This is a genomic window from Arsenophonus sp. aPb (assembly GCF_029873475.1).
GTDB lineage: Bacteria > Pseudomonadota > Gammaproteobacteria > Enterobacterales > Enterobacteriaceae > Arsenophonus.
In genome coordinates, this window is the sequence record NZ_CP123499.1 from 1,038,086 (window position 1) to 1,095,756 (window position 57,671).

51 protein-coding genes and 1 pseudogene (1 of these 52 cut by a window edge) are annotated in these 57,671 nt (G+C 37.5%); 37 read left to right on the forward strand and 15 right to left on the reverse strand.

The window, feature by feature from the left end; all coding sequences use genetic code 11:
- From QE177_RS04580 to QE177_RS04605, 6 genes are all read left to right on the forward strand, one after another.
- Positions 1–172, forward strand: the 3' end of a protein-coding gene (locus QE177_RS04580) for a hypothetical protein (RefSeq protein WP_280551529.1). The gene continues 227 nt to the left of window position 1, outside the view; the window shows 172 of its 399 coding nt (coding positions 228–399); its start codon lies off the left edge, out of view; it ends in the stop codon at positions 170–172.
- A gap of 70 nt (positions 173–242) precedes the next feature.
- Positions 243–734 carry a phage tail tube protein gene (locus QE177_RS04585; protein ID WP_280551530.1) on the forward strand — a complete coding sequence of 164 codons (492 nt, stop codon included), beginning with the start codon at positions 243–245 and terminating at the stop codon, positions 732–734.
- A 58-nt stretch (positions 735–792) separates the two neighbouring features.
- Complete coding sequence (locus QE177_RS04590) at positions 793–2,238, forward strand: glycosyltransferase (protein WP_280551531.1); 1,446 nt, start codon at positions 793–795, stop codon at positions 2,236–2,238.
- Entirely contained in the window at positions 2,235–2,834 is a 600-nt protein-coding gene (locus tag QE177_RS04595) for a hypothetical protein (RefSeq protein WP_280551532.1), read from the forward strand. The genes QE177_RS04590 and QE177_RS04595 overlap by 4 nt, the downstream gene beginning before the upstream one ends.
- Complete coding sequence (locus QE177_RS04600) at positions 2,827–3,498, forward strand: DUF6246 family protein (RefSeq protein ID WP_280551533.1); 672 nt, start codon at positions 2,827–2,829, stop codon at positions 3,496–3,498. Before QE177_RS04595 ends, QE177_RS04600 begins: the two co-directional genes overlap by 8 nt.
- A 7-nt stretch (positions 3,499–3,505) precedes the next feature.
- On the forward strand, positions 3,506–3,691 hold the full coding sequence (locus QE177_RS04605; protein ID WP_280551534.1) for a Rha family transcriptional regulator: 186 nt from the start codon (positions 3,506–3,508) through the stop codon (positions 3,689–3,691).
- Between the two features lie 29 nt (positions 3,692–3,720).
- Here QE177_RS04605 and QE177_RS04610 read toward each other — a convergent pair whose 3' ends face one another.
- A complete protein-coding gene (locus QE177_RS04610) occupies positions 3,721–3,939 on the reverse strand; it encodes a hypothetical protein (protein ID WP_280551535.1) in 219 nt (72 codons plus the stop codon).
- Positions 3,940–4,200: 261 nt separating this feature from the next.
- Here QE177_RS04610 and QE177_RS04615 point away from each other — a divergent pair, with 261 nt between their 5' ends.
- Positions 4,201–4,713, forward strand: coding sequence for a KilA-N domain-containing protein (locus tag QE177_RS04615; RefSeq protein ID WP_280551536.1), 513 nt, complete (start codon positions 4,201–4,203; stop codon positions 4,711–4,713).
- 284 nt (positions 4,714–4,997) lie between these two features.
- Entirely contained in the window at positions 4,998–6,023 is a 1,026-nt protein-coding gene (locus QE177_RS04620; protein ID WP_280551537.1) for a DNA cytosine methyltransferase, read from the forward strand.
- 1 nt (position 6,024) lies between these two features.
- Here QE177_RS04620 and QE177_RS04625 read toward each other — a convergent pair whose 3' ends face one another.
- From QE177_RS04625 to QE177_RS04635, 3 genes are read right to left on the reverse strand one after another with little or no spacing between them, the layout of a single operon-like run.
- Positions 6,025–6,753: an MAE_28990/MAE_18760 family HEPN-like nuclease gene (locus tag QE177_RS04625; RefSeq protein ID WP_280551538.1), complete on the reverse strand. Its 729-nt coding sequence runs from the start codon at positions 6,751–6,753 to the stop codon at positions 6,025–6,027.
- Positions 6,754–6,756: 3 nt separating this feature from the next.
- Entirely contained in the window at positions 6,757–7,893 is a 1,137-nt protein-coding gene (locus QE177_RS04630) for a DUF262 domain-containing protein (protein ID WP_280551539.1), read from the reverse strand.
- Between the two features lie 2 nt (positions 7,894–7,895).
- A complete protein-coding gene (locus tag QE177_RS04635) occupies positions 7,896–8,111 on the reverse strand; it encodes an Arc family DNA-binding protein (protein WP_280551540.1) in 216 nt (71 codons plus the stop codon).
- A 154-nt stretch (positions 8,112–8,265) separates the two neighbouring features.
- On the opposite strand from QE177_RS04635, the gene QE177_RS04640 reads away from it, so the two are divergent.
- From QE177_RS04640 to QE177_RS04715, 16 genes and pseudogenes are all read left to right on the forward strand, one after another.
- A complete protein-coding gene (locus tag QE177_RS04640) occupies positions 8,266–8,418 on the forward strand; it encodes an Arc family DNA-binding protein (RefSeq protein WP_280551541.1) in 153 nt (50 codons plus the stop codon).
- A gap of 1 nt (position 8,419) precedes the next feature.
- The gene (locus tag QE177_RS04645; protein ID WP_280551542.1) at positions 8,420–9,268 is read left to right on the forward strand and encodes a phage antirepressor KilAC domain-containing protein; all 849 of its coding nucleotides are present in this window, start codon (positions 8,420–8,422) and stop codon (positions 9,266–9,268) included.
- Positions 9,265–9,609: pseudogene (locus QE177_RS04650) on the forward strand (phage antirepressor N-terminal domain-containing protein); the annotation flags it as partial. The gene QE177_RS04645 and the pseudogene QE177_RS04650, both read left to right, overlap by 4 nt.
- Positions 9,610–10,081: 472 nt before the next feature.
- The gene (locus QE177_RS04655) at positions 10,082–10,966 is read left to right on the forward strand and encodes a DNA-processing protein DprA (RefSeq protein WP_280551544.1); all 885 of its coding nucleotides are present in this window, start codon (positions 10,082–10,084) and stop codon (positions 10,964–10,966) included.
- The gene (locus QE177_RS04660; RefSeq protein ID WP_280551546.1) at positions 10,963–11,607 is read left to right on the forward strand and encodes a hypothetical protein; all 645 of its coding nucleotides are present in this window, start codon (positions 10,963–10,965) and stop codon (positions 11,605–11,607) included. The genes QE177_RS04655 and QE177_RS04660 overlap by 4 nt, the downstream gene beginning before the upstream one ends.
- 112 nt (positions 11,608–11,719) lie before the next feature.
- Positions 11,720–12,229, forward strand: coding sequence for a hypothetical protein (locus tag QE177_RS04665; RefSeq protein ID WP_280551548.1), 510 nt, complete (start codon positions 11,720–11,722; stop codon positions 12,227–12,229).
- 125 nt (positions 12,230–12,354) lie between these two features.
- Positions 12,355–15,465, forward strand: a complete 3,111-nt coding sequence (locus QE177_RS04670; RefSeq protein WP_280551550.1) for a tape measure protein — start codon at positions 12,355–12,357, stop codon at positions 15,463–15,465.
- Between the two features lie 9 nt (positions 15,466–15,474).
- Entirely contained in the window at positions 15,475–15,828 is a 354-nt protein-coding gene (locus QE177_RS04675; RefSeq protein WP_280551552.1) for a phage tail protein, read from the forward strand.
- Positions 15,825–16,529 (forward strand): phage minor tail protein L, encoded by a 705-nt coding sequence (locus tag QE177_RS04680; RefSeq protein ID WP_280551554.1) that lies wholly within the window; start codon positions 15,825–15,827, stop codon positions 16,527–16,529. The genes QE177_RS04675 and QE177_RS04680 overlap by 4 nt, the downstream gene beginning before the upstream one ends.
- On the forward strand, positions 16,529–17,260 hold the full coding sequence (locus tag QE177_RS04685) for an NlpC/P60 family protein (protein ID WP_280551556.1): 732 nt from the start codon (positions 16,529–16,531) through the stop codon (positions 17,258–17,260). Before QE177_RS04680 ends, QE177_RS04685 begins: the two co-directional genes overlap by 1 nt.
- Complete coding sequence (locus QE177_RS04690) at positions 17,203–17,727, forward strand: tail assembly protein (protein WP_280551558.1); 525 nt, start codon at positions 17,203–17,205, stop codon at positions 17,725–17,727. The genes QE177_RS04685 and QE177_RS04690 overlap by 58 nt, the downstream gene beginning before the upstream one ends.
- Before the next feature lie 7 nt (positions 17,728–17,734).
- Positions 17,735–20,872, forward strand: a complete 3,138-nt coding sequence (locus QE177_RS04695) for a phage tail protein (protein ID WP_280551560.1) — start codon at positions 17,735–17,737, stop codon at positions 20,870–20,872.
- 5 nt (positions 20,873–20,877) lie between these two features.
- Positions 20,878–21,201: a hypothetical protein gene (locus tag QE177_RS04700; RefSeq protein WP_280548644.1), complete on the forward strand. Its 324-nt coding sequence runs from the start codon at positions 20,878–20,880 to the stop codon at positions 21,199–21,201.
- A gap of 47 nt (positions 21,202–21,248) precedes the next feature.
- Positions 21,249–21,860, forward strand: coding sequence for a hypothetical protein (locus QE177_RS04705; RefSeq protein WP_280548642.1), 612 nt, complete (start codon positions 21,249–21,251; stop codon positions 21,858–21,860).
- Positions 21,861–21,918: 58 nt separating this feature from the next.
- Positions 21,919–23,313, forward strand: a complete 1,395-nt coding sequence (locus tag QE177_RS04710) for a hypothetical protein (RefSeq protein WP_280551562.1) — start codon at positions 21,919–21,921, stop codon at positions 23,311–23,313.
- A 198-nt stretch (positions 23,314–23,511) separates the two neighbouring features.
- Positions 23,512–24,666, forward strand: a complete 1,155-nt coding sequence (locus tag QE177_RS04715; RefSeq protein WP_280551564.1) for a hypothetical protein — start codon at positions 23,512–23,514, stop codon at positions 24,664–24,666.
- Between the two features lie 628 nt (positions 24,667–25,294).
- Here the strand turns inward: QE177_RS04715 and QE177_RS04720 are convergent.
- From QE177_RS04720 to QE177_RS04740, 5 genes are all read right to left on the reverse strand, one after another.
- Positions 25,295–25,750: a hypothetical protein gene (locus tag QE177_RS04720; RefSeq protein WP_280551566.1), complete on the reverse strand. Its 456-nt coding sequence runs from the start codon at positions 25,748–25,750 to the stop codon at positions 25,295–25,297.
- A gap of 445 nt (positions 25,751–26,195) precedes the next feature.
- Positions 26,196–26,480, reverse strand: coding sequence for a transcriptional regulator (locus QE177_RS04725; protein WP_280551568.1), 285 nt, complete (start codon positions 26,478–26,480; stop codon positions 26,196–26,198).
- Positions 26,481–26,816: 336 nt separating this feature from the next.
- Positions 26,817–28,166, reverse strand: a complete 1,350-nt coding sequence (locus QE177_RS04730) for an HlyD family type I secretion periplasmic adaptor subunit (protein ID WP_280551570.1) — start codon at positions 28,164–28,166, stop codon at positions 26,817–26,819.
- A gap of 8 nt (positions 28,167–28,174) precedes the next feature.
- The gene (locus tag QE177_RS04735) at positions 28,175–30,265 is read right to left on the reverse strand and encodes a type I secretion system permease/ATPase (RefSeq protein ID WP_280551572.1); all 2,091 of its coding nucleotides are present in this window, start codon (positions 30,263–30,265) and stop codon (positions 28,175–28,177) included.
- A 238-nt stretch (positions 30,266–30,503) separates the two neighbouring features.
- Positions 30,504–31,295, reverse strand: coding sequence for an alpha/beta fold hydrolase (locus QE177_RS04740; RefSeq protein WP_280552214.1), 792 nt, complete (start codon positions 31,293–31,295; stop codon positions 30,504–30,506).
- Positions 31,296–31,654: 359 nt separating this feature from the next.
- On the opposite strand from QE177_RS04740, the gene seqA reads away from it, so the two are divergent.
- Together seqA and pgm are read left to right on the forward strand one after the other, a co-directional pair.
- Entirely contained in the window at positions 31,655–32,194 is a 540-nt protein-coding gene (seqA, locus tag QE177_RS04745; RefSeq protein WP_280551574.1) for a replication initiation negative regulator SeqA, read from the forward strand.
- Between the two features lie 65 nt (positions 32,195–32,259).
- Positions 32,260–33,897 (forward strand): phosphoglucomutase (alpha-D-glucose-1,6-bisphosphate-dependent), encoded by a 1,638-nt coding sequence (pgm, locus tag QE177_RS04750; protein WP_280551576.1) that lies wholly within the window; start codon positions 32,260–32,262, stop codon positions 33,895–33,897.
- A gap of 115 nt (positions 33,898–34,012) precedes the next feature.
- On the opposite strand, the gene kdpE is transcribed toward pgm, so the two are convergent.
- The 5 genes from kdpE to kdpA are packed head-to-tail and all read right to left on the reverse strand — an operon-like array spanning position 34,013 to position 41,792.
- Complete coding sequence (gene kdpE, locus QE177_RS04755; RefSeq protein WP_280551580.1) at positions 34,013–34,696, reverse strand: two-component system response regulator KdpE; 684 nt, start codon at positions 34,694–34,696, stop codon at positions 34,013–34,015.
- Positions 34,693–37,392, reverse strand: a complete 2,700-nt coding sequence (gene kdpD, locus QE177_RS04760; protein WP_280551582.1) for a two-component system sensor histidine kinase KdpD — start codon at positions 37,390–37,392, stop codon at positions 34,693–34,695. Before kdpD ends, kdpE begins: the two co-directional genes overlap by 4 nt.
- Positions 37,393–37,401: 9 nt before the next feature.
- Positions 37,402–37,995 (reverse strand): potassium-transporting ATPase subunit KdpC, encoded by a 594-nt coding sequence (gene kdpC / locus QE177_RS04765; protein WP_280551584.1) that lies wholly within the window; start codon positions 37,993–37,995, stop codon positions 37,402–37,404.
- A gap of 13 nt (positions 37,996–38,008) precedes the next feature.
- Complete coding sequence (kdpB, locus tag QE177_RS04770) at positions 38,009–40,075, reverse strand: potassium-transporting ATPase subunit KdpB (protein ID WP_280551586.1); 2,067 nt, start codon at positions 40,073–40,075, stop codon at positions 38,009–38,011.
- A 10-nt stretch (positions 40,076–40,085) separates the two neighbouring features.
- Entirely contained in the window at positions 40,086–41,792 is a 1,707-nt protein-coding gene (kdpA, locus tag QE177_RS04775) for a potassium-transporting ATPase subunit KdpA (RefSeq protein WP_280551588.1), read from the reverse strand.
- Positions 41,793–42,256: 464 nt separating this feature from the next.
- Between kdpA and QE177_RS04780 the strand changes: the two genes are divergently transcribed.
- Positions 42,257–42,460 carry a YbfA family protein gene (locus QE177_RS04780; protein ID WP_026822776.1) on the forward strand — a complete coding sequence of 68 codons (204 nt, stop codon included), beginning with the start codon at positions 42,257–42,259 and terminating at the stop codon, positions 42,458–42,460.
- A 134-nt stretch (positions 42,461–42,594) separates the two neighbouring features.
- Positions 42,595–43,338, forward strand: a complete 744-nt coding sequence (locus QE177_RS04785; RefSeq protein ID WP_280551591.1) for a type 2 GTP cyclohydrolase I — start codon at positions 42,595–42,597, stop codon at positions 43,336–43,338.
- 141 nt (positions 43,339–43,479) lie between these two features.
- On the opposite strand, the gene QE177_RS04790 is transcribed toward QE177_RS04785, so the two are convergent.
- Positions 43,480–44,775 (reverse strand): citrate synthase, encoded by a 1,296-nt coding sequence (locus tag QE177_RS04790; protein ID WP_280551593.1) that lies wholly within the window; start codon positions 44,773–44,775, stop codon positions 43,480–43,482.
- A gap of 618 nt (positions 44,776–45,393) precedes the next feature.
- Here QE177_RS04790 and sdhC point away from each other — a divergent pair.
- From sdhC to QE177_RS04835, 9 genes are all read left to right on the forward strand, one after another.
- Positions 45,394–45,774, forward strand: coding sequence for a succinate dehydrogenase cytochrome b556 subunit (sdhC, locus tag QE177_RS04795; protein ID WP_280552215.1), 381 nt, complete (start codon positions 45,394–45,396; stop codon positions 45,772–45,774).
- Positions 45,768–46,112 carry a succinate dehydrogenase, hydrophobic membrane anchor protein gene (sdhD, locus tag QE177_RS04800; protein ID WP_280551595.1) on the forward strand — a complete coding sequence of 115 codons (345 nt, stop codon included), beginning with the start codon at positions 45,768–45,770 and terminating at the stop codon, positions 46,110–46,112. The genes sdhC and sdhD overlap by 7 nt, the downstream gene beginning before the upstream one ends.
- Positions 46,113–47,879 carry a succinate dehydrogenase flavoprotein subunit gene (sdhA, locus tag QE177_RS04805; protein ID WP_280551596.1) on the forward strand — a complete coding sequence of 589 codons (1,767 nt, stop codon included), beginning with the start codon at positions 46,113–46,115 and terminating at the stop codon, positions 47,877–47,879.
- Positions 47,880–47,915: 36 nt separating this feature from the next.
- Positions 47,916–48,632 (forward strand): succinate dehydrogenase iron-sulfur subunit, encoded by a 717-nt coding sequence (locus QE177_RS04810; RefSeq protein WP_034249585.1) that lies wholly within the window; start codon positions 47,916–47,918, stop codon positions 48,630–48,632.
- A 282-nt stretch (positions 48,633–48,914) separates the two neighbouring features.
- The gene (gene sucA / locus QE177_RS04815) at positions 48,915–51,743 is read left to right on the forward strand and encodes a 2-oxoglutarate dehydrogenase E1 component (RefSeq protein ID WP_280551598.1); all 2,829 of its coding nucleotides are present in this window, start codon (positions 48,915–48,917) and stop codon (positions 51,741–51,743) included.
- Entirely contained in the window at positions 51,740–52,969 is a 1,230-nt protein-coding gene (gene odhB, locus QE177_RS04820; RefSeq protein WP_280551599.1) for a 2-oxoglutarate dehydrogenase complex dihydrolipoyllysine-residue succinyltransferase, read from the forward strand. The genes sucA and odhB overlap by 4 nt, the downstream gene beginning before the upstream one ends.
- Before the next feature lie 135 nt (positions 52,970–53,104).
- Positions 53,105–54,271, forward strand: a complete 1,167-nt coding sequence (sucC, locus tag QE177_RS04825) for an ADP-forming succinate--CoA ligase subunit beta (RefSeq protein WP_280551601.1) — start codon at positions 53,105–53,107, stop codon at positions 54,269–54,271.
- A 3-nt stretch (positions 54,272–54,274) separates the two neighbouring features.
- Entirely contained in the window at positions 54,275–55,150 is an 876-nt protein-coding gene (gene sucD / locus QE177_RS04830; RefSeq protein WP_280551603.1) for a succinate--CoA ligase subunit alpha, read from the forward strand.
- 572 nt (positions 55,151–55,722) lie between these two features.
- The gene (locus tag QE177_RS04835; protein ID WP_280551605.1) at positions 55,723–56,910 is read left to right on the forward strand and encodes a hypothetical protein; all 1,188 of its coding nucleotides are present in this window, start codon (positions 55,723–55,725) and stop codon (positions 56,908–56,910) included.
- Positions 56,911–57,671 lie beyond the last annotated feature (761 nt).

The following is a 57,671-nucleotide window of genomic DNA, read 5'->3' on the forward strand; positions in this document are numbered from 1 at the left end:
TAAAAATGCCGATGAAGCCGTTAATCGCATGATTGACTATATCAAAGACCATCCGCTTGATGATAAATGTGTGGGACAAATAACCAATTTCGGCGGTATTCCATCACCAATTTTAACGGAAGAAGGGCGTCTGGTTTTTCGCTTAATGTTCAGTTGTCTATACGGTGAATAATTTACAAAATTCAAGTTAATTAAAAACAGGGTCGGCTAATGCCGGCCTTTTTTATTTAAAGAGGTCACAAATGGCAATTTGTAAAAGTAATAATACCAAAATGTTTGGCAGGGCGGTCATTGTTGAAGTGGCTGATGGATGTCCTGATGAAGTTCCTTCAGAAAATGATTTTATGTTACTGGCGGCTGGAACCAGTAAAACATTTGATATGTCACCGAATACTGTGACATCTTCAGCTGATGATACCAAAGGCTGGGTTGAAAATATCGTAACTTCAAATGATTTAACCATTTCGTTTGAAGGTGAGGTCAGGGTTAATGACAGATCAGATCAATACGGCGTTTATAAATTTATTAAATATTATGTCAACGAGGCGACTAATGCACGGCAACCTACGATTTGGGTAAGAATGTATTTTGGTCAGATTATGATACAAGCTTACATGGTCATAACGGCACTCAGTAATGACGGTGGCACAGATGATATAGTGACATTTTCGACAGAATTTAAAGTCGCTGATGGTTCAACTGTCAAAGTTGATGATATTGAATCTGGTAGTTAATAAATATAGTTATCCTCGTCAATTGACGAGGTAAATAACAGATAAATCAGGGTATAAAATGGACGTGACGATTAATGGAGTCAGTTACTCACCGAATACTTATAAGATCGGCATCGCTATCACAACATATAATCGAACTGATGTGTTAATTGATACTATCAGGCAGCATAAAAAATATCTTCCAGCAGGTGCAACATTAGTTGTTATTGATGATGGCTCTAAGGATGAAATCGTATTGAGTGAAGACATAAAAGTTATTCGTCATCAAAAATCAAAAGGGATTGTTGCCGCTAAAAATACAAGTCTGGAAGTTTTAATGGATGCAGGATGTGATCACCTTTTCTTATGGGATGATGATGCTTATCCAATCGCTGAAAACTGGCATATTCCATATATAAACTCACCTGAGCTACATTTGTCATATCAATTTCTTGATTTGGCTGGCGAAAATAAACTTAATGATATTGCTATCCTGTATAAAGATAATAGACACATTGCATATACAGGACAACGCGGCGTAATGCTCTACTATCATCGCTCAGTTATCGAGAAAGTCGGTGGCTTTGACCCTGTTTATGGACGAGGTATGTATGAGCATGCTGACCTGGCCATGCGTATTTATCATGCAGGGTTAACAACTTGGGCTTATGCAGACATAGCAGGTTCAGACAAACTCATTTATTCACTTGATGAGCATGAAAAAGTGATGCGTTCAGTTCCCAGGGTAGAAAGAGAGCTACTGGTTCATAGTAATATCGGTACGTATAACCTAAGAAGGGAGGAGGGTTACACAGCTTATGTTGATTATCGGACACCAAAAGATATTGTGATAACAACGCTATTGACTAGTCAGCCCGATCCTCAACGTGGTAAAAAAATAGACGCTGATGCGAGATTGTTGATCGACTGGGCTAAATCAGTGAAAGGACATGGTGTTGTATTAGCTGATGAGTTGGTTGACGTATCAAAAGGCATTGATTTAGTTAGAGTGCATGATGTTGAAATGAATGTTTATTTTCGACGCTGGTTGCATATTTATCATTATCTACGCGATCACCCTGAATTTCGCTTTGTCTGGTGTACTGATGGGACTGATGTTGTCATGTTGAAAGACCCTTTTAATGAAATGGATCCAGATAAAATCTATGTAGGTTCAGAGGCGAAAACTTATCATGATGTGTGGATGATAAATCATCATCCTGAGAAAATTTATCAGGATTTTATTCATGATCATAAAAATGACATTATGCTGAACGCTGGTTTATTGGGTGGAACTCGTGAAAATGTCATGCTGTTTGCCCACAAAATACTGCAAATTTATTACAAAGTGGAAAGCTATCGATTCTGGCAAAAGGAAGGTGATCAAAGAGCGGTTGGTGACATGGTTGCCTTTGGTATGGTAGCAAAAAGTTTTGGTGATAAAATTGTAACCGGTGCAAAAGTACATACTGTCTTTAAAACAGAAGGATTCGGTAAAGAATACGCCTGGTGGCAACATAAATGACACAGAATAACAATAATATAAGATTTGCTGTTGTTGGCCATCATTCAAGACTGGATCATGCTTTTAGTTTAATGAAATCACTCAATGCTGTATTGTTTCTTGATGAAATGAATCATGGATCAGCATGGAATCATCATAGAGCTTTGTTATGGGCTAATAAACAGCAAGAGCGTGTTGTCATTATCGAAGATGACGCAAAGCCAATAAAAAATTTTGTGAATCTGGTTGCCAAATGGTTTGACCGCTTTCCTGAATCGCTTATCAGTTTTTATTTAGGCACGGGAAGACCGCCTCAATATCAGTCAACGATTGCCGAAAAACTTATCGCAGCTGATAAAGTTCAATCAGACTATATTACGTTGCCACGTCTCATTCATGGCGTTTGTTATAGCGTGCCTAAAGATGGTCTTGATAGAGTGATTGCAAATTGGAATAGTCAAAAACCAGCGGATTTTGCGGTTGGTGATGCCTGGAATGAGGAAGTTATTTACCCCTGTTATTCACTGGTTGATCATCTTGATGAAATATCAGTTGAAGATCATTATGACAAACAAAAACGCACTGAGCGAAGAAGGGCATGGAGACTGTATGGGTAATATAACGCCCATCTTGGATATCGGAGAAATGGTGATATCACTCAAAGAAAAGGACTATTTTTTTCGACCGTCATTTGAAAATTTAACTCGTATTGGCACACCAAAAGAGATTGTGGCTATATTTACGCAACTTAACCAAGGTGATATTCGTTATATTATTCATACCGCGTCAATAGCCTACGGAAAGCTCCCATCCTGGCTGATTGAGGCACTGAATAAACCGGTTTACGGCAGAGCGGTGTTATCCAGTGCAATGACGATGGTGCAGGCCTGTTGTGATAAAGATTGTGATGAACTTGTTGGCGAATGGCTGCCTGGTAAGCGAGGATTAATCTATCGAGCAGGATTAATAGAAATCAAAGACATTATTACGATAGGTAAAGCGCTAGCTAGCCATGGCATTATCGGAAAAGCAAACGTCAGAAAGCTACAACGACATGAAAATAAAACAGCATTCGCCGATGAATTTAAAGTGATTGATTATATTAATGCAGCTAGAGCACATTTTAATATGACTCGCGATGAAGCCGCAAAACTCACCATGACCGAATTCCAGTTGATGTTGAATGCTAAATTTCCGTCAGAGAAAGGCTTTACCCGCGAGGAATATGACAAAGTAGTTAATGGTTATTTTGAGATGAAGCGTAAACGACTGAGTCATTAGCCTTGTTTTGCAAAATATCCGATCGTTAATAGCAAGTAATCATTTAGGACTCCTTGACTTTAAGAAGTCCTCTTACATCAATAAGCAGAACAATGAACAACCATGCTATGAATTAACTGAACGTGGGTTTTTAATTGCAATGCCATTTATTGGTGGCAATAAAGTATGGCGAAAGAATAGAGCTCTATCATGAGCTCTATTGCAATCAATTTATTATATAAACTAACTTTCAACGCCAAAATGTAGGAAAGTATGAGTTTCTTCTGGCCGTTCTCTATCTTGATTAGAAGAGTTATTATTCGGTGAGTTTACATTTGAAGTATTATTTTCAGGAATATCTTTTTCTTCATCGTGCGTTGGATAATCTGTATAAGCACTAGCCGAAGTGACACTAAAGCCTAATAAAAATGCAATAGGTAATATTTTAAAGTGTTTTTTCATAATTCATCCTTATTGTTGATAAAGTAAACCCTATTAAAAATAGTCAACAATAACAATTTTGCAACAAATTAAATGTAGTAATAAATATTCCCATATCGTAGTTAATTTAATTAGTTAAATTTCACTGCGCACTCACCGCGCATCTAAATAAACCCGAGACAATTCACAAAATAGACCTCAGAGAACGTCAGTCAATCATGATGCGTTCGGGGTCTGTGCGTTCTGTGTGAGCTGAGGTCTCTTTTTTGAAAGGTTAGCATCATGAAATATCCAAAAGTAAATATTTATGGCATTGCTGTAAGAGTTGATGAAGAAGGGCGCTATAGTCTTAATGATTTGCATGCGGCAGCAGTAATAAAAGGTGAAGCCACAGAATCTCAAAAGCCAAGCAAATTTATGAGAAGTTCACAGATTAAAAAATTTGTTCAAATATTAAGCGCAGGACAAAATTGTCCTGCGGTGGTTGTAAATAATGGTGGATGTTCCCATGGTGTGTGGGGGCTAGAACTTGTTGCTATTCGTTATGCTGCATGGATAAAACCAGAATTTGAAATACAGGTTTATAATACATTTCGTGACGTGGTAATGAATGGATTTGATGCAATGTCTAGACTTAATCAACTGGACTTAACGATAAAATCAGAGAGTAAAGAGATTAGTCAATGCGCGAGTAAAATGGGTAAATGGGGATCTGGAGGAAGAAAAAGGTTGTTAATGACAGCAAGAGAAAAAATGATTGAAGAAGTTCAGCCATTTTTGCCTGGGATTCAATGAGGATTTGAAATCCGTATGGATTTACTAATTATTTAGGAGTCTCTGAAATCGGAGCCTCCTCAATGCTAAGGCAGAATTCCGCCTTGTGTCTTGTTGCTTTTCTGGTCGGTTATTTGACCTCAGGGTGATTTATTGTATCTGTTAATGGCGATTTTGATTAGTTTTTATAGTAAAATTTCTACGTTATAGATACTAATATTAAAGTAATCACTTAAATAACACATAAACTCCTCGAGATATTTTTTTAGTAGAGTTATACTTTAAAATGTTTCTTTGGAGGATATATGAAAGTAAGTGTTATAGATTTGTTTTGTGGTGCAGGAGGTTTAACTCATGGTCTTATACAGGCAGGATTGACTGTTTCTGCGGGAATAGATATTGCTACAGAATGTAGATTTGCTTATGAATTTAATAATAATGCTACTTTCGTTGATAAAGACGTAAAATTACTCACCAAAGAGGAATTGTTAAATTTATATGGTAATGTAGAATTCAGAGTTTTGGCTGGGTGTGCTCCGTGTCAACCATTCTCTACTTACACTACATCAATGGATAAAACAAAAGATGTGAAATGGCCTCTTATTTACGAGTTCTCAAGACTAATAAAAGAAGTATCACCTGAAATTATCACTATGGAAAATGTCCCTGGGGTAGTAAAGCACCAGGTTTATAGAGATTTTTATGATTCATTATTAGAACAACAATATCATATATGGGCGGGAACGGTTGATTGTGCTCAATATGGGATTCCACAAAAAAGAGAGCGTCATGTTTTATTAGCATCTAAATTGGGTGATATAAGTTTTGTAGAGCCTAATAATGAAAAGGTAACTGTTCGTGATGCTATAGGAAAACTACCCTACTTAATGGATGGTCAAGTGTGTAGCAAAGATCCTTTACATAGGGCTAGCAAACTGTCAAAGATAAATAAACAGAGAATAAAATATTCAGTACCAGGTGGAACATGGCGTGATTGGCCTAACGTGTTAGTTGCTGATTGCCACAAAAAAGTATCAGGAAAAGGGTATGCGAGTGTTTATGGAAGAATGGAATGGGATAAACCTAGCCCTACGATAACAACACTTTGTTACGGTTTTGGAAATGGCAGATTTGGACATCCAGAACAAGATAGAGGTTTATCATTAAGAGAAGCAGCTTTATTGCAGACATTTCCTATTAATTACAGATTTACGGAAAGTGATAATAAAATTTCAATGAAAGCGGTTGGAAAAATGATAGGAAATGCAGTACCTGTTTTATTAGGAAAAGCAATAGGTGACACAATAATGAATCACCTAAAAAATTATTGAATCAAATTGGGAGCGATATTTGTTCTCTAAGGTATTGTTTTGTTTCTATATATGTAGCAATATTGTCTAATATCTTATTGAGATAATTAATGGTTTCATTTTTAAAATTCGCCAAGTCGTCTATTGATGTATCTCTTCCTTTTTCTAGGAAGGAATATTCACCATGAGCTAAAGAATTTCTGGCATTTTTTATAAATAATAAGCAAGCTCCATTTTTAGTTATAATGGGATCGGTAGAATAAGAAAAACCGTATTTTTTCGCAATTTCTTTTATTTTTTTTGCATCTACGTTACCTGCAAATAACGGATTTTTGTTATTATTAATTGAATTTTTATGGTTGTTAAGCCAATGAGTTAGGATTATTTTGGATGCATTGGTGGTATTAAAATCCAATTCATCTATACTTTTTATATCTATATTTTTGAATGCTATTTTTGTTAAATTAGTGCAAAGCAAATCTACACATAAATTATTATTGTTCAATATTTCATCATGAATATCTTCTATAGCGTTTGATACGGTAGCTTCTATTAGATTATAAAGTATAAGAAAAGCATTAGATTTTAGTATATGAGTTATATTAATCGTAATTTTTTTTAAATAATTCTGTTCGGAATCACTGTATGACATTGTAGGTCTTTTGTTTATTAACGTTTCAATGAATTCAAAATATTCATTAATATCGTTTACTCGTTCATCAAATAAAATGCGACTTTTCATTTCAGCCATTACTTACTCCTCTGAATCATCATCTTGTACAGAGGCATTTGGCATATCTAATAACATATCTCTCACATATTCAATGCGGGCTTTAACTTTTGGCCGTGAATTACTTGCATCAGATCGGGTATGTTTTATAAACGTTTCTGAGTTTATCCACGATTCAATATTTACAGGGATTAAATCAGGATTTACTCGCAGAGCTAAAGTAGTGCCAACAGCTAGAGCTTCAAACCTGATTCTAGGAACGGTTGTTGCATTTAGTGTTTTCCTAAATCCTCCAGGGAAATGTGTATTGATAAAGTTGCACATTGTTTTAAATTGTTGCTCCATTGTAGTTTTATTATGATCATTGGTTATGTCCATATTTTTATTTATGAGATATGAAGTTAAAAAATCATCAACACTTTTTTCAAATTCTAAGTAACGATCTGAGTAAGCAAAATATCTTAATATGAGCTCAAGATATTCAGAGCGTTTTCTTCTTGCTTCAGTAATGGGACAAATACTATGAAATAATTCTAATTTTGATAAATTATCAATGAATGTTAAAAATGCACCATCGTTTCTGCCTTTTCGTTGTTCCATTGTAGTTAATTTTGTACCTCCTGAGTTCAAGCGGTCAAATATCTCTCTACGTGTTTCTTCGTCGCAATATTCTGTTAGCTCTATCATTCTAATAGTCTTGCGTGCAAAGCGTAGTCGTCTGGCATTACTAAAATCAGAAAATTTAAAACCGTTAGCAGAAGGAAGTTTTTTTAAATTTACTAGAGCGAATTTATCATTGAGAAAGGCATGTAGAGTTCTAATTCTCTGGCTACCATCAACTATTTCTATACGCCCAGCATTTTCACCCTCATTAACATCTGCGACAAAAAGGTAAGGTATGGGTAGCTTTAATAAAAGAGATTCTATAAATCTAGACTTCTGTTTTATGTCCCAGATATATTCACGTTGATAGTCAGGTATGAATAGTTCAGCTTTATCTTCTTTTAAGCCATCTTGAAATTTATCAACGATAACACTAATAGGAAACTCCCTTATTTCGTGATCTGTTATTTTTTCTAGCTCTCGAATTTGCTCGTCTAATGCCATTTTTTCATCGGGATTTTTTGGTACATGATTTCTATATTGATGGTTAATAGTCATTATTATTCTCCAGTTGTTTTTTTATGGGTATCCGATTTTAACTCGTCTATCAATTCTTCTAGGGCGCGTAATCTATCCATAAAATCAGCGCGCTCTTCTAAAGATTGACTACCAACGTAACCAAGAGAATCTTCAAGTCTCTTTATAATTTCAGAGTTAAGCGATCGCCCATTTTTTTTCGCTTCTTCTTGGAGCATTTCTTTTAGCTCGGTTGACATTCTTATCCCAAAGGGAGCTATATCTCGTATTTTCATATGATTAATTATATGTAGTGAATTTAATTACACAATGTACTCATTATTTTCTTGACAGTATACTCTCACAATGTAATTATTGTGTAGTGATTACACGATGTAATAATAGTGAGATTATATGGAAAAAGTAAAAAATATACCGCCTACAGGAATAAGAATACCAATTCAAATTAAAGAAAAATTAAAAAAAATAGCAAAAAAGGAAGGAAGATCGCTCAATAAAGAGGTTATTAAGAGGCTTGAGAAAAGCTTAGAAGAAAGCGAGATTTAATATGTTTAATGGATATAAAAACGAAACCCCAACAGCGACAACTGTTGAGGCATCTGAATCTTCAAATATCCCAGCAAAAGGAAATAAAGATATGTTAACGACAGAAAATCAGATTAACACTCCAAATACTTTAGCATCTACCTCACAAAATGTCACTATGTCAAGTATTGACTTTCTTAACAACTTTATAAATCCAGCACGTGTATCAGCTGGTGAATCGGAGATAGAAAATCGTCATTTCATTGCTCGTATTGAAGACGAAATTGATGATTTGGGGGTCACGGAAAAATTTTACGTGACAACTTCACAAGGGGCAAAGCGAGGAGTTAAAGGTTATTCACTCAATATGGAGCAAATGACTTTAGTTGGAATGCGTGAATCAAAATCAGTGCGTCGTTCTGTTTTACAAAAACTAAAAATGCTTAATAAACCTATTATTGATCCAGTTGTAGCACTTGATGATCCTGAGTTTCTTCGTGGTACACTTTTGACTTATACAGAAAAAGTCATAGCACTGGAACATAAAGTCGATGAAATGAAACCAGATGTGGCAGCGTTAGAACGAATTGCTAAATCAGACGGTGCTATGTGTATTACTGATGCTGCTAAACAATTACAGACACGTCCTAAACAATTATTTGATTTTCTAAGTGAAAGAAAATGGATTTACAGACGACTTGGCAGTACGTGGATAGGTTATCAGGACAAGATTCAACAGGGACTTATTGAGCACAAAGTAACAACAATTACCCGAACTGATGGAATTGATGAAACAAAAACACAGGTTCGTATTACATCGAAAGGCATTGCAAAGTTAGCAAAATTATTAAGCGTGGAGGTGGCAGCATGAGTAGTGCAATCTCTACAATTAACGTCCCTTTCCACGGTAACAATTTATATGTAGTGAATTACAATGGTGAGCCATATGTGCCTATGAAGCCTATTGTTGAAGGTATGGGGTTAGATTGGAAAAGTCAGTTTGTTAAGATTAAACAGCGTTTTATATCAACCATGGTGGAAATCACCATAGTTGCCGCAGATGGTAAAGAACGTAATATGATTTGCTTGGCTCTTCGTAAACTTGCTGGCTGGTTACACACCATCAGCCCAAATAAAGTTAAGCCAGAAATCCGTGACAAAGTCATTCAGTATCAGGATGAGTGTGATGATGTTCTCTATGAATACTGGACAACAGGCGAAGTCAAGAAAAAGGAAACCAGTCCTACTGTATTTAATGGCTTGTTTCCTGAAAATGGCCGAATTTTAATTACGTTTAAAGATAACCGGATTTATAGCGCGGATGTCGTTTCAGAAAATGAGCATTTATTATCTCTTGATTCATTTCTGGAGATTGCAAATAGAAATGGATATCTGGTTATTAACAAGGATAAATTATTAGCGATGGCCAATGACTGGTAAGTAGTTGATACAGTAAGTCAGGGAAGGCTTACTGTGATTATTGTTTATAGCAATGCCGCTTAATTGCGGCTTTTTTGACTTTAATACTGAATATTGAATTTAATGTATCTTGGCTATACTATATTCATAGATCTATTTAATGAATTAAGTGATAACCTAATCTGTAATTTAATGAGTTAATTTTGATATATTTATTTAAATTATAATGAATTACATTTAATTAACATAGTGAGAGTAATTATAAATGCAGCTTGATTTCAGTTCATTAGATTCTTTTGAGCGAGCTATATCTCCATTTGAAGAAATGGCTGCTTATGAAGCTTTGTGGTCTGAACAGGGAGCTACATTCAGAACTATTGCAGACAAATTTAGAAAATACCCTGATACTGTTCCATCAGAAATGGTTCCTAAAAATACAAGGAAAGAATTTAAGTCAATCTTAAGAGATATTCTTGATCAATTTCAGGTTAAGAATTTTGGAGTTAGAATACATGGAGCTAATGAATATCCTGAAAAATTAAGGGATGCTAAACATCCTATAGAAGTTTTTTATTATCAAGGATGGTGGGATCTAGTAAATACTCCTAGTATTGCTGTTGTTGGTTCTCGCAAGGTATCTGAAGAAGGTAAAAAAAGAACAAGAAAGCTTGTTAAATGCCTTATAGAAGATAATTTTACCATAGTTTCAGGTCTTGCTGAGGGCGTTGATACAGAGGCTCATAGAACAGCACTGAATTTGGGTGGAAATACTATAGCGATTATTGGTACACCATTATCACATTTTTACCCAAAACAGAATATTGAATTACAAAAACAGATTAGAGAAAATTATTTATTGATCAGTCAGGTACCATTTAAACGTTATTTAGATCAAGATTATCGTGCGAATAGGTTATTTTTTCCTGAGCGTAATGCAACTATGTCTGCTTTATCAGAAGCGACAATAATTGTAGAGGCATCCGATACGTCAGGAACTTTGACTCAAGCCAGAGCAGCGTTGGATCAAGGTAGGAAATTATTTATATTGGATAGCTGTTTCCAAAATAGTAAAATTTCTTGGCCTGCAAAATATGAGGCTCGTGGTGCAATTAGAGTTAAGGATTACCAGGATATTAAGGATAATCTGTGACATTTCGTTTACAAAAGATAGATGAACTTACTCTTAATAGTCATTTTCATTTAGCTGAAGATGATATCTGTCTTTATTTCGGAGAGTACACGGCTGAAAAAGGATTTGCTTTTAGTGATACTAATAATTTGATTCTCAATTTAAAAAAGGATGTCTTAAGAAAAGATAAGCCTGAATATAAATATAAACAAATGGCGATTAAAAAAGTAGCTAATTTTTTATCTAAATATCATGATTATTTGCTTAAATGTACATTTGTACCTGTTCCTCCCTCTCGGTGTAAATCAGATGAAAGATATGATGATAGATTGATTAACATACTAAATGAATGCAAAAAAATAAATCCTACTGTTGACTTTAGGGAACTAATAACACAAAGAGAAACATTAATAGCATCACATAATTCTTCAAGTAGGCCGTCTTATGAAGAATTAGCAAATAATTATGAATTTCATGGATATTTAGCCAATAACATTAGATCTACTATAATCATTTTTGATGATGTTTTAACCGCTGGCAGTCATTATAAGGCGATGAAAACAGTTATTAAGCAACATATTCCTGATGTTCAAATAATAGGATTGTTTATAGCCAGAACGGTTAGAAATATTATTGATGATTTTGACGTTATTGATTTTTGATTAGATTTTATTTAACTACACTACCCCCAGCCACCGCGAGTGGCTTTTTGTTTGCTTCATTTTATCGCCCCAATTAGCTAAAATCGCTTTTTATATTAATTTTGGTGATGATATGAAGCGAGTAATGTTAGCGGCTTTGGCTGTAATAGTGCTATCGGGATGTGATAACAGACCTGATGCACCTTTTGGGTTTAAGTGGGGACAATCAGTAGAAGAAATAAAAAAACTGAATTTAAAAGATATTGATTGCTCGGAAGGTAAAGATAAATATAAAGGGCAGGCATTTTGTACTGCCAAAACCTCACCGGATGATAAAAGTGAATATAATGAATATTTTCTTGAGTTTACTGAAAATAAAGGGTTGTTTAATATTGTGAGGATGCGCCTTTACGATAAATCCGCTCTGGTTAACGTAAAAAAAATATTTGAAAAATTAAATAATCAGATAAAAAATGAATACGGCAAACCGATTAAAATAAATGACAGGACGGATGAAAATGTGTATTTTTCTTGTCTGGCAGATGATAGCTGTGAAGAGCTTAAAACAGTCTATAAGAAAGGTGATATTGAAGTTCTTATTTATTTAAATAACCATTCCATTACAGTTGGATACACTAAATAATTGTAACAATTATGGTGATAATATTATTAATTCGATAATTTTGTTGGGCATATAGTAACTAATTTTAGGTTTATGCATAAGGCCTCGTCATGTTGACGAGGCTTTCTTTTTTAGGAGATGCAAAGATGTCAAATGAAAGACCGGTCGGTGAGATTGTCTATCAGGTCAGTATGGATGTTCAAAAATTACTTACAACATATAAACAGGTTGATAATCGACTGGATTCACTTGAAGGACGATTTAATAAAACAACCAAATCCATAAATGGTACTGAGAAATCTATATTTTCATTATCTAATGTTGCCAAAAGTCTGGCGGGTTATTTATCCGCTTCTGCTGTGGCGGGTTACGCTGATGCCTGGACTTCACTAAATAATAAACTGGTTAATGCAGTCAGGGTTAATGAAGATTTACTCAGCGTAACTGAGAGAGTCTTTAATTTAGCACAGGAAACCCGTTCTGGCTTGGATGCCACAGCTTCACTGTATGCCCGTCTGGAAAGAGCAACAAGAGCCTATGGAACAAGCGTAGCGGATGTAGCAAAGCTCACAAGAATCATCAATCAGGGTTTTATTGTTTCGGGTGCAACGACGCATGAAGCTACTAATGCCATCATTCAGTTATCACATGGATTGGCGGCAGGGACATTACAGGGCACAGAGTTTAATTCAGTTAATGAGCAGGGAAACCGGTTAATTATAGCTCTTGCCGATTCACTGGGCGTAACGACCAGTAAACTTAAGGAAATGGCTTCACAGGGTAAATTAACTACCGATGTTGTAGTTAAAGGTTTGCTAAAGCAGGGAAACACTATCGGTAAAGAATTCGCCAAAACCGTTCCAACTCTTAGTCAATCGCTAGAACAGGCCGGTAATAATATGACTAAATTTTTTGGCGAATCGGCTACTGTTCAGACGGGCATCCATATATTCAGTGATGCAGTGATATCGTTAAGCGGCAACCTCTCGCTTTTAACAACCGCACTGACAGCAGCAGCGGCAGTCATGGGTTCCCGTTATGTTGGTGCATTATATTTATCAACAGAAAACAAAATTAAAAATGCGGCGGCAAGTTTTAAACAGGAAACGGCTACATACAGAGCAGCACAGGCGGCCAAGCTAGAAGCACAGCAACAATTAGCAACGGCGAAAGCAGAAAGAGAACGGATATTTACACTCAATGAATATCTGGAAAAGCAATCAGCCGTAAACAGGCAGCATGGTTTAAATATTAGTTACCAGAAGGAATTTATTGCTAATGATAAACGTCTTGAAGAGGTCAATAAAAAAATCATTGCATCAAGACAACAGTTAACGATAGCAACAAAGCAGGCATCTGTTGCAACCAGGGCATTGGCGGTTTCAACCAACATGTTAAGAGGTGGGCTAGCTTTGATTGGTGGGCCAGCAGGTGCCGCCATGTTAGCCGCTGGGGCAATTTATTATCTCTGGAATCAAATGCAGGAAGCCAAGCAACAGGCAAGAGATTTTAGTAATGATATTCCTGATTTAATTAAAAATCTTAATCAGTTAAATCTCACACAATTAAATGCGTCATCAGCAAAAACATCGCAGAACATTAGACAGCTAAAAGAAGATATCAGTGACTATAAGGATGAAATAGCATCATTGCAAAAAGAAGTAAAATTATCTGGAGATAGAAAATCTGTTGCAAAAACAGATATGGCTAGAAACACAGCAATTGAAAATGAAAGAAAAGCAACAGAGCAATTGGCGATAAAAAAAGGCGAACTTGATAAAGCTATAACTAAATTATCTTTAGCTCAAGATACTTATGTAAAAATAAATAAAGCGGTTACTGATGAAACAATTAAACAGATGAAGGCAGCCAGGGATTCATATAATGAATTATCCAATGCGAAGCCTAAAATACAGTTTCTTTCTGATGCGCAGGATTTCTTTGCTAAAAAGATTGGCGTATCAACGGAAAACTTAAAGAAATTTAACCAGGAAATGCTGATGACACCTGTCAGCAAAGAGGGTAATAAATTACTTGAGCAAATTAAGAATGAAAATGAGCTATTGAAAATACAGGATAAGAAAAAACGTTTTATTGAATCAATCAAGCAAGCAGCGAGAGGAGAAGGCGTAGAAGATAATTCTGGACAGATGTATTTAATTGAGAGAGAAGCAAAAGCGCAATGGGAATTAAAACAAGCCGAGGAAGCCAGAAATAATAATTTAAAATCATCACAAAAACTAATGAGTGAAGCTTCTGATGCTATCGCAAGACAAAGAGAGGAACTGGAAAGGCTCAATACCGGTTTCAAGGAAGGCTCTCTGGAGATGGCAAAATATGATGCAGTTAGACAATTAGGTCTTAATGCAACAGAAAATCAGATACAGAAAGCAAAAGAGCTGGCTGCATCAATTTATGAGATACAAAAGGCTGAAGAAAACCGAAAAAATGCTGCCAAGGGACAGGATTTTGCAACTGATTTGATTAATAAGTCAAAATCAGAGCTGGAACAGATTGATATCGATATGCAGGAGAAAAGGCAAAAAATTGATGAGTATCTGGCAATTGATCTTGAACACAGACAACTTTATGAAGATGCAAAAACAGCAATAGAACAGGAAGCCGCCAATAAGCGAAAAGCGATATTTGATGATGAGCAAAGGGAAAGAATGAATGCTATTACTAGCATGCTTGGAGCAGCATCTCAAGGTTTTGACGGTATCGCGGGCATCATCCAGGCAGCAAGCGGTAAACAGGCAGCAGCTTATAAAGTCATGTTTGCACTCAGTAAAGGATTTGCGGTTGCTCAGGCTGCAATAAGTTTACAGGTAAACCTGGCAAAAGCCATGGAACTGGGTTATCCACAAAATTTACCCGCAATGGCCGCAGCCGCCGGTCAAGGTGCTTCACTTTTATCGACAATTGGTAGTATTTCATATGGTGGCGGGCGTTACGGTGGTGGTGGTGTTGAAGAAGATAAATTTTACCGCTTTGGTGAGAATGGAAAACCTGAAATTATGGTAGCGGATTCGGGAAGGCAATATCTGTTACCTGGTGAGGGCGGACGGATTATCCCGAACAAGGATTTAGGCTCTGGTAGTGGGCAGGTAAACTTTCATCAGGAAAACCATTTTAATATTACAACCACTAATGGCATTGATAATGAGTCGATGCGAAAATTAACAGACATGATGAAAAAGGTGGCGCTTTCGATGATTAAAGACCAGAAGCGTCCAGGTGGTTTATTAAGTAAATAGGAGTAAACATTGGCAGCCATATTCACATGGTCGCCACAGACAGGATTCACTGTTTCCCGCAAACCCAACGTTGCTGTCGTGTCATTTGGTGATGGTTATGAGCAGCGTCAAGTCAAAGGCATTCATTCTCTACTGGATAAATATTCACTGACGTTTGTTGGTGTGGATAATCTTTGCGGCAACAAGCCCAATGTGGCCAAAGCGGTTAATGATTTTTTAACCGCGAGAATGGCAGTTGAATCTTTTTTGTGGACACCGCCTGATACAGGCAGGCAAAAAACTTTTGTGTGCCGAAACTGGTCAATGACTAAAACGGGTTCACATTATCAGTTAAGCGCTGAGTTTGAGGAGGTCGTCAGATGAGGGATATTCCAAAGAAAATGATAATCCCGAGCAGTGATGCCGGTGTTGATGCGATTATCGATTTGTTTGAACTGGATTTGGAAGATTTAGGCGGTGACATCATGCGCTTTCATTCCGGCGTCAACGGTTATTATGAAGATGTCGTCTGGCAGGGTAAAGTTTATCAGGCTTATCCCGTCAGCATTGATGGCTTTGAGATTAAATCAGAAGGCACTTATGGAAAGCCATCAATTACGGTGGCCAATTTGACCGGATTAATAACAGGTCTAAACAGCGAATTTAATGATGTTTTAGGTGCCCGCTTAATTCGTCATCAGGTGCTGGTTAAGTCACTGGATGCGGTTAATTTTCCCGAAGGAAACCCAGAAGCTGACCCAACTAATGAAGCCATATCGTGGTATATCGTCGAAGAGATGAGCGAGGAAACGTTTGAGCAGGTGACTTACAAGCTGGCTTTTCCGGCTGATTGTGATAATGCCATTATTCCGGCCAGAACAATTCTGGCTGATGTTTGCCAATGGCAGTATCGGGGAGAAGGTTGTCGTTATGATGGCCCACCGGTTGCGGATGATAAAGACAATCCGACGAATGACCCATTAAAAGACCGGTGTTCAAAACATCTATCAGGCTGTCGGCTTAGATATCCAAGACCATCACCGCTGCCTTATGGTGGCTTTCCAGGTTCGTCCAAGGTGAGCTGATGATTATTGATGATTGTTTACAGTTTGCGACTGAATCAGAGCAGGAAGTCTGTGGACTGATTCTAGATAACAGAATATTGGTGAGATGTCGAAATGTTCATAACGAGCCTGATAAAAACTTCAGAATCCATGCAGATGACTGGAAGATAGCAGAAGCAGTGGGAAATATTACCGCCGTTTTTCATTCTCACCCTGGTGACAGATTAGTCCTTTCAGCAAATGACAGAAAAATGCAGCTTAAAATGGGACTTGACTGGTGGCTGGCCAGTGGAAACAGATTACGTATTTTTAAGCCCGTTCCTCATTTACTGGGGCGTCATTTTGAATATGGCGTAACGGATTGTCACACATTGTCTAAAGATGTCTATCATCTTTGCGGCATTGATTTACCTGAATTTAATTCAGTTAATGAGCAGGGATGGTGGCTAAAAAATGAAAATCTTTATCTAAAAAATTTACCACTGAATGGTTTTTATGAAATAGAAAAATCACAACTTGAACCATTCGATATTATTCTCAGAACGCCATTTCATGGTGGCAATCCCAGTCATGTGATGGTTTATCTGGGTGATAACAGGGTTATACATCATGACTGTGCGGGAAACTTAAGCCGGCGTGAACCGCTCAGACCGGCGCACTGGCGAACAACACATTCGTTATGGAGACACAAACAATGCTCAGATTTGAATTTGGCGGGCATTTACGAAGACATTTTGGCGATGTCGATTTAAAGGTCAGCAATATTGCCGCCGGATTGCGGTTATTAATGGGGCAGTCAATTTCATTCAGACGCGATTTTACCCAATCAAAAATGCATATCAGTATTAATAGTGAAAAAGTTCATCCTGATAACCTCAGTTTTCATTTTCAACGCAATCTACCACTGGCCACGATAACTTTTACACCGGTTGTGGAAGGGGCTATCACGGCCGCTGCCGCTGCATGGATAGCAATCGGGTTAACGGTAGCATCAGTTGCCTTATCGCTATATACCTTGTTTACCATGCCAAATATGGATGCGGCCGATGCCAATGAAAGCAATAAAATTACCAACAGTTCATTTGGTAATGTTGACAATCGCATAGGACAAGGAAGGCCGGTTCCCATTCTTTTGGGTGAAATGGTGGTCGGAAGTAATGTCCTGTCATTGGGGATAGATACGACCAATAACGCTGACTGGGATAATTCAATTAGTTGAGGTAAATATGGGTGGTGGTGGCGGAAAGGCAAAAACACCGACACTGGTTGATGATAACTTGAAATCAAAACAGTTTTTACGTGTTCTGGATTTAGTCAGTGAAGGGCCAGTCTATGGTCCCGTTGACCAGAAACATATTTCGTCGGTAATGTTAAATAAAACACCGGTAACGAATGATAAAGGTGATATCAATATTTATGGAGTAACCGTCGCCTGGCGTAACGGTGATGAAAATCAGGAGCCTGTTACCGGTTTTAATGCCATTGAATCAACAGTGATGGTCAATAACGAGGTTAAAAAAGAAACGCCTTTAGTCAGAACGGTTGTTGATAAAAATGTGAATCGGATCAGGGTTAATCTGGGTGTCAGCAGTTTAGTTGAGTCCGATTCGAAAGGAAACCAGAACCCAAAAGCCAGTGTTTCGATGGTAATTGAAACGCGATTATCGAATTCAGGTTCATTTGTTGTTCAAAAGACAGTCATAATAACGGGTAAAATTTCTGGAGAGTATTTAGAAGCGCACATTATTAATGCGCCTGAAATAAAACCCTTCGAATTACGTGTCAGACGGTTAACCGATGACAGTACCAGTGATTTATTACAAAACGGCACAATCTGGCACAGTTATACAGAAATTACCGATGATAATCTGTCTTATCCCTGCTCTGCCATTGTTGGAATGATTGTCGACCGTGATCAGTATAAAGATACACCCACCAGAACCTATCATGCCAGAGGGATTATTGTTGATATTCCGGATAACTATGATCCTGAAACCCGCCAATATAACGGACTATGGACAGGCGGATTTAAGAAAGCCTGGACAAATAATCCAGCCTGGTTATTTCGTGCATTAATAAAAAACAATCGTTTTGGATTAACCAGACGGGCGGGATATATTGATGTTGATGATGGCAGATTATATGCGCTTTCGCAATTTTGTGATCAGATGGTAGATGATGGTTACGGTGGGAAAGAGCCAAGGTTTACCCTTAATGCTTATTTAACAGAACAAAGAAAAGCCAGAACGGTTTTAGACAGTATCGCCAGTGCGGTAAGAGGTTCAGCGCTTTGGGATGGTGCATACTTCGCCATGATGATTGATATGCCAACCGATCCTGTCTCTGCAATCACAAATGCCAATGTGGTTGACGGTAAGTTTGTCTACAGTTCTACACCACGATCAGAGCGTTATAACGCTGTGGTTGTTTCCTGGGTAGATCCGAATAACGGCTGGACAGTATCAAAAGAATATGTTTCAGATGATGCGCTAATAAACAGATATGGTTATAACGAAACGACTCTGGAAGCCTTTGGCTGCACTTCAAGAGGTCAGGCTTACAGAACGGCTAAATGGATGCTGGAGACAGCCAGACGGGAAACCAAAAAAGTCACGTTTGATATGGCACGGGATGCGATTGCATTTTTGCCTGGTGATGTAGTTGAAGTCATGGATAACAACCATGTAGGTGACCGATTAGGTGGCAGGATAAAGACAGTCACTGGCAATAAGATCACTGTAGATGCACCTGTTGCTGATGTTGATTACACCAACGCAACACTTTCTATGATGGGTAGTGACGGTAAATTCATTCACTATGATATCAACAGTATTGATGGTGATGAGATAACATTAAATTCAGATCCAAATTTTTACAGGGAAGGTGGGGTTTTTGTTATATCAACAAAAACGATTGCTTCCCGTCTGTTTCGTATTACTAGCGTTAAAGAAGAAGATAACAGCAATCATTATAAGATATCTGCAACATTATATGATCAAAACAAACAGGCAGTTGTTGACGAAGGCGCAGTATTCGACCCGCCTGATGATACGATGCATGGTTATCGTGCGCCCAGTATTCAGCGTCTGGCCATTATCAGTGTCAATAGTCCAACCGTTCAGACAAAGGCGACCTGGGAAACAACGACGACAACCCGAAATATTACTTTTGAAGTAAAAGTTTATAATCAGGACAATGAAGTTGTTCAGGAAGATGAAACAACACTTTTCAGTTATGACTTTTATGGTTTAAATGCAGGCGTTTATAACGTTGGTGTAAGAGCCAGAAATGACAATGGCATGAAAGGTGGTGAATCTCGGGTTGAGATGAAAATAGGCACACCTCCTGCGCCCTCCTTTATCAATATTGATTCCGTTTATTTTGGATTAAAAGCTACGCCTTATATTAATCAGGAACGTAGTCTTGATACGACGTTTGAATTTTTCGGTAGCCTGAAACAAATAACCGATATTAATGAAATTGAAGATAAGGCTGAAAGGCTTGGTCGTGGTCAGTTCTGGATAAAAGACGGTCTAAAAGAACAGGAAATGTATTATTTCTATGTCAGAAGCATTAACCCTTTTGGCGTATCTGACTTTGTTGAGGCATCAGGTAAGCCGGATAACCCGATAGATGGCATTCTTGATCACATTGATGAAGCTATTAGAGATTCAGAAGCTATTAAAAAATTAAGAGAAGGCATAAACAGCAGCACTGAGGCAATACTTGAAAACGCCAAAGGATTAGGCGGTAATTTCACTTATTTTGTCCGCGAAAACGGCAAAATGAAAGCTGAAATTGTTGAAGTTCGCAATTACGTAGTGACAGAAACGACTGCATTAGCAGAAAAGTTAGATCAGGTCAGAGTCACGGCTGATAATTCGTGGGCAGCAGCGCAAAATGCCTTGCAGGCTAAATATGATCTGAAAAAAGGTGAGGCATCTGCTACTTGGACATCGTTGGTAAAAATTAATTACAATGGAATTGATTATGATGCTGGAATGGTAATTAGTGCTGAATTAAAAAATGAAAAAGTAACTACAATGATGGGATTTAATGCACAAAACTTTGCGTTTTATAATCCAAGCAATGGAAAAATGGACTTATTTATGTATCTCAAAGATGGACAGGTATTTATTAATGAAGCATTTATCAATGAGGCCTGGATCAATAGCATTGTTGTCATGAATAAAATTCAGTCTGATAATTATGTACCTGCTAAATCTGGATTTCTGCTGGACGCCAAGGCTAATAAATTTGAAATGAATTCCAGTGAAACGGGCGGCAGATTTACTTTTGATGGCACTGGCCTGCGTTTTTATGACGAAAAAGGACAGGCAAGAATAGAAATAGCGTTGGTGTAATTAAAATGGCAAAAAAACCGGTATTCAAAGTATTTCATGATACAGGCGAAATCGATGACATTATCAACTCGATGGCTTACGTTATACATTCTGAGAAAGTAGATTTTAAAAAAAACAGCCTGACATTTGATAAAAGGTTTCTGATCGGTGGAGAGAAAATTATTGCTATCCCTATTATGTCAGAAAGAGGATTATCAACAGATTATCCAGTGGTGACAGATGTAGTAGTGAGTGGCAATACTGTTTCATGGAAATATGCTCAAAGTTCAGGTCTTGCAAGCTCAACTATTCCGATCATACTGATTGTTAAGCTCATGGGTGCTGCATGAAAGCATCTATAAAAATAAATGGAGCAGAGCTTGGATTATTTTCTTCGGTGACGTATGTACTTGAAAAAATAATTAATCTGGACAGGGAAGGCGAGCATGAAACATGGCCAACAGAAGATCACAGATCATTTACATATTCTATTAAATATCCATCGATGTGGGATAAATATATTATCTTTCATCGCAATGCTAGAACAAATGGGATCTATACAAATTTCGTAAATGCCCATCGGAATGCTACATCAATTTCAATGTTCGCAATGAAGACAGTGAATGTCTATGTGTATAGGCCGATTGTCGATAGTGATCGCAATAAATCAGTATATGTCAATATTTACAATGAAAATGGTAGCTTATTTTATTCATCAAGTTCGTTCCCGTTAAGGATAAAAGACATAATAACCGGTATCTCATATGATGGTGTCAATGAAGGAAAACCCGATTATCGCTCTGGATATCAAAACTGCATGGTATTAACTTATCTATCAGCGATATGGGAATACTCGTTTGCAAAAACGATTTTTGGTTATGGTGCATCTAATGATGGATACATAGCAAGATCGTGGGATAATGCAGCACTAGGCGGTGGCACTTCATTCACTAATGATTTTGGTTGTGTTGTTGCCTATGCTCCTGACGCTTATCCGAGATGGAAATAATCACATAATCGATATCGCTTAATTGCGATTTTTTTATATCAAAATTTCAGGAAAAAACATGATTTATAAAGATGGTACAGTAACTGTTGTATCAGGTTCTTCTATTGTCACCGGGAAAGGCACGAAATGGAATAGTAATAACCCGCTAGTGTCACCAGGCATGCTAATGCTTATCAAAAACGGTGATGTTAACTATCCGTACATGATTCTGTCAGTTAACAGCGATACTGAATTAAATTTAGCTGACAAACCAGCATTTAGTGCAACTGACACAACTTATACAATTAATCTCACTGAACCGGAAAACAATAGCGATGCTGCCAGGGCACTTGTTGCCGCTAACACTTACATCATCTACTTTTTGCAAAACATGGATCTGTGGATGACTGAAAATAGTGTTATTGAAGTAACAACACCTAGCGGTAAAACAGTTAAGTTAGAGTCAATCAAGGCACTGCAAGAGCTGGTCGAAAGCAAAGCTGATGCTAGTAGTGTTACTGAAATAGAAAAGTCACTAAAGGAGAAAGCAGACGTCAGTAGTGTTACTAAACTAGGGGAAAAATTAGATACAAAATATGATAAATCAGGTGGCGAAATAACCGGTGATGTGCAATTAAATACCGGAAAAATAAAAGCAAATAATGCAAACAATGTTACTGCTCATGCTTTTCAAAATAAAAGTGGGATTTTGATGCACATTGGCGATTATGGAATTGGTGCAAAATTAGCAGAAATCTATTTTCCTAGCTTTCTGGATCCAACTAAGTCTGACATAGGTTTTTATAAGTTTCACGGATCTAGGGTTGAAGGCGCTGACGAAATCGGATTAAAAGATGTATTTGGTAGTGCAATTGTTACTAAGTATGCTGCTGACAGCAATGTACAATATTTAATAACAACAAATTACGGCAAAGATTTTTTATTTATTGTCAGAAAAGAGCCAAATAAATCACCTGAGTTGGCATCGGTGTGGACAAATAAAAATACTGCTGTGGATAGCAATGGCTTTTTAAAAAGAGCATCTCCAGTCGTTAAAATCCATCCATCAGGCAGTTTTGAAACTAACGACGAATCAGAAGGCGTCAACGTACAACGAACTGGAGTTGGTGAATATTTTATTTCTGGCGTGATGGGTTATAACGCAGATGGTGGCTGGGGTATAAACGATGGTGTATCGGTGCCTAAAAATAGCAACGGATTAGAGTTAATTTATATCAAAGATAAAATCCTACCTGACGGTAATATTGAAATACAAACCTTCCATCGACAACACTCGCATTTACCAGAAGATTTTCAGTATTGGAGGATTAAAGAAATTATTGACGGAAAACCGGTTTATTACACCGATGGTGAGCAGGTTGATATTCCGATGTCGACATGGTTGGATGTCAGGGTGGAGATGCCACCGAATTCTGTGAGGCATCAAAAACAACAGCTAGTGAAACAGGATTAAATTATTTACCGAAGAATTTAATATTAATGAAATAAACAATTACTTTTATGAAAATTAATATAAATAAAATATAAATCAATTAAATATAATATTAATTTATTTTAATAAATGTTAACAATATTCCCTATCTCAAATTTGATATGTTTTTGTTGTTTTAATATCGAAATCTATTTTTAACAACTAACAAGGAAACATGTGATGAGCGTATGGGATGTTTTTAGCCGTCTGAATAGGATGCAAATTAGTATTGGCGATTACGGCAAAACAGGAACGATTTATGGTAATGGGAAAAATCAGATTATTATATCTGTTAAAGTAGTGATAATTGGATTAGATAATAGACTTTTAATTATACCTGATGATGAATTATTTAAGGCAATACATCTTGTGCATTACAAAGAAGGAAAAAGGTTAAACAGAAAAGGAAATAATTCTAATTATAAGCCTTGGATTTATACAGATAAAAATTTCGGTTATGTCACTCCTGGAGGTGTTTTTTCGCCTGCATATATTGTGAATGCTGAAGTTAATAATTATGAAAATGAACAAGTGGTTACTTTTTACCTATATGCGACAGAACCTTCAGATTCTATACAAATTAGCGCAGGTATTGATATTCCAGGAGTTGGTGACTTTAATACTAGTGAGAAGGGTACACTTACTCGAAATGGACCAAAAGGGGAAACGGGTTCAGTGTTTAAACAGCCTGATTTTATTAGTGTTAATGCCAAAGAACCCATTGATTATAGTCGCCCAGATGCAGTTGAATTAAAAGTAGTTGATTTTATTGATTATCCTATTAATGACATCAAGATAAAAAAGATAGGAGGTTTAAATGATGTAGCCTATTTTAATGGTATAAGTAAACAAGAAAAATTTTCTATTTCTTCTGCTTCTCATTATTTTACTGCCATCAATATTATAAGAAGTAATAAAATTACTGATTTAAACACTGTTAAATTTTATGATGATGTTCATCCCGATATGATTGTTGGTCTTGGTGGCAAATCTTTTTCATCATATTTTGTTTTCGTTCATCGTGAAAAGTATGGACTGATGCCAGGTAGCTGTATTTATGGATTGGATGTATCAACAAATAATGTTTATAAGTATGAGATTGATTTGTATGATAACCGGCATTTTTATAATGAACAAAAACATAAGTCTACCATTGATATTGATATTTGCCAACACAATATGCCATTAAGTAATGTAGGAAAATTCAATTGGAACAATAAAAATGAAGAAATTAAAGCAGAAGTAACTGATTATTGTGGCAATAGCGGAATTATTACTATTGAATTTAATTATGAGAATCCATCAAAGGATATATTTATTGTTAATGGTAAATAATTATTTGAAATATATTTCGTAGTAAATCATTTAATTATTTATATATGTAATAATTTTCAGCTATCAAAAACCCCTGTTTGACAGGGGCATGATTATAGTTAACTGATTATTGTTTTTGAGTATTAGTTAGTTTTTCGTTTAAGTTAGGTTTAAGTTATCACAAAAATATAGGTTTAGTTATTTATTAAGATGATAACAGTCTAATTTTTGATATGTATCATGATTTTTTGCTTCAAAATGAATTAAAAAAAATCCATATACATTTTTCTTCTTAAATATTGAGGTAAGAAGTACATATCCCATTCTAGTTTAAATTTGGCTAATCTAGCATTATGCCATTCCCAACATATTCTATGAAAATTACTCTCATCACTAGTTACATAATCTCCGTCTATATAAGATAAACGTTTTTTAGTATCTCTATCAATTAAATAGATTGTCGAATTTTTTAGCTCGAAAATAATTTTTCCAACTCTTGAAGAGTTAATGATATATTGATATTGTTTAGATTGTTTGTAATTATGGAAATTATTTAAATTATTTTGTGATTTATTAGTAATATTTTCTAACGTTTTTATTCCTATTTTAGCTATTCCGTTTATAATTTTTTGAGCCTCTTTTGCGGGATTTATTTTATTTTTTTTGTTTTTTTTGTAAAAACAATCACACCATCGCTTCTAGCAGCTAAAATAGCTGTACAAATATTTTTGATTATTGTTATATTGAAACCACGTTCAAAAGAGAATATATCTGAAATGCCGTTAGAATATTTACATTGAAAAATAATAGGATTTTCTAATTTTTCTATCAAATTACTTTCTATAAATTTTCTAAAATATTGAACGGATAATAGCTCATATAATTTAGATGAGTTTTTTCCCAATGAAATTATTTTATCTAAACCGCTAGCTGTAACCACTACTGTTTGATCATTATCATTAAGCACATAAAATTCAGCATCAATGCCGAAATAATCATAAAAATTACCTCTTTTAATTGCTTTAAAATGTTTATCTTCATATCTTATAGCAGACGGTTTTTTTGCTATTTCTTTTATTCTTTCTTGAATCGATTTTTTTTTCATCACTAAAAAACCTTTAATAACATTAACAGAATCAATTATGAGAAAATTGGAAGATATCATCCTGGTGCTTTATGTAAAACATTTATACATAGGATGTAGTTAAATGAATGGAGAGTTTGGAGTGGGTATTTAGTAATTGTGATACATAAAGACAAAAGCCCCGTACTTGGGGCTTAATGCCTGTCAATTAGTTATGAGATAACTAACGCAGGAGACATTAAGATACTATCAAATACGGTTAGTTTCTGCTATTGAAAAATAAAGAAATTTTCTTATTTTGTTATTATTTTCCGGTTAGGTAGTTTGAACAATAAAAAACCAGTCATAAGACTGGTTGGTATTCCCTGGTGTTGGGATAGCTGCATGTAGTTGTAATGTATAAATAATAACTTGGCGTCAATGAGAGCATTATTCACCATAAGTTAAATGTTGTTAATTCCCTAATTTAGGGAATTGCATGTTGAGTAAACTTATGATAAGTCATTAAGAATGAGTGAAATATTTTTACTTGAAAAACAGATAGTAACGATGATTTAGACTCAACATCATACTTTTTCTTGATGAGTAAAATGGTTTTCTTAATTGTGTCCTGTGTCACATAACGTAAATCTGCTATATTTTTTTCTGGAACTCCCATTGCTAATAGAACCGCAATTTGAATCTGATCTTTAGTTAACTCTGGAAATACCTCTTTATAGATTTCTAATTGTTGATCTGTGAGAGCTTTCATGATTTAGCTCCCGTAAAAACTTTACAGACGTGTACAACGGTAATAGACTTTTTCATAGCCTTACTCCTATTATCGGATAGGTTTAGGGTTAGCTGGCTGTTGGTGTTGGTAGCACTTTCAGTCAGCGACAATTTCACAAAAAAATACACTCACTATTCAACGTAACTCATTGATTTATAGTGAGTGAAAATTCGTGTTTTATCTTGTAAATGCGTATATAAAATGAACTATTAATTTATAACTAATTGATATTAATATAATTTATTTTATATAATCATCTAAGGCTTGGTTAGTGGTGTTGTTAGCTATTGCTACGGTAGAAAAAGTTTCCATTGTTTATTTCTCCCGCATTGATTCGGACAGGTATTCACGAATTGGACTTAATAGATAATCTATCACGCGCCGTTTATCGGTTTTGATTTCTGCCACAATAGACATACCTGGGGTGATATCAATTGCATGACCATCAACCATTAGATTATTTTGTTTCAGACTGATTTGCGCTGGAAAGATAAGACCTAGTTGTTCATCTTGAGCCGAATCACGTGAAATTGATAATACCTCTCCCTCAATAGTGCCATAACGTGTGTAAGGAAAGGCGTCGACTTTGACAGTAACTTTTTGCCCAGGGCGAATAAAGCCAATATCTTTATTTAAGATCTTAACTTCGGCAAGTTGCACATCGTTATCGGGTACAATGACCATCAAATTTTGTGCCGGTTGTAATACTGCCCCTAAGGTATAAGTGGCTAATTGTTGCACGGTGCCAGTAACCGGTGAGCGGACAATTTCTAACTGCTCTCGCTCATCAAATTTTGCGTATTCTTGTTCTAACATCGAGAGCTGGATCTCTGACTGCTTTTTTTTATCGTTCCATTCATGCTGTTTTTGTGATTGAAAAGCATTGAGCCGTTCTTTTAGGTTTTTTTCTTGCGAATCTAAAATATTTAGCTCAGAGGTTTGTTGAGCAATTAAACGTTTAATTTCTAATAACTCCTTTTCCTGTTCTAAATATTCTGATTTACTGATCATCTGTTTTTGGCTTAGGGTTTTACGGGCTTCTAACCGCTGTTTGATATTCTTTTGTAGCAAAAAGAGCACATTGAGATCATTGGTTTTCGCTTTTTGCGACGTATGATTAACTTCGATTTCAGAGGTTAAGCTAGCAATTTGTGCATCAAACTGTGCCTTTTCATGGTGATAGTTTTTGCTGATTTTTTCTTGTTGACGCTTGGTTAATTGATGAAAGGTGAGTTGTTGATGGGGGATTTTGTTTTCCAATAGCGATTGGTAAAGCAATTTTTCAATCGTATGATACTCGATTTGATGTGAAATACCGATGATATCCTGACTAACACCCAGTGCGTCAAGGGTGAGCAGAGGTTCTCCTTTCTTTACATGTTGCCCGTTTTTTACATGTAATTCCGTCAATCGGCTCTGCTCATAAGCTTGAATAACTTGTGAGTGTCCGGAAACGATAAGTCGACCGGTTGAGGTGGCTTGAACATCTAGCTGTCCCCAGTAGGCCCAACCAATAGTAATAACAACGCCCATACTTAAAGTTAGTGCGGTTAAACGTGCAAAAGGTGATGGCGGGCTATTCATCAACGCCAGATGTGAGGGCAAGAAGTCATAATTATATTGCATAAAGAACTGTTTTAACTTCCGTGTAATGCGATTTGTCATGAAGTGTCCTACTGCTGCTTTAACGATTGTTGTAATGACCACAGATAGTGGTAATGTTTTTTAAGTTGCAATAATTGTGTATGGCTTCCTTGCTCAATAATTTTGCCTTGATCCATGACAATAATATGATGGTGATGACTAACTGTAGATAAGCGGTGAGCAATCGTAATTACCGTACGCCCTTGGGCAATTTTTTGCATATTTTGTTGGATTATGGCTTGGGTTTGATCATCTAAAGCGCTGGTGGCTTCATCAAAGATTAGAATGCGAGGATTGCTTAGTAATGTACGAGCAATAGCAATACGTTGGCGCTGCCCCCCTGATAATGATTGGCCACCTTCAGCAATCAATGAGTCGTAACCTAAAGGCATTTTTAAGATGAAATCATGCGCACCTGCTAACTTGGCGGCCGCAATGACTTCATCTAAAGTCGCATCAGGTTTTGATTGAGCAATATTGTTAAATACAGATTGATTAAAGAGAAAATTTTCCTGTAACACGATACCGATTTGTTGGCGTAACGTAGCGATATTGAGCTGATAAAGTGGAATATCATCAAGTAATATGCCGCCTTTTTCTGGGGTATAAAGGCGTAATAATAGACGCGCTAAAGTACTTTTACCGGAACCTGAAGCACCGACAATACCGATCATCTCTCCGGCGTTAATGGATAAATTGAATTGATTAATAATAAGGGGAAGATCCGGTTGATAGCGAAAATCGACATTTTGAAAATGGATCTTGCCGGTTAACTGTGGGTGTAAGCCTTCATTATGTTGTTCGGTTGGTAAATTAATGATTTGTGCTAGTTTATCAATGGCAACACGTGTACGAATATAATCTCCCCATAATTGCACCAATTTCCCTAATGGTTGACTACTGTGAGAGACCATCATTTGAAAAGCGATTAACTGGCCTATGGTCATATTTAATGCTAAGACTTCTGCTGCACCGATCCATAAAATCACCGCCATAGTCAATTTTTCAATCAGCATGACGATATGGCTGCCTTGTGAGTTTATTTGTTGAGCTTGAAAATTACTAGCGACCATATCGGAAGTTTGCGCATCCCAGCGACGGATAAAACGTGGCTCAACAGCTAGACTTTTAATAGTTTCACTGCCGGCCACGCTCTCGGTTAAAAAAGAGGTATTGATTGCCGCATGCATAAATTGTGTTTCGGCTGCTTTTTCTATCTTTGGTGTTATTTTCCAGGCAAGCAATAAATAAAAGGGAATTGAGAGCAAAAAAATGAGTGTTAATGTTGTTGATAGAATTGACATTACATAAATAAAGACAAATAAGAAAAGAACATCGACCAGCAAAGTAAACATACTACCGGTTAAAAATTCACGGATGGTTTCTAGTTCTCTAACACGATTAACAATTGCGCCAACTTGACGGGTTTTGAAAAAGGAGAGTGGTAAGTGTAATAGATGCCTGATCAGTTTTAATCCGAGCCGGATGTCAATACGATTGGCGGTATGGATATAAATATATTCTCGGAAACCTTTTAAAATAACTTCAATAAAGGCGGCTATTATTAAGGTAAAAATAAGCACATCTAAGGTGCTAAAGGCTTGATGGATCAGCACCTTATCCATAATAACTTGAATTACAATCGGTGATAACAGCGCCAGTATTTGTAATACAAATGAAAAAAACAAGATTTCAATAAATATCTGTTTATGTTTTAAGAATTCAGGTACGAACCAACGAATATCAAAGCGGGATTGTTTTTGGTTTATTTTAAGCCAATTGCCATTCCAACGTTGAAGAAAATCTTGTTTCTGCCAAATTTCTGGTGGTTTATTGCCAGCAGATTGTATTAATACTTGTTCATCATTATAACTCGCTAATATATATGGAACATTATCATTATCATAAACAATGGCGGGTAAAATCAGACGCGATAACTCTTTTTTATGGCAGCGTTTTTCTTTTAATATAATTTGATACTTTTGTTGAATTTTTTTTGTGCAATCAACAAAATTATCATTTTGAATTATTTCTTTATTATATTCATTAATATTTATTTTATTATTTAGTCTTATGATAATAGAAATTAATTCAAGTGTTTTTTTATTATTTTCATCCATAGTCGATAGCCACAAATTAAAATATAAAGCCATTTAAATATATTTAATATTAATAAAATGCTTTATTATATTACTTAGTTAGAAAGTTTATTCTATCGACTTATTTTTTTATGAAAAGTGTAAAAAAAGGATCTTACTGTTTTTAAGACTAGTTATATTTTTAAATTGAAATAAAGTTATTATTTGTTTTAAATTAGTTTATGAATAGGATAAAAAGAGCAATATTACTGTATGCTATTTATTGTTTATCAGCTGGAATAGCGAGAAAACGATGAATAGCTCGGATGACAGCTGCTGGATTTTCAGCATGTACCCAGTGACCGCATCCTAAAATAATCTGGCCTTGAGCTTGCGGAAATTGAGTAATAATATCTTTGCGATAATTTTCGCTAATGTAATCAGAAAGGCTACCACGGATAAAGAGTGCTGGATGAGACCAGGCTGGGATCGTTTTCCAACCCATCAATTGGTTATATTCTTTTTTTAAAATAGGTAAATTAAATTTCCATTTGCCTTTATCAAATGATTTTAGTAAAAATTGAATTTCACTTTCTTCAGTTAACGTATTGCGCATAATAACAGCAGCCTCCTGTCGAGAAGTTACGCCTGCTTGTGTTACTGCTTCTAAAGCAGAAAATATCTTTTCATGACGATTAATTTGATAAGTGACTGGCGCAATATCAATAACCACAATTTTTTCTATCAATCGAGGCGCTATTGCCGTCATCGCCATGACAATTTTTCCGCCCATTGAGTGTCCGATAGCGATAATGCTTGTTTGCTTTAAATGAGTTAGCAGCGTTAAAACGTCTGTTGCCATTTCAGAATAGAGCATTGTTTCTGCCTGTGGCGAGCTACCATGATTGCGGATATCTAGTTGAATAACGGTGAAGTGATTTTGTAAATCGCGAGCTAATACGCCTAAATTTTGCCAGTCACCAAATAAGCCATGGATGAGTACAATGGCAGCAGAAGAGATAGGATTTTCCGGACGATGGATACGATAATTTAGCCATTTATTTAGCAACATAGTCATATTACATTTCATTAATCAATAGTTCGTATAATGACATGGATAGAGCCAGAAACCAATAATTATCAACTTGGTCAGTATTAAAATTTAAGTTGATGTTGGTGAATGAAAAAGAGAAGTGACACGATAATATTTTGCTATTTATATGAATAATGTGATTAATCTCCGATATCAATAAAGATATTTTTGTTCTTAGTAAGCTAAAGTTATTAAGCTATTTCTATACTAATTGAGAATCAAGACGAAAACTTTTTATGAAAAGACCAAGTTAAGTAATTGAAATATTCATTGTTTTGTTTTTTAGGTTTATATCTTATAATTGGCAGGTAATTTTAATTAAAACAGATTGAAATAACATGAAAACGATTGAAGTCGACGAAGAACTTTACCGCTATATCGCGAGTCATACCCAGCATATAGGTGAAAATGCATCGGTTATATTAAGACGTCTATTAGGGTTTGACGTTAGTCAGTCGCATATGCCACTCTCGATAACCGTAAATAATATAGCGGCTGAAGTGAAAAAAAATAAATCAGTTTCTTCCTACGATGCAGCAAGTGTGATGCATGATTTACTGCTTTCTAACGATTATGCCACTAAAAGCAAAGCGATTGATCGCTTTATGCTTATTTTATCCACCCTATACAATTTAAACAAACCCGCTTTTGTAGCAGCAACAGAAGCAACCCATGGCAGAACGCGTATCTATTTTGCTAGCAATAAACAGACCTTATTAGCTAGTGGTAAGCAGACAAAACCTCGCCTGATACCTGATACTCCTTATTGGGTAATCACCAATACCAATACCAATCGTAAACGCAATATGATTGAACAAATTATGCAAGATATGAAGTTTCCTATTGAACTGGTTGAGAAAGTGTGTGGTACGATTTAAACAAATATTATTGGTCACTTAGTGATTATGGCTATGTGTACCGCTGTCCCTTCGGAGAGAAATAAGTGGCATTGCATAAACGTGCTGGGCAATCTGCCCAACAAAGTGATTTAATTAATATTGAACAATTGGTTGCACAATATTATTCGCTACAACCACAAGAAAAAAAACCTGCTCAAAGCGTTCAATTTGGTACATCAGGTCATCGTGGTAGTGCCTGTCGTAGTAGTTTTAATGAACAACATATTTTAGCTATTGCCCAAGCAATCGTAGAAGTTCGTCGATTAAATGGTATTACTGGCCCCTGTTTGGTGGGAAAAGATACGCATGCCTTATCCGCACCGGCTTTTATGACGGTTGTTGAAGTCTTGATCGCGAATGGGGTTGATGTCATCGCGCAGCAAGATGATGGTTTTACACCAACACCGGCTATTTCTCACGCTATATTGGATTATAATCGCCAGCACGAAAAAAAAGCGGATGGTATTGTGATCACGCCTTCACATAATCCGCCAGAAGATGGCGGGATCAAATATAATCCGCCACATGGTGGTCCGGCTGATGAACGACTGACGGTTGAAATTGAGCGGCGAGCGAATCAATTCATTGCTAATCAATTATCGGCTATCCAACGCATCAATTATCAAATCGCTATTAAAGATCCACACTACCAGCAACAAGATTTTGTTGAGCCTTATGTGGTTGCTTTGCGTGAAGTTATCGATATGGCGGTGATTAAAAAATCCGGTTTAAAAATAGGTGTCGATCCGTTAGGTGGTGCTGGAATAAATTATTGGAAACGCATTGCTGAATATTATCAACTGGATTTAGAGCTAGTTAATGAACAAATCGATCCAACATTTAGTTTTATGCCTTTAGATCACGATGGTGTGATCCGGATGGATTGTTCTTCGCGTTGGGCGATGAAAGGCTTATTGGATTTGCGCAATAAATTTGATTTAGCTTTTGCTAATGATCCTGATTATGATCGCCATGGAATTATAACCCCAGCGGGATTAATGAATCCAAATCATTATCTCGCTGTTGCTATCGATTATCTCTTTCGCCATCGACCACAATGGAAAAAAGAGGTTGCGGTAGGCAAAACATTAGTTTCTAGTGCCATGATTGATCGTGTGGTGGCCGATTTAGGCCGCGAATTAATTGAAGTACCTGTTGGTTTCAAATGGTTTGTTGATGGGTTATATCAGGGTAAGTATGGTTTTGCGGGTGAAGAGAGTGCCGGTGCTGCTTTCCTCCGATTTGATGGAACACCTTGGACGACAGACAAAGATGGTATTATTCTCTGTTTGTTAGCCGCCGAAATAACAGCGGTGACCGGGAAAAACCCGCAGCAGTACTATCAAGAACTTGCTCATCGTTTTGGTGAACCTTGCTATAGCCGCATTCAAGCTAAAGCGAGTCATAAACAAAAACAGCGTTTAGCTAAACTGACCGCTGAAATGGTATCGGCAGATATGTTAGCGGGTGATCCGATTATTGCCCGATTAACCAAAGCGCCGGCTAATGGTGCATCTATTGGTGGTTTAAAAGTAATAACGGATTATGGTTGGTTCACTGCGCGACCTTCAGGCACCGAAGAAGCTTATAAAATTTATTGTGAAAGTTTTCGTGGTAAGGAGCATCTTAAGTTGATTGAGCAGGAAGCTATCCAGATTGTTAATCAAGTTATTGCAGATTGAGCAGTTTATTATTTAGTAAAAACCATCTAATAGATCTGTTTAGTTAAAAATTGATAACAACAATGATAATGCAATAATCAAGTGCATTATCTTCATAGGAGTAAGTAAGTTACCATTAAGGCATAAAACGATAGCCAATTCCTGTCTCAGTGAGTAGGTGTACTGGCTGAGTGGGATCATCTTCCAACTTCTGCCTTAAATGTCCCATATAAATACGTAAATAATGGTTATGTTCAATATAGTTAGGTCCCCATATTTGTCGTAGCAGATGACGTTGAGTTAATACTTTGCCGCTATTAGTGATAAATTCACTGAGTAAACGGAACTCAATTGGGGTAAGGTGGAGTTCTTGCTGATTTTTAGTTACTCGCCGATTGATTAAATCAACACTAATATCACCAAACCGAAATACGGGATCTGGCTGGTTTTTACGTGCATAGCGACGTAGAGCAACTCTTACTCTAGCTAACAGTTCACTAATACCAAATGGTTTGGTTAGATAATCATCGGCACCGGCATCAAGTGCCATAACTTTATCTGTTTCATCTGCCCGTGCCGAAAGTACCAATACCGGAATTTGACTCCATTGGCGTAAGTCACGGATCAAATCAATACCGTCACCATCAGGTAAGCCTAGATCGAGGATCAAGAGATCAGGTTTGCGGGTCGCTGATTCGATAAGTCCTCGCTGATAAGTTTCTGCTTCATATACACGAAAATTTTCACCTTCAAGTGCCAGTTTGACAAATCGTCTGATCTCTTTTTCGTCTTCAACTATTAAAATATTGTGCTGAATCACTCTGTCTCAATGGCCTCTTCAATCGCAGGGACTTGTATTAAAGGTAAAACAAAGTGGAAAGTAGCTCCACTCTTTTTATTATTTTCCGCCCAAATTTCGCCGTTATGAAGCTTAATAATCGCCTGGCAAATAGCCAGTCCTAGACCAACACCAGGAATGGACGATTCTTTTTTAGCCCGTGAAAATTTATCAAAAATAAGTTCTTCCTGTCCTTCCGGTACACCAATACCTTTATCCCAAATCTCAATATGGACATATTTACCTTGTGGGTAGGCATCAATACCGATCGGTGAATTTTCAGCAGAGTATTTAATCGCATTTTCCAGTAAATTAATGATTACACGTTCGAGTAAATTGGCATCACAATAGAGTAATAGCTCAGCAGGAACATTAATTTTAGTTGGATGGCTTTTTAAGGCATATTCGAGAGAACGTAATGCACTGCCGATAATTTCTTGTAATGATTCCCAGGCAAGTGTTGGCACAATGCCACCGGATTGGATCCGCGCCATATCAAGCAAATTATTGACTAATCTTGATGTACTTAGGATTTGCTGACGAATTTGGTTAACCTTTTCCGTATGGGGTGAATGTTCAGCGCTTAATTCCAGCATCAATATTTCTGCCTGGCCAAATATTACCGTCAAAGGTGTGCGCAAATCATGAGAAAGAGCGGCCAATAAAGAGTTTCTTAGTTGTTCCCGTTCAGCATCCAGTTTGGCTGATTCTGCCTGTCTAGCAAGTTGTAATCGTTCAAATGCATTGGCAATCAAGCCAGTAAAAGTTTGTAGCAGTCGTTGCTGTTCTGGAATTAGTAATTGACGTAAATTTTGCGGTTCAATAGCTAAAATGGCTAAAGTTTCTTTTGAAGTTGCAATCGGTTGTAATTGGTAAGGCACGCTAGGTAGGGTATCCGTTCCGGCACCAGCTGGTTGATTTTTATCAAAACTCCATAATGCAATAGCTTGATCAATTTGCACCTGACCATAGTCGGCCAATTTAAGCGCAACCAGTTGTTGCTGCTCGTTGGGTAGTAACAGGCTGACTTTAGCTTTAAAGGCATTGGAAAGGAAGTGATAACCGGTTTTTGCAATATCAATTTCATTCAGCGCTCGGCTTAACTCTTTGGTCATTTCGTAAAGATGGCGAGTCCGTTGCTCACGATAACGAGCGACTCTGGCTTGATAGCGCACTCCCGCAGCGAGATTGCCCACTAAAAGACCAACAACCAGCATAACAATGAAGGTTATCAAATATTGCATGTCAAAAACAACAAAGGAAAAATGGGGTTGGACAATAAAAAGATCGAAACCAATAACATTAATAAATGCGGCAAAGATAGACGGATTTCGGCCATACAACAGAGCGATAATAACTACCGCTAATACATAAACAGTAACAACATTAGCCTGATCGAAATTAAGCAAAAAGCGATTAGAAAATAGAGTGATGGTAATACATAACAGAGCGGCAAACAGGTAACCCTGAATATTTCCTCGCCATTTGTCATTTAGCGGCCGGCGTTCGCTCTCTTTTTCCCACGCGGTATTTTCATCTAACGCAATAATAATCAGATCTAAATCCGGTCCTAGTTTACCTAAGCGTTCAGCAAAATAAGGGCGTATTTTCCAGTTGAGCAGTTTCCAAGCCGTATTTTGCTTACGACCAATGACTATTTTACCTAGGTTATGTTCCCGGGCATAATCTAAAATGGCTTTTTCTTCATTGGCATCAGCTAAGGTTGAGGTCTCTGCGCCTAAATCTTGGGCCAGTTTTAATGCTTTTAGAATGGCGCGTCTTTTCTCTTCTGCTAATGCATGTAATTTGGGGGTTTCAACATACACAGCATGCCAACTGCAACCTAGTTTGGCGGCTAGTCTGGCCGCCGCTCTAACTAATTTTTCATTTCCTGTGTTGTGGCCAATGCATACTAATAAATTATCGTGAGTGTGCCAAACTTGAGAGTAACCTTGAGTATCGCGATACTCACGCATTTGATTATCGACCCGATCAACCGTACGTCTTAGTGATAACTCCCTTAGCGCAATTAAGTTGCCTTTGCGAAAGAAATGTTCAATGGCTCGTTCGGCTTGTCCGGCAATATAAACCTTTCCTTCATTCAGTCGTTGGCGCAGGTCGTCAGGTGGTAAATCGACTAAAACAATTTCACTGGCTTGGTCAAAAATATGATCAGGTACCGTTTCACGGACGCGAATACCGGTAATACTGCCGACAATATCATTTAAACTCTCTAAATGTTGTACGTTAATGGTGGTTAAAACATCAATACCGGCATCTAATAACTCTTCCACATCTTGCCAGCGTTTAGGATGACGACTGCCATGCGGGTTACTGAAAGCTAATTCATCCATTAAAATAATGGCGGGGTGACGTGCTAACGCACCGTCTATATCAAAGGTATTAATTTTACGTCCGTGGTAGCGGATCCGTTTTGCGGGCAGTTGCGGCAAGCCTTCCAATAGAGCCGCAGTTTCTAAGCGATTGTGCGTCTCTACCACACCGATGACAACATCAAGCCCTTGTGAACGAAGCCGTTGGGCTTCTTGTAGCATTGCATAGGTTTTTCCTACACCAGCGTAGGCGCCGAAGAAGATCTTTAAGTTGCCGCGAATTTTTTCATTGGCAATACTCAATAAATCTTCAGGGGTAGGGCGTTTAGGTTCCTGGCTCTCCATCAATCAACCTTATTGTATTTTTGCATTTTCTGATTGTTCAAGCGCGTCAAGGGCAATATTAAGTTTAAGCACATTAATAACAGGTTGACCTAAAAAACTTAAAAAGGGTCGCTCGGTGTTAGCTGCAATCAGGTGTCTAATTTTATGCAAAGCAAGCCGGCGTGCTTTAGCAACCCTGCCTGCTTGAAAATAGGCTGCACTTGGTGAAATATGAGGATCTAATCCACTGGCTGACGCCGTTATCAGATCGACAGGAACGGCTACATTGTTTTGATTATTGAACATTTTGATTTCTTGAGCACGGCTAGCAAACTGTTTTTGCAATGCGGGATTATTGGCCGCCAGGTTACTGCCGCTGGAAGCTAATGCATTATATGGTGTATTAGTCGTCGCTGACGGACGGCCATGAAAATATTTAACCTCAGTAATCGATTGGCCAATCAGTGCCGAACCCACAGTCCGATTATTCTTTTCGATCAAGGAGCCTTTAGCTTGATAATTAAAGAAAGCATTTGATAAACCAGTAATAAATAATGGGTAAACAATTCCGGTTGTGATAGTTAGAAAAATAAATAACACAAATGAAGAACGTAAAACATTCATATTCAATACCTTATTAGGACATAAACAGGCTAAGCAGTAGATCAATCAATTTGATACCAATAAATGGTATAACTAAACCACTTAATCCATAGATCCATAAATTACGGCGTAATAATGCTATTGCACTCATGGGACGGTAACTAACGCCTTTTAATGCTAATGGGATCAGGCCAACAATAATTAGCGCATTAAAAATAACTGTTGACAGAATAGCTGAAGAAGGGGAGTGTAAATGCATGATATTTAAAATATTAAGCTGAGGGTAAGTAACCGAAAAAGCGGTAGGAATAATAGCAAAATATTTGGCAATATCATTGGCAATGCTAAAGGTTGAAAGAGCGCCTCTGGTCATCAACATCTGTTTACCAACGTGGACAACCTCAATAAGTTTAGTTGGATTTGAGTCAAGATCGACCATATTACCGGCTTCTTTTGCTGCCTGGGTGCCAGAATTCATGGCAACGGCAACATCAGCTTGCGCCAGTGCTGGTGCATCATTAGTGCCGTCACCTGTCATTGCTACTAAACTCCCATCGGCCTGATATTGGCGGATCAATGCCAGTTTAGCTTCAGGTGTTGCCTCGGCCAAAAAATCATCAACGCCGGCCTCAGCGGCAATGGCAGCGGCTGTCAAATGGTTATCACCGGTGATCATCACGGTTTTAATTCCCATCCGGCGCATTTCGGCAAAGCGCTCTTTGATACCTCCTTTTATAATATCTTTTAATGCGACCACACCAAGAATTTGCTGATTCTCAACAACAACTAATGGTGTTTCTCCTTTCCGGGCAACTTCTTCGACTAATTTTTCCGTTTCGGCTGGGAATCTGGCATGACTTGTTTCTAGGTAACGACGAATAGAATCGGCAGAGCCTTTTCTGATCACACGATCACCCACATTAACGCCACTCATCCGTGTCATGGCGGAAAAGGGAACAAATGTGGCATTTAATGCTTGTAGATCACGCTCGCGTAAATTAAACAATTGCTTAGCTAAGATAACAATGCTACGCCCTTCTGGTGTTTCATCAGCCAGCGACGATAGTTGGGCCGCATCAGCCAGCTGTTGTTCTGTAACACCTTTAAGGGGTAAAAATTTAGACGCCTGGCGATTACCGAGAGTAATAGTACCCGTTTTATCGAGCAATAAGACATCAACATCTCCCGCCGCCTCTACGGCACGTCCACTGGTGGCAATGACATTTGCGGCTAACATCCGACTCATACCGGCAACGCCAATTGAAGAGAGTAATCCGCCGATGGTAGTCGGGATCAAACAAACTAATAATGCAATCAGTACCACAATAGAAATTGGACTACCGCTGCCGTTCACCTCAGCACTAAATAAACTAAAAGGATAAAGTGTTGAGCAGGTTAATAGAAAAATAATGGTTAATGCAGTTAATAGTATGATTAACGCGATTTCATTAGGTGTTTTGCGCCGTTGAGCACCTTCTACCATAGAGATCATACGATCAAGAAAAGTTTCACCAGGATTAACCGTACATTGGATAATTAACCAATCTGACAGTATCCGCGTTCCGCCTGTTACTGAAGAAAAATCACCACCAGACTCCCGAATAACGGGGGCTGATTCACCGGTAATCGCACTCTCATCAACGGAAGCGCCGCCTTCGAGAACTTCACCATCGCAAGGAATAATTTCGCCTGCTTCAACCAGTACGATATCGCCTTTTCTTATTTGGTCAGAGTTAATTTTCTCTTTTGCTGCCTGATAATCGGCACTGGCTAAACGTGTAGTAACACTTTGTTTTTTGACCCCTTTCAGGCTAGCTGCTTGCGCTTTACTGCGCCCTTCAGCCAGTGCTTCGGCAAAATTAGCAAATAGCACGGTAAACCATAACCAAACCGCAATTATGCCGGTAAATAGTGCATTACCGTCAACGGATGGTGTAAATAATTGATAAAACCAAATGAGTGTCGTCAATATACTGCCGATATAAACGATAAACATAACTGGATTGCGCCATTGAATCTGTGGCGCACATTTTTTTATAGCGTCAAATACTGCTTGGTGGATTAATTTCTTATCAAACAATAGACTGGTATTTTTGTTCATTTATAGTCCCTTATTGGGCGGAATGCCAAAGTTGTAAATGTTCAGCAATTGGCCCAAGTGCCAGGGCAGGCACAAAAGTGAGTGCACCAATAACGAAAACCGTCAATATTAATAAGCCAATAAAGAGTGGGCCATGAGTAGGTAATGTGGCAAAGCTTTCAGGCTGACGTTTTTTGCCTACCATAATCCCAGCAATAGCCATTACTGCGGTGATTAAGCCAAAACGACCGATAAACATAACAATACTCAGCGTAATATTATAGAACAGATTATTGCTATTTAATCCGGCAAAGGCGCTACCGTTATTATTCGCCGCTGAAGAAAAGGCATAAAGAACTTGACTGAAGCCGTGAGCGCCAGGATTTAAAATAGCACTACGTCCTGCTTCGGTAAAAAGCGCCAGTGCTGTACCAAGTAACGTTAAAGCGGGAGTGATTAAAATAGCAATAGCGGTTAATTTCATTTCCTGAATTTCAATTTTTTTGCCTAGATATTCAGGTGCTCGACCAATCATTAATCCCGCCAGAAAAACGGCTAACATGACAAATAGTAGCATACCGTATAATCCAGAACCGACGCCGCCAAATACCACTTCGCCAAGTTGCATAAGCCACATTGGTATCATCCCCCCTAATGCAGTAAAAGAATCATGCATGGCGTTTACTGCGCCGCAGGAGGTTGCTGTCGTGATAACAGCATAGAGTGCTGAATTTAAAATCCCAAAGCGGCTTTCTTTCCCTTCCATATTAATATTGCTGTTGGCGCCTGAAAACATCAATTGGGGATTACCTTGCGTTTCTGCATAGACGACGATAGTGATAGCAATAATGAAAATAATTGCCATCGCCCAAATTAATGTTATACCTTGGCGACTATCACCGACCACGCGACCGAATGCAAAACAGAGTGCGGTAGGAATTAAAAGAATGGCAATCATTTGGCTAAAATTAGTTAATGCAGTAGGATTTTCGAAAGGATGCGCTGAATTTGTGGCAAAAAATCCGCCGCCATTCGTGCCTAATAATTTAATTGCTTCTTGCGAAGCAACAGGCCCCATGGGGATGATTTGGTTTTGATTTTGTAATGTCTCTACTACTAGATATGGCGAAAAATTTTGTAACACACCTTGGCTAACAAAAAATAAGGCAAAAATAAATGCCAGTGGTAGCAAAAGATAGAGTGTGATACGAGCAATATCTATCCAGGCATTGCCTAGGGTTTTTACGCCTTGGCGTGCAAAGGCGCGGATCAACGCGAAGGCTACCGCGATACCGGTCGCGGCAGATAAGAAATTTTGTACCGTTAAACCCGTCATTTGACTAAAATAACTTAAGGTGTTTTCGCTACTATAAGCTTGCCAGTTAGTATTGGTGATAAAACTAATAGCGGTATTAAGTGCAAGATCCCAATCTAGATTGGCGAATTTTTGTGGATTGAGTGGTAGATTTTGTTGATTGATTAATAGCAGAAAGAGAAATATGCCACCAATAATATTGAACAGCAACAGCGCGATAACGTATTGTCGCCAATTCATTTCATGTATTTCACCGCCGGGTTTACGTAACCGGCAACAACTCCATAAGCCGGATTCCATTTTGAAAACCCAAATCGGTAAATCACTTTCAATCAATAAAGCGATATAATTTCCTACAAATTTAGCGATTACCAGCAAGAGAATTAAAAAACTGGTAATTAATAATAAAGTACTACTTACCATTTAAAAATCCTCCGCATGAATAAGCGCATAAATCAAATAGAGAAATAATATTCCAATTAGAATGATCCCTGTGATAGTAAAAATGGACACAGTTTGTCTCCTCCTGCTTTTGATGTACAGAGCTTAAGTTTTTCAATGCAAAGAATCTGATAAAAAGTCGGCACCTAGTGTAAAAATAGTATAAAAATGCCAATATAATAGTTTGTAAGTTATTACTGTTATCGTAAATTCTTGTTATAATAAATAAACCATAGTTAATATATGGTTAATATTTTGTAATAATAATTGATTTTTTATTGATTAATAAGTAAATAAATTACGATATAAGGAAAAGTGCTGAAAAAAACAGCAAAAAAGTGGTCTGATGAGTAGTAATGGTCGTTTTTATCAGATAAAATTTTCATTAATTATACAATATATCTCAATTGGTTATATCAATTGATAACTTTATAAGGAGGATCTTTATGTCCGAGTATCGTCAATACCCTTGGCATCAAGTTCTCTTGCGTCGTGTTGGTGTTGTATTATTAGGCATTGTGGCTTTTCCTGTCATGATTTTTCGTCGTGACCGTAGCCGCTTCTATAGTTACCTACATCGCATGTGGCTAAAGACTAGTGATAAACCTGTTTGGTTAGCCAGCGCTGAAGATACGCAATCGATGAAGTAATTAATTGATTAAAAAAATAAAACGTCCTATTACTTGTGGTGATAGGACGTTTTTGTTTTGACGTGCGGTGAAATATATTTTTAAGTTTATTATTTAATTAAATAAATCAGTTTTGCAAATAGGATGGCTTAGTAATGGATAATGTTGAATTAGAGCAACTAATTAATACGCACTTAAATATTAATGAATATCAAGATTATGCGCCCAATGGGCTTCAGGTTGAAGGGCGCTCAGAGGTAAAAAAAATAGTAACCGGTGTAACAGCATCGCAAGCATTACTTGATGAAGCGGTAAAATTAGCAGCAGATGCAATTATTGTTCATCATGGTTATTTTTGGAAAAATGAAGCCGCTGTTATTCTTAATATGAAGCGTATGCGCTTAAAAACATTGCTTTGTAATGATATTAACCTTTATGGCTATCATTTACCCCTTGATGCCCATCCCATTATGGGTAACAACGCGCAGTTGGGAAATATCATGGAGGTTGAGATCGATAGCTATATTACGCCCTTATTGCCAATAGGTAAGTTTGCGCAACCGATAACACCTGATGATTTAATGGCGCGTTTAAATAATCGGTTAGCTCGCGAACCATTGTACTGTGGTGATAATGGCCCAAAAAACATCCGCACCATTGCCTGGTGTACCGGCGGCGGACAGAGTTTTATTCAACAGGCAGCTGAGGCTGGCGTTGATGCTTTTGTGACCGGTGAAGTTTCTGAGCAAACTATCCATATTGCTAGAGAAATGGGGATCCATTTTTATGCCGCAGGTCATCATGCAACGGAGCGGTTTGGCGTTAAAGTGTTAGGTGAATGGTTGCAAAAAGAGTATGGGTTTGCGGTTACTTTTGTCGATATAGCCAATCCTGCCTGATTTTTGTCAAAATGAACACTAAGCTAGCTAAAAAACGTTAAAAGTTAGTTTATCTCTAAACTGTGTCTTGTATTCTATGTGGTTGTTGATTAGGCAAAATAAAATAGTCAGACACAGTCTATTTTTCAGAATAAAAATTAACTATTTTTTGGTTAAATCGCTTTGAAAATCTCTTTGTTTATAGCCGGTATATAATTGGCGCGGACGAGCAATTTTTAACTCTTCATCATGCATTTCATTCCAGTGAGCAATCCAACCAATGGTACGAGCAATAGCAAAAATAACCGTAAACATAGTTGTTGGGATCCCTATCGCTTTTAAAATGATGCCAGAATAGAAATCCACATTGGGATAAAGTTTTTTCTCAATGAAATAGGGGTCATTGAGGGCTATATGTTCTAACTGTTTGGCAACTTCTAATATATTATCATTTAATTCAAGTTCTTTAAGTACTTCATCGCAGGTCTGCTTCATGACAGTGGCTCTGGGATCATAATTTTTATAGACCCGATGGCCAAATCCCATCAAACGGAAAGGATTATCTTTGTCTTTTGCCCGTTTGATAAACTTAGGAATATTTTCGACAGTTTGAATCTCTTCTAACATGCGTAAACAGGCTTCATTGGCGCCACCATGAGCCGGACCCCAAAGAGAGGCAATTCCAGCAGCAATACAAGCAAATGGATTAGCGCCAGAAGAGCCGGCGGTTCTTACCGTTGAAGTTGAGGCATTTTGTTCATGATCAGCATGTAGAATAAAAATGCGATCCATAGCTCGTTCGATGATTGGGTTAACCCGATATTTTTCACAAGGTGTAGCAAACATCATATGAAGGAAATTTGCTGAATATGAGAGGTCATTCTGCGGGTAGATAAAAGGTTGACCAATAGAATATTTATAACACATAGCTGCAACGGTAGGCATTTTCGAGAGTAGTCTAAATGCTGCTATTTCACGATGACGCGGATTATTAACATCCAATGAATCATGATAGAAAGCCGCCAGTGCGCCAGTGACACCGCAAAGGATTGCCATTGGATGAGAATCGCGCCGAAAACCTTGCAAAAGCCGAGTAATTTGATCGTGGATCATGGTGTGTTCGGTGACAATTTTTTTAAATTTGTCATAATCGTTTTGCGAAGGTTTTTCACCGTAAAGTAGTATATAACAAACTTCTAAATAAGTAGAATTGGTAGCTAATTGATCAATAGGATATCCGCGGTGCAAAAGAATACCTTTATCTCCATCTATATAGGTAATTTTAGACTCGCAGGATGCGGTTGAGGTAAAGCCAGGATCGTAAGTAAAATAACCTTTAGAGCCTAATCCTCGGACATCAATTACATCGACCCCAAGTGTCGGGTTTAAAACTTCAAGCTCAATTTTTTCTGCATCTTTATCGACTAATTCTATAGTCTTTTTTTCTTTGCCTGCCATTACGGGTCTCCTTAGCGCTTAAACGCAATTTCCGACAACCATGAAAGCATGATAAAACGCTTAGAAATTGCATGATATTTTATTAGTTAAAAGGCTTGAATCATGATTTTTTAACGAAGTTTTTATCAAATGAAATTTTTTATTAACATTTCATAATTTATTATGTTCCTTATACATTTTAAATTATATCAACAATAACATTAGGTTTTTTATGGATAACAATCTAGCATTTTTATTTTACATAATTTCTTTTTTTTGTGTGGTAATAATGACTAATTAATTCAACTTAATCATATGTAAGATAAATGTTTAACGCTTGTCAAATTACATTATCAATTTAATGACCGATGTTTAAATCGTGATCACACTCACTGTTCAAGCTAAATCTCTCCAAACATAATGTGTTGTAATTGTAATGGGCATGTGAAGGTCATATACTGCAAACGAGGTCTCCGGATTACCTTGTGGTAGGAGTACCCAGCGTTAATAAGTAACAACTTTTGCCATTATGTTGTGGATTAATTTATAAGCTGAGTTGTACTTTGTTATCACGATCGCTGTTTGATTTCTGCTCCAGGTCCGGAGGTAGGAAAACAATAAAAAGCTGTGTGGGCAAAAATTGTGAAAAAACAAAGACCTATTAATCTTCAATTGCAGACAATTCATTTTCCTGTTACTGCAATAGCTTCGATTTTACATCGTGTCTCTGGCGTTATTACCTTTGTTGCGGTCGGTATTTTATTATGGCTGCTGGGATTATCGCTTTCTTCACTGGAAGGCTTTCAATATGTTACTGAAATTATGCATAGTTTTTTCATCAAATTCACTATTTGGGGTGTATTGACAGCACTAATATATCATATTTGTGGCGGCCTGCGTCATATGCTAATGGATTTTGGTTTTATCGATGAGAGTTTGTTAGTAGGACGTATTTCAGCGATAGCTGCGTTTATTATTACCGCTATTTTGTCGATCTTAGCGGGGGTTTTTGTATGGTAGTTAACGCATCAACATTAGGCCGTACAGGGACACAAGATTGGCTGCTACTTCGTGCATCTGCCATTATTATTGTCCTCTATACGATTTATATTGTTAGTTTTGTTGTAACAACTGAGTTAAATTATACTGTTTGGCGGACATTTTTTGCTTTTTCAATAACCAAAATTTTTACTATTTTAACGCTCATCTCCATATTAATACATGCCTGGATAGGTTTGTGGCAAGTACTAACCGATTATATTAAGTCAATAGCATTGCGATTATTATTACAACTTTTTTTAATTGTTATATTAATGACTTATTTAATTTATGGAACAATAGTGGTGTGGGGAGCGTAAATGAAATTACCAGTAAGAGAGTTTGATGCAGTTGTTATTGGAGCTGGTGGCGCAGGGATGCGGGCAGCATTGCAAATTTCTCAGTTAGGTTTGTCATGTGCATTAATTTCTAAAGTTTTCCCAACACGTTCACACACCGTATCAGCCCAGGGTGGGATTACCGTTGCGTTAGGTAATACTCATGAAGATGATTGGCAATGGCATATGTATGATACCGTCAAAGGCTCTGATTATATCGGTGATCAAAATGCCATTGAATACATGTGCAAAACCGGGCCTGAGGCCATACTAGAACTTGAGCATATGGGGTTACCATTTTCACGTTTGGATGACGGTCGTATTTATCAACGTCCATTTGGTGGCCAATCAAAAAATTTTGGTGGTGAGCAAGCTGCTCGAACCGCCGCGGCAGCAGATAGAACTGGGCATGCTCTTTTGCATACTCTTTATCAACAGAATTTAAAAAACCATACCACTATTTTCTCCGAATGGTATTCATTGGATTTAGTTAAAAATCAGGATGGCGACATAGTCGGTTGTACCGCATTAAGCATGGAATCCGGTGAGGTTGTTTACTTTAAAGCCAAAGCCACTATTCTGGCGACTGGAGGAGCTGGAAGAATCTATCAATCAACAACTAATGCGCATATTAATACCGGTGATGGTGTTGGCATGGCCGTCAGAGCAGGTGTGCCATTGCAAGATATGGAAATGTGGCAATTTCATCCAACTGGAATTGCTGGTGCGGGTGTATTAGTGACAGAGGGATGTCGGGGAGAGGGTGGCTATTTACTTAACAAAGATGGCGAACGCTTTATGGAGCGTTATGCACCCAATGCAAAAGATTTAGCCGGCCGTGATGTTGTTGCCCGCTCAATTATGATAGAGATCCGTGAAGGTAGGGGATGTGATGGCCCCTGGGGACCCCATGTTAAATTAAAACTGGATCATTTAGGTAAAGAAGTGTTGGAGTCACGATTACCTGGTATTCTTGAATTATCCAGGACTTTTGCGCATGTTGATCCCGTTAAAGAACCCATTCCGGTTATTCCTACTTGCCATTATATGATGGGTGGGATCCCAACCAAAGTAACTGGTCAGGCGTTGACGATTAATGAAAAAGGTGAAGATGTTGTAATCCCAGGATTATTTGCTGTTGGTGAAATTGCGTGTGTTTCTGTTCATGGCGCCAACCGTTTGGGCGGCAATTCATTACTTGATTTAGTGGTATTCGGACGTTCTGCCGGGTTACATCTGAAAGAATCTTTACTGCAACAAGGTTCAATGCGCGATGCCAGTGAATCTGATATTGATGCGGCATTAATGCGTTTAAATCGCTGGGATAATACCCATAGCGGTGAAGATCCGGTAGAAATACGTAAAGCATTACAAGCCTGTATGCAGCATAATTTTTCCGTTTTTCGTGAAGGCGATGCGATGGCTAAAGGTTTAGAAGAATTAAAGGTAATTCGTGAACGTTTAAAAAATGCCCGTTTGGATGATACTTCACGCGAATTTAATACTCAACGCATTGAATGTTTAGAGCTTGATAATTTGGTAGAAACAGCCTTTGCAACAGCAGAAGCAGCCAATTTCCGTACAGAAAGCCGGGGGGCACATAGTCGTTTTGACCACCCTGATCGTGATGACAAAAATTGGTTATGTCATACTCTATATTTACCACAGTCTGGAACCATGACTCGCCGGGCAGTCAATATGCAACCTGAGTTACGTGATCCCTTCCCACCCAAAATACGTACTTATTAATGCAGGACGTTAATAGTGTTGCGGAGAAAGTAGATTATGAAAGTTGAATTTTCCATTTATCGTTACAATCCAGACGTCGATAATATGCCACGCATGCAAGACTACAGTTTGGACATCGCTGAAGGGCGTGACATGATGTTGCTGGATGCGTTAATCCAACTAAAAGAAAAAGATCCGACTTTAGCATTTCGCCGTTCTTGTCGTGAAGGTGTTTGTGGCTCTGATGGATTAAATATGAATGGTAAAAATGGCTTGGCCTGTATTACACCATTATCAGCTTTATGTCGTAATAAAAGAAAGATTGTCATTCGTCCCTTGCCAGGCTTACCGGTTGTTCGTGACTTAGTTGTTGATATGGCTCAATTTTATACTCAATATGAAAAAATTCGTCCTTACCTCATTAATGATGGCAAGAATTCCCCAGCTCGTGAGTATTTACAGACTCCAGCACAACGAGAAAAATTGGATGGTTTATATGAGTGTATTCTTTGTGCTTGCTGTTCAACATCATGCCCATCATTTTGGTGGAATCCTGATAAATTTATTGGCCCTGCCGGTTTATTAGCTGCTTATCGTTTTTTAATCGATAGTCGGGATACTGAAACCGAGACCAGATTGGATAATTTAAATGACGCGTTTAGTGTATTTCGCTGTCATAGTATTATGAATTGTGTCAGTGTTTGTCCAAAAGGTTTAAATCCGACTAAAGCTATTGGTCACATTAAATCGATGTTATTAAAGCGTAGTGCATAGTTTGGGCAAAATTTCCCGTAATAAAAATATTACGGGAAATAAAAAATAGAAAACGATTATTTTAAATTATCGTTAATTTTGTGTGGTAAATTATAGAAGGAGCCTTTAAAAACCGGTTACGGTTTTTAAAGGTTCTTATAATAAGGGGAATTTAATAAATAGCCCCCCTTTATTAATAATCGTGCATAGAACACGTTCAAAGAATCTTATTGAAACCGTCTATATAAAAACGGTACTGTTAACTACGACGAAAACTAAAGCCTATAGGCTTAAGGGATCACAATGCACAACGGCGTAATGAAGGACTGGCTAGATTCAAGTTTTCTAGCTGGTGCAAATCAGTCTTATATCGAACAGCTGTATGAAGACTACTTAACTGACCCTAATTCCGTTAATGCAGACTGGCGAGACATTTTTGATAAACTACCAGGTGCAAGCTCCAACGGTGAATACTCCCATACTCAAACACGTGACTATTTTCGTTCATTGGCGAAAGATTCTACACGTTATCAAACTTCGGTTAGTGATCCGTCTTTGGATGCCAAGCAAGTTAAAGTCCTGCAATTAATAAACGCATTTCGTTTTAGAGGACATCAAAATGCAAATCTTGATCCATTAGAGCTATGGAAACAAGAAACTGTGCCTGATTTAGATCCAGCATTTCATGATTTAACTGATGCTGATTTTGAAAAAACATTCAATGTTGGTTCTTTTGCTATTGGCCAGGAAACAATGAAATTAAGTGAGCTGTATACGGCACTGAAGCGTATTTATTGTGCTTCGATTGGTGCTGAATACATGCATATTACCAATACTGAAGAGAAACGTTGGATCCAACAGCGCCTAGAACTGGCCACGCCGGTTAGCGAACAATTTAGCAAACAAGAAAAAATCCGCTTCTTATCAGAATTAACTGCTGCTGAGGGATTAGAGCGCTATCTTGGCGCAAAATTTCCTGGTGCAAAACGTTTTTCCCTAGAAGGGGGCGATTCGCTCATTCCGATGCTAAAGGATTTGATCCGTCATGCAGGTCAACAGGATACGCGTGAAGTGGTTTTGGGTATGGCACACCGTGGGCGATTAAATGTTTTAGTTAACATTTTAGGTAAGCAACCAAAAGATCTGTTTGATGAATTTGCCGGTAAGCATAAAGATCATTTAGGAACTGGTGATGTTAAATATCATCAGGGTTTTTCTTCTGATTTTAAAACAGAAGGCGCTTTGGTTCATTTAGCTTTAGCTTTTAATCCATCACATTTAGAAATAGTTAGTCCGGTAGTAATCGGTTCTGTTCGTGCACGTCGTGATCGTTTAGATGAAGGTCGTAGTAATATGGTACTGCCCATTACTATCCATGGTGATGCAGCGGTAACTGGCCAGGGAGTCGTGCAGGAAATGCTGAATATGTCTCAGGCTCGTGGTTATGAAGTTGGTGGTACAGTGCGGATTGTGGTTAATAACCAAATAGGTTTTACCACATCCAATCCTAAAGATGCACGTTCAACACAATATTGCACTGATATCATGAAAATGGTGCAAGCACCTATTTTTCATGTGAATGCCGATGATCCCGAAGCGGTTGCTTTTGTTACTCGACTGGCATTAGATTTTCGCAATAAGTTTAAACGCGATGTTGTCATTGATTTAGTTTGTTATCGTCGACATGGTCATAATGAGGCGGATGAGCCGAGTGCTACTCAGCCAATTATGTATCAAAAAATTAAAAAACATGCTACACCGCGTAAAATTTATGCCGACAAATTGATAGCGGAAAAGACAGTCACTAGCGATGAAGTAACTGAAATGGTTAATCTCTATCGTGATAAATTAGATCACGGTGATTGTGTCGTTGAAGAATGGCGTCCAATGGGAACTAACTATTCGGTCTGGAAACCTTATTTAAATCATGAATGGAGTGATGCTTACCCTGCCAAAGTTAAAAAGAAACGACTGCAAGATTTGGCTAAACGTTTAAGTACTATTCCGGCAGAGATTGTCATGCAGCCACGGGTTGAAAAAATTTATAGTGATCGTCAGGCAATGGCGAGCGGTAAAAAACTTCTTGATTGGGGAGCAGCAGAAACTTTAGCTTATGCAACATTAGTCGATGAAGGCATACAAGTTCGTTTATCTGGTGAAGATGCTGGTCGAGGTACGTTTTTTCATCGCCATGCAGTTATACATAATCAAACTAATGGTTCAGTGTATGTCCCTCTGGCTAATATACGTGAAAATCAAGGAATATTTGACGTCTGGGACTCCGTTTTGTCTGAAGAAGCGGTACTTGCTTTTGAATATGGTTATGCCTCCGCCGAACCACGGGTCTTGACGATTTGGGAAGCTCAATTTGGTGATTTTGCCAATGTGGCGCAGGTGGTTATCGATCAGTTTATTAGTTCTGGTGAACAGAAATGGGGGCGCATGTGTGGATTAGTGATGTTGTTACCTCATGGTTATGAGGGTCAAGGTCCGGAGCACTCCTCTGCCCGTCTAGAACGTTATTTACAATTATGTGCGGAACAAAATATGCAAGTCTGTGTTCCGTCTACTCCCGCTCAGGTCTATCACATGCTCCGTCGTCAGATACTTCGTAATATGCGACGTCCATTGATTGTTATGTCACCCAAGTCATTACTGCGCCATCCTCTTGCGGTATCCAGTTTGGAAGAGTTAGCAAATGGTGAATTCCAGCAAGTTATTAGTGAAGTTGATCCAATAGATGCGAAAAAAGTCAAACGGGTCGTTTTATGTTCAGGTAAAGTTTATTATGATCTACTTGAACAACGTCGTGAAAACAAACAAAAAAATCTCGCTATTGTTCGTATTGAACAATTATATCCATTCCCCCATAAAGATTTAGAAACAGCGCTAGAGCCTTATGCACATGTTCGTGATTTTGTCTGGTGTCAAGAGGAGCCTCTTAATCAGGGTGCATGGTATTGTAGTCAGCATAATATCCGGGAAGCAATTCCAAAAGGTTCATTATTAAGTTATGCGGGGCGCCCTGCATCTGCTTCACCCGCAGTAGGCTACGCGTCTGTTCATCAAGAACAGCAAAAAGCATTGGTTGATGATGCACTAAAAGTAAATAAATTAAAGGATAGAAAATGAGTAGCATAGAAATTCTTGTTCCTGATCTTCCTGAATCTGTTGCCGATGCTACAGTGGCAACTTGGCACAAGAAACCAGGTGATCAGGTAGAGCGCGATGAAGTGCTAGTGGAAATTGAAACGGATAAAGTTGTACTCGAAGTACCAGCAGCAGATTCAGGTGTATTGGAATCTATTTTGGAAGAAGAGGGAGCCACTGTTCTATCTAAACAACTATTAGGTCGCATAAAGCTTAGTGATAGTACGGGAATTCCGGCTGAGGTAAAAGAGACTACTGAGTCGGCACCAGCGAAACGTCAGACTGCTAGTCTTGAGGAAGAGAGCCATAATGTATTAACACCGGCTGTTCGTCGTTTAATTGCCGAGCATGATTTAAACTCGGCCAATATCAAAGGTAGCGGTGTAGGGGGGCGTATAACGCGTGATGATGTTGAGAAATATATTAATAACCAATCAACAGCGAGCGAGACCAGATCGATTAAGCAGCAAAATGACGCATCTACAACGACATCATCAACATCTTCACATCGAAGTGAAAAGCGTGTGCCAATGACACGTTTACGTAAACGCATTGCAGAACGTTTACTGGAAGCGAAAAACAATACCGCCATGTTGACTACTTTTAATGAAGTCAATATGAAGCCGGTTTTTGATTTGCGAAAACATTATGGTGAAAGTTTTGAAAAACGTCATGGTGTGCGCTTGGGCTTTATGTCTTTCTATGTGAAAGCGGTTGTTGAAGCCTTAAAGCGTTATCCTGAAGTGAACGCATCTATTGATGGTGAGGATGTGCTTTATCATAGTTATTTTGATATTAGCATTGCTGTTTCCACGCCGAGAGGTTTAGTTACACCAGTATTACGTGATGCAGATGCGCTGAGCATGGCAGAAATTGAAAAGCGTATTAAAGAGTTGGCAGTTAAGGGACGCGACGGCAAATTAACGGTTGAAGAATTGACTGGTGGAAACTTTACTATTACTAACGGTGGTGTTTTTGGCTCTTTAATGTCAACCCCGATTATTAATCCGCCACAAAGTGCAATTTTAGGTATGCATGCTATCAAAGATAGGCCGATGGCGGTTGATGGTAAAATCGAAATCTTGCCAATGATGTATTTAGCACTTTCTTATGATCACCGTTTAATTGATGGACGTGAGTCTGTTAGCTTTTTGGTGACAATAAAGGATATGTTGGAAGATCCGGCTCGTTTATTGTTAGACGTCTAGGTAACCAAATTAGAGTGAAGTTATTTACTCAGTCTGGAGTGTAAAGCTTGGTTAATTTTTTATTGACCAATGTTTAAATAAAAATATATAGAGACTTGTTATGTCTCTGTCAGGCTAAATTATGGATAGAGCATCATGAACTTACACGAATATCAGGCAAAACAGCTGCTTGCCGGTTATGGTTTGCCAGTACCGACCGGTTATGCTTGTAAAACAGTAAAAGAGGCAGAAGATGCCACGACAAAATTGGGTAATAGTCCTTGGGTTGCAAAGTGTCAGGTGCATGCTGGAGGCCGAGGCAAAGCGGGTGGTGTGAAAGTGGTTAATAATCGCGACGAAGTCCGGTTATTTGCTGAAAATTGGTTAGGAAAACGCTTAGTCACTTATCAAACCGACGCCCATGGACAGCCTGTTAATCAAATTTTGGTAGAAGCAGCAACAGATATTGATAAAGAGCTTTATTTAGGGGCGGTAATAGATCGTGCCACTCGTCGGATTGTCTTTATGGCATCGACTGAAGGTGGGGTTGAAATTGAGAAAGTGGCAGAACAGACTCCAGAACTTATCCACAAAGCCATTATTGACCCTTTAACTGGTCCTATGCCTTATCAAGGTCGTGAGCTTGCTTTCAAGTTAGGTTTGAGCGGTAAACAAGTCGAGCAGTTTAGCAACATATTTATCGGATTAGCGACAATTTTTCTCGAGCGTGATCTGGCATTAATCGAGATTAATCCCCTGGTCATAACTAAGCAAGGGGATTTAATTTGTCTGGATGGAAAGCTTAGTGTGGATAGTAATGCACTCTACCGCCAAGAAGAATTACAGAAGATGCGTGATATTTCTCAGGAAGATCCGCGTGAAGCTCATGCGTCAGAATGGGAGTTAAACTATGTTGCTTTAGATGGCAATATTGGTTGTATGGTTAATGGGGCTGGTTTAGCCATGGGAACTATGGACATTGTGAAGTTGCATGGTGGTGCACCGGCTAATTTTCTCGATGTCGGTGGTGGGGCAACGAAGGAACGTGTAACAGAAGCATTTAAAATTATCTTATCTGATGAAAATGTTAGAGCCGTTTTGGTTAATATTTTTGGTGGCATTGTTCGCTGCGATTTGATTGCTGATGGTATTATTGGCGCAGTTAAAGAAATTGGGGTAAAAGTCCCGGTCATTGTTCGTCTCGAAGGCAATAATGCTGATCTAGGAGCGCAAAAGTTAGCCGATAGTGGCCTAAAGATCACGGCGGCAACCAGTTTGACCGATGCGGCAGAAAAGGCAGTAGCAGCAGCGGAGGCGAAATAAGCAATGTCTATTTTAATTGATAAAAATACTAAAGTTATCTGTCAAGGATTTACAGGTAGTCAAGGAACTTTTCACTCAGAGCAGGCGATTGCTTATGGGACAAAAATGGTCGGCGGTGTAACGCCAGGTAAAGGCGGAACAACACATTTAGGATTACCGGTTTTTAATACAGTACGTGAAGCTGTAAAAGCAACAGGTGCAACTGCTTCGGTAATTTATGTTCCTGCTCGCTTCTGTAAAGATTCGATTCTTGAAGCGATCAATAGCGGCATCAAACTGATTATTACCATTACCGAAGGGATCCCTACGTTAGATATGCTAACAGTGAAAGCAAAGTTAGATGAAACTGGGGTAAGAATGATAGGGCCAAACTGTCCAGGTATTATTACACCGGGTGAATGTAAGATTGGTATCCAACCCGGACATATCCACAAACCTGGTAAAGTCGGTATTGTATCACGCTCTGGCACATTAACTTATGAAGCTGTCAAGCAGACAACGGATGCAGGATTAGGCCAATCAACTTGTGTTGGTATTGGTGGTGATCCTATTCCTGGTTCAAATTTTATTGATATATTGAAACTGTTCCAGGCAGATCCACAAACTGAAGCTATCGTTATGATTGGTGAAATTGGTGGTACAGCGGAGGAAGAAGCGGCCGCTTATATTAAACAACATGTCACAAAACCGGTTGTTGCTTATATTGCTGGCGTAACAGCACCTAAAGGTAAGCGTATGGGCCATGCTGGCGCCATCATTGCTGGCGGTAAAGGTACCGCAGATGAGAAGTTTGCTGCTTTAGAAGCAGCAGGGGTAAAAACGGTTCGTAGTTTAGCCGAGATTGGTGCAGCCGTTAAGCAATTAGTGACGAGTAAATAACCTGATTCATACTATAATTAGTAAAAGCCACTATAGATAGTGGCTTTTTTGGCTATATAACTTATTGATGTATAAATGGATTTTTTAACATCATCCACATTTTATCCACGTTACGATTTACTCCTCAAGATATTGACCCCTTATTGAAGAGTTTTATATATCATTCTGCTATAGTTTTAATTCTGTCATTTAGTTTTTATAGCAAAAACAGCAAAATAAATATTTATCAATTATATTTGCCAGTCTTAAGTCTTTTAGGGCGGCGATGAAAAATAATTCAATCAAATGCTGCTGGCAAAATAGCCATAAAATAAAAAATGATTAACATTAAATATAATAATTTTATCTTAGCTTAATAAATATAAATTTATATTATCTTTAACAATAAAATAATATTTTGTTAATTCTAACTAATTGTTACTTAAGTTAAATTTATTTATCATGGTTTTTATTTTTTATTAAATAGTAAAGTATAAAATATTATGTGAATATAAAAATTAAGAATTTAAAAATTTCTTTAATTAAATTTCTTATAAAATACATCTCTTCCTGTTTAATTTCTGGAGGCTGTTATGAGTTCATATAATATTTGGCAAGATTTCTATCAACTTACCCATTTAAGTATTGATTTTCCCAATTCAGTTAATAATAAAGCGGCAATTTATGGTAATGGTAGAAATCAAGTAGAGGTTATGGTTACCCTACGCATAGTAGATAAAAACCTTTCACCTATTTCTTTAAAAGAAGAGGATGTAAGAGAACATATTTTTCTTTGTGACTTCTTTTCGGGTAATGAGTTGAAATCGGGCTGGAAAATATCCGACAAAGATAATGGATATAATAAAGTGATTGAATATATCCAAAGCATTAATGCGCAGAATGAAAAAAATGAAGTAATGGATGACGGTTTTATTAGTATCCGTAAATTTGTTTCCTGTGACAGACAGGATAACGGAATTGTTATTGCTGGTGGTGTTGATATTCCTGGGGTGGGTAAATTTAATACCTCTCAGTTTGGTACATCGACAAAAAATGGCCCCAATGGCAAAGAAGGCAATGAATTTAAAAACCCGAAAAATATTACTATTAATGCTAGAGAACCTATTCGTTACAGTGATAAAGATAATATTACGATACAAGCGGGCGTATTATCTGACATTGCTGATTTAAATTATCAAGTATTTGGTTATAACAGTAATCCTTCTACCGGCAAGGGAAAAATAATGAATTCAATTATCAAAATTTTTCCAAGTAAAGAAACAGGTATAAATAATTTCTTCAAAGAACACCTTATTACTTATAAAGCAATAAAAAATCGGGATGTAAGCCAAGAAATGAGTGTTTTAAAGAGCCCTCGTGTTTTTAACTGTTTTTCTATATTAAAAGAGCCTCATTATCCCTGTGCTGTTATCGGTAAATATCAGGATAATAATTTTAACCTGAATTTATGGTATTCAATGAACGACATTATTGATATCGATGGCTTTTATATAATTGATAATGGTTCAACTGATAGCAATATGACGCAATTTCTCTGTAATGCCAAAGTAAGAAAAGAATATATAGATGATAGAAATGGTAGTATTTACTTAGTGTTATATAAAAATATTATTTTCTCTACCATCGCTAAATCTCGCCACGGCTGGAAAGATGTAATTAATAATCCTGTTATTAAGGTTGTTGACAGTTACGGTAATGAAGGAAATATCGAATTAACTTTCGACAACAAAGAGCATTTTGATGTACCGGCTATTGTTTAGTTTAAGTTGATTTTTTAAACACAATAAAAAAGTCCTGACTATCAGGGCTTGGTTAAATAGGCTAGTATCATTCAGGCTATCGGCCTTGCAAAAATCCAGCATGCGACTGCACTGGGTTTTTTAGGTTATTGGCAATCGATAGCGAGACAATATAGTAGCCTTTACTTTGCAGCGCCTATACTTTTAGTAGCAATAAATTTACCCGCCTTACCTATTTTTAGCCGTTTATCCATCGAGACAATACCGAGGCGTGGCTGGTGGCAAAGATAGCGCAAATAAGAAGTTTGTTGCTTTTGAAGTGGTAGAGTAAAAACGGTTTGTAGTTTAACCGAATAGGATAGCCGTTAACTAATTAGTGACTAGTAAATAACCTGATTCATACTATGATTAGTAAAAGCCACATAGATAGTGGCTTTTTTATCTTTAGGCTGTGAGAAATGTTGGTAAACTTAATTTTTCACTAGCAAAATGACGTTATGCGGATTGTAAAGATCCTATTTCTGGTTTGTTAAGTAACATTTTGGTCCGTTATTCTAAGCCATCTAACGGCTAAATTGTTAGCTTGAATTATTGGCTATTTTATTAACAAGTACTGAACAATAAGCCGTTATTTAATCTATTGATGATCTTAATAAAAATTGATTTAAATCAAATAATAACATGGGTTTTATTTTCATTTTTCAATAAAATTGGCGCAGATCAAATTTGGCTAGTATTTAAATGTAGCGGTATGTTGATTTAGTCGCAAAATTTCAATCTTA

Coding starts and splice junctions, on each gene's coding strand:
- QE177_RS04585 (WP_280551530.1), top strand. CDS start 243: ATGGCAATTTGTAAAAGTAATAATACCAAAATGTTTGGCAGGGCGGTC.
- QE177_RS04590 (WP_280551531.1), top strand. CDS start 793: ATGGACGTGACGATTAATGGAGTCAGTTACTCACCGAATACTTATAAG.
- QE177_RS04595 (WP_280551532.1), top strand. CDS start 2,235: ATGACACAGAATAACAATAATATAAGATTTGCTGTTGTTGGCCATCAT.
- QE177_RS04600 (WP_280551533.1), top strand. CDS start 2,827: ATGGGTAATATAACGCCCATCTTGGATATCGGAGAAATGGTGATATCA.
- QE177_RS04610 (WP_280551535.1), bottom strand. CDS start 3,939: ATGAAAAAACACTTTAAAATATTACCTATTGCATTTTTATTAGGCTTT.
- QE177_RS04615 (WP_280551536.1), top strand. CDS start 4,201: ATGAAATATCCAAAAGTAAATATTTATGGCATTGCTGTAAGAGTTGAT.
- QE177_RS04620 (WP_280551537.1), top strand. CDS start 4,998: ATGAAAGTAAGTGTTATAGATTTGTTTTGTGGTGCAGGAGGTTTAACT.
- QE177_RS04625 (WP_280551538.1), bottom strand. CDS start 6,753: ATGGCTGAAATGAAAAGTCGCATTTTATTTGATGAACGAGTAAACGAT.
- QE177_RS04630 (WP_280551539.1), bottom strand. CDS start 7,893: ATGACTATTAACCATCAATATAGAAATCATGTACCAAAAAATCCCGAT.
- QE177_RS04635 (WP_280551540.1), bottom strand. CDS start 8,111: ATGTCAACCGAGCTAAAAGAAATGCTCCAAGAAGAAGCGAAAAAAAAT.
- QE177_RS04640 (WP_280551541.1), top strand. CDS start 8,266: ATGGAAAAAGTAAAAAATATACCGCCTACAGGAATAAGAATACCAATT.
- QE177_RS04645 (WP_280551542.1), top strand. CDS start 8,420: ATGTTTAATGGATATAAAAACGAAACCCCAACAGCGACAACTGTTGAG.
- QE177_RS04655 (WP_280551544.1), top strand. CDS start 10,082: ATGCAGCTTGATTTCAGTTCATTAGATTCTTTTGAGCGAGCTATATCT.
- QE177_RS04665 (WP_280551548.1), top strand. CDS start 11,720: ATGAAGCGAGTAATGTTAGCGGCTTTGGCTGTAATAGTGCTATCGGGA.
- QE177_RS04670 (WP_280551550.1), top strand. CDS start 12,355: ATGTCAAATGAAAGACCGGTCGGTGAGATTGTCTATCAGGTCAGTATG.
- QE177_RS04680 (WP_280551554.1), top strand. CDS start 15,825: ATGAGGGATATTCCAAAGAAAATGATAATCCCGAGCAGTGATGCCGGT.
- QE177_RS04685 (WP_280551556.1), top strand. CDS start 16,529: ATGATTATTGATGATTGTTTACAGTTTGCGACTGAATCAGAGCAGGAA.
- QE177_RS04690 (WP_280551558.1), top strand. CDS start 17,203: ATGCTCAGATTTGAATTTGGCGGGCATTTACGAAGACATTTTGGCGAT.
- QE177_RS04695 (WP_280551560.1), top strand. CDS start 17,735: ATGGGTGGTGGTGGCGGAAAGGCAAAAACACCGACACTGGTTGATGAT.
- QE177_RS04700 (WP_280548644.1), top strand. CDS start 20,878: ATGGCAAAAAAACCGGTATTCAAAGTATTTCATGATACAGGCGAAATC.
- QE177_RS04710 (WP_280551562.1), top strand. CDS start 21,919: ATGATTTATAAAGATGGTACAGTAACTGTTGTATCAGGTTCTTCTATT.
- QE177_RS04715 (WP_280551564.1), top strand. CDS start 23,512: ATGAGCGTATGGGATGTTTTTAGCCGTCTGAATAGGATGCAAATTAGT.
- QE177_RS04720 (WP_280551566.1), bottom strand. CDS start 25,750: ATGAAAAAAAAATCGATTCAAGAAAGAATAAAAGAAATAGCAAAAAAA.
- QE177_RS04725 (WP_280551568.1), bottom strand. CDS start 26,480: ATGAAAGCTCTCACAGATCAACAATTAGAAATCTATAAAGAGGTATTT.
- QE177_RS04730 (WP_280551570.1), bottom strand. CDS start 28,166: ATGACAAATCGCATTACACGGAAGTTAAAACAGTTCTTTATGCAATAT.
- QE177_RS04735 (WP_280551572.1), bottom strand. CDS start 30,265: ATGGATGAAAATAATAAAAAAACACTTGAATTAATTTCTATTATCATA.
- QE177_RS04740 (WP_280552214.1), bottom strand. CDS start 31,295: ATGTTGCTAAATAAATGGCTAAATTATCGTATCCATCGTCCGGAAAAT.
- seqA (WP_280551574.1), top strand. CDS start 31,655: ATGAAAACGATTGAAGTCGACGAAGAACTTTACCGCTATATCGCGAGT.
- kdpD (WP_280551582.1), bottom strand. CDS start 37,392: ATGGAGAGCCAGGAACCTAAACGCCCTACCCCTGAAGATTTATTGAGT.
- kdpC (WP_280551584.1), bottom strand. CDS start 37,995: ATGAATGTTTTACGTTCTTCATTTGTGTTATTTATTTTTCTAACTATC.
- kdpB (WP_280551586.1), bottom strand. CDS start 40,075: ATGAACAAAAATACCAGTCTATTGTTTGATAAGAAATTAATCCACCAA.
- kdpA (WP_280551588.1), bottom strand. CDS start 41,792: ATGGTAAGTAGTACTTTATTATTAATTACCAGTTTTTTAATTCTCTTG.
- QE177_RS04780 (WP_026822776.1), top strand. CDS start 42,257: ATGTCCGAGTATCGTCAATACCCTTGGCATCAAGTTCTCTTGCGTCGT.
- QE177_RS04785 (WP_280551591.1), top strand. CDS start 42,595: ATGGATAATGTTGAATTAGAGCAACTAATTAATACGCACTTAAATATT.
- QE177_RS04790 (WP_280551593.1), bottom strand. CDS start 44,775: ATGGCAGGCAAAGAAAAAAAGACTATAGAATTAGTCGATAAAGATGCA.
- sdhD (WP_280551595.1), top strand. CDS start 45,768: ATGGTAGTTAACGCATCAACATTAGGCCGTACAGGGACACAAGATTGG.
- sdhA (WP_280551596.1), top strand. CDS start 46,113: ATGAAATTACCAGTAAGAGAGTTTGATGCAGTTGTTATTGGAGCTGGT.
- QE177_RS04810 (WP_034249585.1), top strand. CDS start 47,916: ATGAAAGTTGAATTTTCCATTTATCGTTACAATCCAGACGTCGATAAT.
- sucA (WP_280551598.1), top strand. CDS start 48,915: ATGCACAACGGCGTAATGAAGGACTGGCTAGATTCAAGTTTTCTAGCT.
- odhB (WP_280551599.1), top strand. CDS start 51,740: ATGAGTAGCATAGAAATTCTTGTTCCTGATCTTCCTGAATCTGTTGCC.
- sucC (WP_280551601.1), top strand. CDS start 53,105: ATGAACTTACACGAATATCAGGCAAAACAGCTGCTTGCCGGTTATGGT.
- sucD (WP_280551603.1), top strand. CDS start 54,275: ATGTCTATTTTAATTGATAAAAATACTAAAGTTATCTGTCAAGGATTT.
- QE177_RS04835 (WP_280551605.1), top strand. CDS start 55,723: ATGAGTTCATATAATATTTGGCAAGATTTCTATCAACTTACCCATTTA.